Consider the following 55,848-nt stretch of genomic DNA (forward strand, 5'->3'; position numbering starts at 1 on the left):
GGTACTGCAGGGGGGACCCTGTGGGAGAGTAGGACACCGCCGGACTCCTTTTAGTCAAAATGGCCACCCATCGTTGGGTGGCCATTTTGCGTTTACACGCGAGTGCGTACGAAACAGAAGCAAGAGCCATTCCGCAAGGGGTGGCTCTTCTTCGTCAACGTCGCACGTCGAGGGAGCGTTCAGTTCAACGGCGGATCGGAAGACGCAGCGTGAGAACGGTGCCGGCGCCCTCGGCGGAGCGGATCGACACATCCCCGCCGTGATGCCGCATCACCGTGGCGACGAGCGTGAGCCCGATGCCTGAGCCCGTGACGTCTCGTGCGTTCTGGGCCCGCGCGAGCTCATCGAAGACCGTCGGCAGATCCCCCGCGGGGATTCCCCGGCCGGCATCCGCGACGTCGATGACAGCCCAGCCGTCTTGTTCGCGCAGCCGCACCTCGATCGGACCCTGCGCCGAGTACTTGGCAGCGTTCGACAGTACGTTGTCGAGCGCCAGCGACAGCAGATCGAGGTCTGCCTGGAGCGGTGGCACGGGCCACGGCACTCGGGTGACCGTCAACGCGAGCCGTGCGCCCACCGCAGGGTTGTGGGCAGCCAACGCCGCGACGGCCTCGCTGAGCACCTGCTCGAGATCGACCATCTCGAGCTCCAAGGGGCGCGTCTCCAGCTCCGCCAGTTTGCGCAGGTCCCGCACCAGAGCGCTCAGCTTCGTCGCCTGAGTGTCCACCACCCGCCACTCGTCGAGAGAGGATCCATCCTGCGCCGCAGCTGCGGCCGCCGTCGCCCGAATAGCGGTCAACGGGTTCTTCAGCTCATGATCGAGCCGCGCAAGGAACCGTTGGTGATTCGCGTGCTCGGTCTGTGCCGCCTGTGCGGCGGCATCGGCCACGGCCGTCTGCATCCTGGTGTGCTCACGACGCCGCGTGCGATGAATGACGAGCATGATCGCCGGAACGGCGGAGACGAGTGCACCCGCGAGCGCCACGGCACCGGGAAGTGCGAGGTCGATCGCGAGAAGGCGCTGGTCCCCGGCTGCAGCCATCACCCCCGCGGCGAGAGCGCACACCCCGACCGGCACAACCGAGGCCACCCCGAGTGCCACGCCCCTGCGGTCGGTCATGCGCCCACCACCCGCGGAACGAACAGGTAGCCCATGCTCTGCGCGGTCTCGATGAGGCGCGCTTCTCCTGCGGAGTCGCCGAGCACCCGGCGCAGCTCGGCGATGCGGTGGTCGACGGCACGGCTCGATGAGGCGAAGTCGAAGCCCCACAGCGCTGACAGGAGCCGCTCTCGCGTGTGCACCTCCTGCGGATGCAGCATCAAGTACTCGAGCAGGGTGAGGGCTTTCGGGGTGAGGGTGAGTTCGGTGTCGCCCCGCCACACGCGACGCGCGGTGCGATCCAGCGTGATGTCCAGTGCCTGCAGCCGTTGCGAGCCCCGGAGGGCACCGGCGCCCTGCGAGCTTCGACGCAGCACGGCGCGGATGCGCGAGATCAGCTCGTGCGGATCGAAGGGCTTGTTCAGATAGTCGTCGGCGCCCTCGTCGAGGGCCGCGCTGCGCTCCCACGACTCGCCGACCTGGGTGAGCAGAATGATCGGGAGCCAGAGCTGCCGGCCCCGGATGCGACGGACGAACTCGCGCCCGTCGACATGGGGCATGATCACGTCGCACACCACCAGGTCGGGCACCTCGCGCTCCACCTCGGCCAGACCCGCGCGCCCGTCTTCGGCAATGCGCACGTCGAAGCCGCTCCTCCCCAGGAACGCGGCCAGCGCCCCGGTGATCGCCTCGTCGTCGTCGACGAGCAGGATCCGGGGGCGCTCGGTCTGTTCGGTGATCATCAGCCCCGCCCGAGGGAGTTCGCGCTGCCGTCGTCTTCCAGCGTCGGTGTCGGCCCCGTCCAGTACACCTCGTTGGCGCTCCCCGACACGGTCGCCGTGCCTATCGTCCCGGCATAGACGACGGTGCCGGAGCCGCGGAGCAGGAGCTCATCGACGTCGTCGGCGATCACGACGCCCGCATCGATGTCGATCACCAGACTCGCGCACGACCCCTCGACGCGGACCACGGCGCCGTCGTGGTCCAGTGGCCCGCTCGGGCAGGTCATCGTGATCGTGGCCGCAGCGATCAGCCGCTCGCGTTCGGCCGCGTTCGGTGCGGAGAGCGCTGGTGGTGCCGCCTCTGTCCCCTCGTCCGGTGACGAGGTCGCGCGCGGCGTGGTCTCGTCCTGCGGGGCGGGGCCGGCCTCCTGTGGTGCAGGCGAGCGGGCATCGTCTGCGGAGGGATCGATGATGCGGACCGTGCATCCGGTGAGCAGCAGCGCCGCGATCACCACAGGAGTGATCGCGGCGATGTGCCGGCGTGCAGCGCGCATGGCATCCATCTTCTCGTGTCAGAAGGTCGCCGGGATGAAGATCTCGACGCGTCGGTTGAGCTGGCGCCCCGCGGGGTTGTCGACGCCGTCGATCTCGTTCGCGGCGACAGGCCGGGACTCCCCGAAGCCCTCGGCGGTGAGTGCCGTGCCGACCCCGCGGTCCTGGAGGCCATCGACCACCGCATCCGCGCGGTCCTCCGACAGTGTCTGGTTCTCGGCATCCGATCCGATGGCGTCCGTGTGGCCCGACACCGAGGCCTGCGCGACCTCGAGCGCGGTGAGCGCGTCGGCCACGGCATCCAGCGTGGCGGCCGCATCGGCGCGGATGTCGCTCTTGTCGAAGTCGAACAGCACCCCGTCCTCGAATGTGAGGGTCGTGCCGCAGGACTCCAACGGGGCGAGCGTGCCCAGCGGCGGGAACACCCCGAGCGTGGGGACGACCGGCAACGGCTCGGCCTTCACCCGCTCGCCGTTCACCTGTGCCGTGCCGTCGCCGAAGTTCTGGATGGTGATGTCGCGGCTGGTGTAGTTGCCCGATCCGTCGCCGAAGTTCTGGATGGTCACGGCCCCGGCCTCGTAGTTGCCGGAGCCGTCGCCGAAGTTCTGGATGCTCACGTCGCCGTCGGTGTAGTTGCCGGAACCGTCGCCGAAGATCTGCACCGTCTTGGTCGCATCGGTGTAGTTGCCGGAGCCGTCGCCGAAGTTCTGGATCGTGACCGCGCCATCGGTGTAGTTGCCCGATCCGTCACCGAAGTTCTGGATCGTGACGCCGTTGATCGTGGAGGTGCCCGATCCGTCGCCGAAGTTCTGCACGGTTCCGTCCGGCCCCGTGAAGGTGCCGGATCCGTCGCCGTACAGCAGCGCGGTGCCGTTGCCGGAGATCACATTCCCGGTCGCATCGCAGTGCGCCGGTGTCGCCGTGACCCCGGGGATGTCGGCGAGCGCATCGTTGACCTCGATCGCGAAGGCGGATGCCGACGAGTCCAGCAGCGAGAGGTCGGGTAGGACGAACAGCGGCACGGGCGGGAACTGGCCCACGTCGTATCCGGGAACCGTGGCGACGGCGGAAGTCGGGGCATCGGGCGACGTCGGGGCGCCGCTCGGCTTCGGGGCGCCCGGCGGCGTCGCGGCACACCCGGTGACGACGAGGGAGGCCAGGAGTCCGAGTGCGACGCCCTGGCGGCGACGGCGGGAGGCAGACGAGGCGATGCGTGCGGCGGTGGTCATGGATCGAGCGTATCCAGCCGGTGTGGCGATACTGTCGCGGAGTTGTCGCAAGCCTGCGACACGTCCGTTCACCGCTTGACCCGCGACTCCAGAACCCCCGCGGTGTCGATGACGGCATCCGCGAGCGTCCGCTCATCGAGTCCTTCGCCGCCCCACGTGACAGCCACTGCGGCGACCGGCCAGCCGGTGTGGTCGCGCACGACGGCTCCGACCGATCGGAGCCCGTCTGCCACCTCGCTGTCCTCGACCGCATAGCCGCGCGCCCGCACTTCCCGCAGGAGTTCGCGCAGCTCTGCGGGGCGACGCGGCCCCAGCCCTGTGCGGTCGGGGAACGCCGACGCGCTCGGATACAGCGCGCGCACCTGTTCGCGGGGCAGGGCGGCCAGCATCGCCCGCCCGCTCGCGGTGAGGTGCGCAGGAAGGCGTACGCCGACATCCGTCACGAGGGCGGGGCGGCGGGGTGCGCGCTCCTCGACGATGTAGAGCACGTCGCCACCGCTCATCACGGCGAGGTGGGCGCTCTCGCCCAGGCGGTCGGACAGCGCGGCGATCAGCGGTCGGCCGAGTCGGGCGAGCGGCTGCTGGCGGGTGTAGCCGCCGGCCAGCTCGAACGCCGAGGTGCCCAGACCCCATCTCTGCTCCTCACGGAGATGAAGCACGAAGCCGTGCGCGGCCAACGTGGTGAGCAGGTGATAGACCGTGGAGCGCGGCAGGTCGAGCTCGCGCGCGATCGCAGATGCCGCCACAGGAGCCGGGCGTCCTGCGAGGTAGCTGAGGATGCGGAGGGTGTTCTCGGCCGCCGGGACCTGCGGCTCGGCTGCGCGGGAGGCCGCACTCCTGTCTGGGATCACAGACAAAGCATCGCACGAACGGGTATCCCCGTCGACACCGCGGGTGTGGAATCAGAACATGACCGAACTTGCCCCCGTGCTGGTCGGAGCGGCTCCGCTGTCTCCCGCCGATGTCGTCGCTGTCGTCCGCCACGACGCTCCCGTCCAGATCGACGCGGAGGCGCTCGCACGCGTCGCCGACACCCGCCGCGTGATCGACGGCCTCGCGGCTGATCCGAACCCGCACTACGGCGTCTCCACCGGCTTCGGGGCCCTCGCGACCACGTTCATCGCTCCCGACCGCCGCCTGCAGCTGCAGGCCAGCCTGATCCGCTCGCACGCCGCCGGCACGGGCACCGAGGTCGAGCGCGAGGTCGTCCGCGGTCTTCAGCTCCTGCGCCTGCAGACGCTCGCCTCCGGGCGCACGGGTGTCCGCCCGGTCGTCGTCGAGACCTACGCGGCCCTGCTCAACTCCGACATCACGCCCGTGGTGCGCGAGTACGGCTCGCTCGGCTGCTCGGGCGACCTCGCGCCTCTCGCCCACATCGCCCTGGCCACGATGGGCGAAGGCGACGTGCGCGATGCCTCCGGCGCCCTGGTTCCCGCATCCGACGCCCTCGCCGCCGCGGGCATCGAGCCGCTCACCCTCGTCGAGAAGGAGGGGCTGGCACTCATCAACGGCACCGACGGCATGCTCGGCATGCTGGTGCTCGCACTCCACGACCTGGAGACCCTTCTGCTCACCGCCGACATCGCCGCGGCGATGTCGGTCGAATCGCAGCTCGGCACCGACGCCGTGTTCGCCGCCGACCTGATGGCGCTGCGCGCCCAGACGGGACAGTCCGCGTCGGCGGCGAACCTGCGCGCGTTCCTCGGCGACTCCCCCATGGTCGCGAGCCACAAGGGACCGGACGACGGCCGCGTGCAGGATGCCTACTCGCTGCGCTGCTCGCCCCAGGTGCACGGCGCCGCGCGCGACACCCTCGCCCATGCGACGCTGATCGCCGGGCGCGAGCTCGCCAGCGTGATCGACAACCCCGTCATCACCCTCGACGGCCGCATCGAGTCCAACGGCAACTTCCACGGCGCTCCCGTCGCGGCCGTCCTCGACTTCCTCGCGATCTCGGTCGCCGACGTCGCCTCGGTCTCCGAGCGTCGTACGGACCGCGCGCTGGATCCGGCCCGCAGCCACGGTCTCCCGCCGTTCCTCGCCGATGAGGTCGGCGTCGACTCCGGTCTCATGATCGCGCAGTACGCGGCCGCCGGAATCGTCTCCGAGCTCAAGCGCCTCGCGGTGCCGGCATCCGTCGACTCGATCCCGTCGTCCGCCATGCAGGAAGACCACGTGTCGATGGGGTGGGCCGCCGCGCGCAAGCTGCGACGCGCGATCGACGGACTCGGACGCGTGCTCGCGATCGAGATCCTCACCGGTGCGCGCGCCCTCGACCTGCGCGCCCCGCTTCAGGCCGGACCCGCGACCGGTGCCGTGCGCGACCTGGTGCGCACCGTCGCCGCCGGTCCCGGCCCCGACCGCTTCCTCTCGCCCGAGATGGAAGCCGTCACCGCACTCGTCCAGTCGGGCGCCGTCGCCCGCATCGCAAAGGAGCACACCCATGGCTGAGTCCCCCGTATCCGGGCCCCGCGTCGTCCGCGCCGCCCGCGGCAACCAGCGCACCGCGAAGAGCTGGGGCGCCGAAGCCGCCAAGCGCATGCTGATGAACAACCTCGATCCCGAGGTCGCCGAGCACCCCGAAGACCTGGTCGTCTACGGCGGCACCGGCAAGGCCGCGCGCAGCTGGGAGGCGTACGACGCGATCGTGCGCACTCTCGACGAGCTCGAACCGGATGAGACCCTGCTGGTGCAGTCGGGCAAGCCGGTCGGCGTCTTCCGCACCCACGAGTGGGCGCCGCGTGTGCTGATCGCCAACTCCAACCTGGTGGGGGACTGGGCGAACTGGCCCGAGTTCCGCAAGCTCGAAGAGCTCGGCCTCATCATGTACGGGCAGATGACCGCCGGATCCTGGATCTACATCGGCACGCAGGGAATCCTGCAGGGCACGTACGAGACGTTCGCGGCCGTCGCCCGCTCGCTCGGCCGCGACTCGCTCCGCGGCACCCTCACCCTCACCGGTGGAGCCGGTGGCATGGGCGGCGCTCAGCCGCTCGCCGTGACTCTGAACGACGGAGCGGTGCTGATCGTCGATGTGGATGAGTCGCGTCTCGCCCGTCGCGTGGAGCACGGCTACCTCGACGAGTACACGACCGACCTCGATGCGGCCGTCGCCCGGGTCGTCGCCGCCAAGGAGGCGGGCGAAGCCCTCTCGGTCGGCGTGGTCGGCAACGCGGCCGAGGTCTTCCCCGAGCTGCGGCGCCGCGGCGTGCCGATCGACATCGTGACCGATCAGACCAGCGCCCACGACCCGCTCGCCTACCTGCCGCTCGGCATCACGGTCGCGGACTGGAAGGCCGAGGCCGCGCGCGACCCGGAGGAGTTCACGCGCCGCTCGCGCGAATCGATGGCCGCGCACGTCGCGGCGATGGTGGCCTTCCAGGATGCGGGGGCCGCGGTGTTCGACTACGGCAACTCGATCAGGGCCGAAGCGCAGCTGGGCGGGTTCGACCGGGCGTTCGAGTTCCCCGGGTTCGTGCCGGCGTACATCCGCCCGCAGTTCGAGGAAGGACGCGGGCCGTTCCGCTGGGCTGCCCTCTCCGGCGACCCGGAAGACATCTACAAGACCGACCGGGCCATCGCCGAGCTCTTCCCCGAGGATGCCGCCCTGCACCGCTGGCTCGAGAAGGCCGGGGAGAAGGTGCACTTCGAGGGTCTGCCCGCCCGCATCTGCTGGCTCGGCTACAAGGAGCGCCACCTCGCCGGGCTCAAGTTCAACGAGATGGTCGCCTCGGGCGAGCTGTCGGCCCCGATCGTGATCGGTCGCGACCACCTCGACGCAGGCTCCGTGGCATCGCCGTACCGCGAGACCGAGGCCATGAAGGACGGCTCCGACGCGATCGCCGACTGGCCCCTGCTGAACGCCCTGCTCAACACGGCATCCGGCGCCTCCTGGGTGTCGCTGCACCATGGCGGCGGCGTCGGCATCGGTCGCTCCATCCACGCCGGTCAGGTCACGGTCGCCGACGGCAGCGCCCTCGCGGCAGAGAAGCTCGAACGCGTGCTGACGAACGATCCGGGCACCGGAGTGATGCGGCACGTCGACGCCGGATACGAGCACGCCCGTGAGGTGGCGCGCGAGCGCGGCCTCAACGTGCCGATGCTCTGAGAGGGTGAGGGCATGTCGACGCTCATCACGAACATCGCGGAACTGACCACCAACGCTTCCATCGGCGGCGACCTCACCGGGACCGTTCTCGATGCCGCGGTGCTGATCGAGGGCGAGCGGATCGCCTGGGTGGGCGCCGCCGCGGACGCACCGGAGGCCGATGAGGTCGTCGACGCCGGTGGGCGTGCGGTGATCCCCGGGTTCGTCGACAGTCACAGCCACCTGGTCTTCGCGGGCGACCGCGCGGCCGAGTTCGAGGCCCGCATGGCAGGCCAGAAGTACGCCGCCGGCGGCATCCGCTCGACCGTCGCCGCGACCCGGGCCGCCTCCGATGACGAGCTGCGCGCACGCCTTCGCGGCTTCCTCGACGAGATGCTCGCGCAGGGCACGACGACCGTCGAGATCAAGAGCGGCTACGGGCTGAGCGTCGCCGACGAGGAGCGCCTCGTGCGCCTGGCCGCAGAGGTGACACCCGAGGTGACCTTCCTCGGAGCGCACGTCGTGCCTGCCGAGTATGCCGACCGGCCGGACGAGTACGTCGATCTGGTCACCGGGCCCATGCTCGATGCCTGCGCACCGCACGCGAAGTGGGTCGACGTGTTCTGCGAGACCGGCGCCTTCACGGTGGCGCAGTCACGCCGGGTTCTGGAAGCCGGGATCACACGCGGCCTCGTGCCTCGGGTGCATGCGAGCCAGCTCGGTCCGGGGGAGGGTGTGCGTCTGGCGGTCGAGCTCGGTGCGGCATCCATCGACCACGGCACCTATCTGACGGATGCCGACGTCGACGCGCTCGCCGGCTCCGACACCGTGCTCACGCTGCTGCCGGGCGTGGAGTTCTCGACGCGGCAGCCGTATCCTGACGCCCGCCGCCTCATCGACGCGGGAGTGACCGTGGCCCTCGCCTGCGACACGAACCCGGGGTCGAGCTTCACCTCGTCGATGCCGTTCTGCATCGCCGTGGCCGTGCGCGACATGGGGATGACTCCGGCCGAGGCCGTCTGGGCGGCGACCGCCGGGGGCGCGAAGGCGCTCCGCCGCGACGACGTGGGCGTGATCGCACCCGGCGCCAGAGCCGACCTCGTGCTGCTCGACGCGCCGACCCGCATCCACCTCGCCTACCGACCCGGCGTTCCGCTCGTGCGGGCGGTCTGGAAGGACGGGCGAGCGATCGGCTGAGGCCACGGGGCGCTCAGCCGATCGCTCCGCGCCGAAGCCAATGTGATAAGTGGATTGAGGGTTCACAGATCATAATGAGAATTATTGTGCCCATTCAGTTTCGTCATCTGCTCTCGGATTTGGAGCAGGCGCCGAGAAGGGCGGATACTTCTGGCACCCGAACCGCGTGATCCGGACCGGGGCATCCCCATGCAGACACCCTCTTCTCTCGCACCAGGAACGACCATCGCCATCGTCGGCGCCGGCCGTCTCGGACGCGTACTCGCGCGGGCACTGCGCGCCGTGCGGCTCGACGTGCTCGGCCCGTTCGGCCGCGCGGAGCAAATCCCGGATGCGGACATCGTCGTGCTCTGCGTGCCGGATGCCGCGATTGCCGAGACCGCCCTCGCGGCTCGCCCGCATGCCGGTGTGCTCGGACACGTCTCCGGTGCGACCCCTCTCGACGACGTGGATTTCAGCCTCCACCCGTTGCAGACCTTCACCGGCACGGAGTCGGCTGAGGTGTTCCACGGCATCGGCGCCGCTGTCGCCGGCCGTACGTCCGCAGCGCGCGAGGTCGCGGAACAGCTCGCCGTCGCCCTCGGCGCTCGTCCGTTCCCGGTCGACGACGCTAACCGTGCGAGCTACCACGCCGCCGCATCCTTCGCCTCGAACTTCCTCCTCACCGTCCTCGACTCCGCGGAGAGGCTCACCTCCGCCGCGGGTGTTCCCGGCGACGACGCGCGGGCGCTCCTGGCACCGCTCGTGCGGCGGACGGTCGAGAACTGGGAGGCGAGTGGTGCTCCTGCGGTTCTGACCGGACCCATCGCCCGGGGCGATGAGGCGACCGTCGCGCGCCAACGTGCCGCCGCGGCGGAGCTCGAGCTGTCCGACCTGTTCGATGCCCTCGCCGCCGTCACGCGCACGATCGCCGCCCGCCCCGCCCCTGCAACCGAGGAGCCCTCCACATGAGAATCCTCCGCACGATCCCCGAGGTCAGAGCCGCTATCCGCGAAGCGAGGGTCGGGGGCTCGATGATCGGTCTCGTGCCCACGATGGGTGCCTTCCACGACGGGCACCTGTCGCTGATGCGGGCCGCGCGCGCGGTATCCGACCTGGTCGTCGTCTCGCTCTTCGTCAATCCGACCCAGTTCGGCGCGAACGAAGACCTCAGCGCCTACCCGCGCGATGAGGCACGCGATGCCACGCTCGCGGAAGCTGCAGGCGTCGACATCCTCTTCGCTCCCGCACCGTCGGAGATCTACCCCGAGGGGTTCGCGACGAACATCCACGTCGCGGGCCTCACCGACGTGCTCGACGGTGCGAGCCGTGGGGCGCACCACTTCGACGGGGTCGCCACGGTCGTCACGAAGCTGTTCGGCATCGTCCGGCCGGACACCGCCTACTTCGGGCAGAAGGACGCGCAGCAGGTGCTCGTGGTCCGCCGTGTCGTGCGGGACCTCGACCTCGACGTGCGGATCGTCGCCTGCCCGATCGTGCGGGAAGCCGACGGGCTCGCCATGAGCTCGCGCAACGTGTACCTCGACCCCGCCGCCCGTGTGCAGGCGACCGCGCTCAACCGTGCCCTCGACGCGGGCGCCGCGGTGTTCGAGGCGGGTGACGCCGCCGCCGGGAGCATCCTCTCCGCCGCGCGCGACGTGCTCGGCGACGCCGGGATCGACCCCGAATACCTCGAGCTCCGCGACGCCGAGACGCTGCGCCCCCTCGCGCGGGTCGACCGCGACGCCCTGCTCGCCGTCGCCGCGCACGTCGGGGCCGCACGACTGATCGACAACCACGTCCTGCGCGCGGCGGAAGCTTCAAATCACAGAGAGAAGGAGGCCGGCGCATGAGCGCTCATGCTTCTCCCCGCACGCGTGTCACACTCGCCGGCCTCGCCGCGAAGAAGGCGGCCGGAGAGCCGATCGTCATGGTGACCGCGTACGACCATCCGAGTGCGCAGATCGCGGAGGCCGCCGGTGTCGATGTCGTCCTCGTGGGTGACTCGGCCGCGATGACCGTGCTCGGCTACGACAGCACGGTGCCCGTCACTATCGACGAGATGCTCATGCTGACCAAGGCTGTTCGACGCGGCCTCACGGTCCCGTTGCTCGTCGGCGACCTGCCGTTCGGCTCGTACGAAGCCTCCGACGAGGTGGCCATCGCGACCGCGCAGCGCTTCGTGAAGGAAGCCGGCTGCGACCTGGTGAAGATCGAGCGCGGCGGCACCACCGTCCACCGCGCGCGAGCGCTCGTGCAGGCGGGCATCCCCGTCGTCGGGCACGTCGGGCTCACCCCGCAGACGGCCGTCGCGCTCGGAGGCTACCGCGCGCAGGGGCGCACCGCCCAGGCCGCGCTCGCCGTGATCGACGATGCGCTGGCGTTGCAGGATGCCGGGTGCTCGATGCTCGTGGTCGAGGCGGTGCCCGCCGAGGTGACGGCCACCCTCGTGCCGCTGCTCGACATCCCGGTGATCGGCATCGGAGCCGGCGCGGATGCCGACGGACAGGTGCTCGTGTTCCACGATCTGCTCGGGCTCTACGACGGCGGAGCCGCCAAGTTCGTCAAGCGCTACGCCGACCTGCGCGCAGCGGCGATCGCGGGTGTCGAGGCGTATGCGGCCGAGGTACGCTCCGGCGCCTACCCGGCGGTCGAGCACGGGTACTCCATGGCGCGAGAAGAGGCCGCGCGCCTCGAGGAGCTGCTCGCGGGGCGTTGACACCTTCGTGATCTTGTATTTACTTCTTCTCGCGCCATCCGTGGTGCCCCCGGCAAAGTTGTTTATCTAACGTTCCTGCTTTCGCTGTTCCCTGTCTCGAACGGCTCCCTAGCGTCGATCTCAGCGCCGGTTCGGTGCGTCGTAGATATACACGTGGAAGAGGATCAAGTGAAGAGACAGATCGCAGGAGTGTGCACGCTCGCGGCCGTCGCCGCAGCCGTCGCGTTCCCCCTCGCGGCGAACGCCGCTGACGGACTGGCCGCACCGACGTTCAGTCAGGAGGGCGGCCGGTTCACCGAGTCGGCCACCGTCGCGCTCACCGCGCCGCAGGGCGCCGAGATCAGGTACACGCTCGACGGCTCGACGCCGACCGCGAAGAGCCCGATCTACAAGAAGCCGCTCGTCATCGAGGAGACGTCGAACCTCGCTGCGGTCTCGATCAAGGGTGGTGTCACATCGCCCGCCGAGATCGAGGGCTACATCATCAAGACGGAGGAGGAGCCGCAGCTGTCGTTCTTCGTGATGAGCGACGTGCACACGTCGTCCCTCGACGACAAGAACCGGGGCATCTGGAGCAGCCACTTCGACACCCTGGCCTCGATCAACCCCGATCCCGACCTGATCATCTCCAACGGCGACCAGATCAACGACAACAACAACAAAACCGCGCCCGACCACCAGGTCGTGAAGACGATCTTCGACGAGAACATCGATCGCCTCGGACTCGACGACACTCCGATCCTGATGTCCCACGGCAACCACGACGTGGGCAACGCCGACATGGCCAAGTACTACGGCGACTGGTTCCCCAACGCGTCCGGCGGCTACTACGAGAAGACGATCGACGGTCAGACCTTCCTCGTGATCGACACCGAGCGGTACTCGGGCGCGCAGCGCACGTGGCTGCAGGGTCGTCTCGCCGCCCTCTCGGCCGAGTCGGGCGCTCTCAACACGCCGATCTTCGTCGTCGGCCACCGACCGACCGCCAACACGGTCTACGACGGGGCCCAGGCCTCGAACGCCGCGCTCACGAGCGACCTCTCCGGGTACCCGCAGGCCGTCTACTTCTCCGGCCATTCGCACCTGCACCTGAACGACGAGCGCTCCATCTGGCAGGGGGCCTTCACGGCTGTGAACGACGGATCCATGTCGTACACCGAGACTCCCCACGATGCGTACCAGATCTACGGCGATGCGCTCTGGGACGAGTTCACGATCCCCACCGCGCAGGCCCTCTACGTCGAGGTCTACTCAGACCGCACCGAGATCGACCGGATCAACTTCGCCGCCGAGGACGAACGCACCTACACGAACGGCGCGTGGGGCTACCAGTCCGGCTACCCGTTCGCCAGCGCGGGGACGCTCGCAGGGCCGACGTGGACCGTCCGCCTCGACGGCAGCACCGCCGAAGAGGTGCGCGCGAACTTCGACTACACGGCCGCCGCGCGCGATGCGGTCGCTCCGGTGCAGCAGGGAGCACCCGAGCACATCGTGACGAACGGGGCCGATGTGCTCCGCGTTCCCGCCGCGACCGATGACGAAGCGGTGTACGGCTACGACGTGCGGGTCCGCGATGCGGTCACGGGCGCCGAGGCGCTGCCGATCAGGGCCGGGGCGAAGGTGCTCGCCGACTTCCAGATCGCGCCGCGCCCGAGCGTGCTCGAGATCCCGCTCGCCATCCGCAACGGCCGACAGGCCGATGCTCCGCTCCTCACCCTCACGAAGGGGACGAGCTACATCGCCGAGGTCACCGCGGTCGACATGTACGGCAACCGCTCCGAGAAGACCTCGGTCGCATTCGTCGCCGGCGAGGTGCCGGACACCACGCGCCCGCAGGTCACGCTCGTCAGTCCGGCGTCGGCCGGCCCCTCGAAGTCCATCGACATCCGGGTCGATGCGACCGATGAGGTGGGGCTCGCCCGCATCGTCGCGAACATCTACCAGGGCGGGAAGCTCGTCAAGAGCACGCAGTCGGCGGTCTCGGGTGCGAGCGGTTCGCATGTCGCGACGGTCAAGCTTCCCGACGGTGCGTACACGGTCAAGTACAACGCCCAGGATGCGTCCGGCAACATCTCGAAGACCTCGACCTTCGATGTCGTCGTCGACGCCACAGCCCCCACGGTGACCGTGAAGACCGGCGGCTCGTTCACGGTCGGCGATGCAGCGGGATATGACAAGGTCAGCTTCAAGCTCAACGATGCCGGCAAGGTCGACCGGATCGCGCTCAACGGCGTCGAGAAGGATCTGACGAACAACGCCTGGTCCGACCTCAACTTCGTGAAGCCGGGGACCTTCGGCGGGGTGAAGGGCGAGAACACGCTTCTCGTCTACGACGTCGCCGGCAATGTCACGACGGTGGAGTTCGTGCTGCGCTGACATGCAGAGGTGGGGCCCTGTGGTGAGGCGAGGCCGTGTCCTCTCGCACCGCAGGGCCTCCCGGCGTCCGCCGGAGGACCGGGGCATGCTCCGAGTCTTCCTGCACGACCAGAAGGTTCGAAAAGTTCTCGACAGTTCGTGCTTTCGTGGCGGGGAGCAGGGCCGCGAGAGGTCTAGCGTTGCGCGGATGAACCTCTCCGAGCACGTCCACGTCACCGGGGCTCTTCACGTCGAGATGTCGGTGACCGATCGGCCTGACCTCACCCGGGTCATCGGTGTGCCGCGCGACGCGCCCTCCTATTGGATCGTGGAGGCCTACCGGCTGAGCCTCGGGCTCGAGCCCGAGACGCCCGACTCTGAAGACGGGCCCGACCACTCGCCCCTCATCGATCTCGTGTCCTGGAGGGGCAACACGCAGCGGGTGTCGATCCCCGGCGTCGCTGACGTGGTCGACGTGACGATCAGCGGACCGTTCGAGACCACGATGGGGGAGCCGCGCGTCACCGTCGTCGATGCGGGTCGCGTTCAGGCGGAAGAGCAGACGGAGGCCGCGGGCTGGCAGGTGCAGCGACCACCGTTCCGGGCGGAGCATGTGGCGTTCGAACTCGCGCAGCGCTTCGGCCTGGTGCAGCCGCGACTCGACCCGATCGCTGCGAGTGAGCGGGGCGACGGCCTGCGCGCCTCCTCCTCGCTGGTGACGCTGTGCGAGTCGTTGACGCCCGTCCGTCGACTGGCGCTTCTCGCACACCTCGAAGGCACGGGGCTCATCGACGCCGCGCCGCCCGGCCAGGTGGCCGCGGACTCGGCGACCGTGGAATCGGCGACCGCAGGACTGCGGGGTCTCGTTGCGCGGATCGGCCCCGACGGCGTCGAGCAGGACCCGGTAGCCGGGTGGCTGCCCCGCGAGGCCGTCGCCGAGGCCGTCGAAGACCTCGGGTGGCACGACGCGGAGGCGTCCGACGTGCCAGACCCCGTCGATGCCCTGGCATTGCTGGCACGGCAGACGAAGGCGGTGCGCAGGCTGCGCGGTCGCATCGTGGTCACGCACCTCGGGCACGCGCTGGCGAACGGTGAAGCGCGCGGCTTCCTCCGGGTCGTCGGCGTCGTGAGAGCGCACGGCAAGGAGCGGCTGTTCCCGCATGGGCAGCTGCCCGCCGTCACCCTCGCACTGCTGGCCGTCGCCGACGGGTCGGTCATGGCGTTCGACGAGCTTCCCGAAACCGTCACGCGCGGTGAGGCTGCGGTCGACGAGGGGCGAGGCCACGGCGGGAGGTTCTCCGAGTGGTCACTGCGATCGCATCGGGAGGGCGACGCGGAGCGCGGATCCGGAGATCGATATGCGGTGCGGCGGGTGGTCGAGAGCCTGTGCGCCCTCTCGTCGCCCGGAGCATTCGCATCGATCTCTCCAGCGATGCGCGCCGTCGCGGGCGCAGCTCTGTGGTGAGGGCGGTGGCGGTCGACGGCTGACGGCTGACGGCTGCTGGAGCGCCGTCGCTGTGATGTCAGTCTGCGCGGCCCGCGGGCACATCGGGCTCCCAGCGCAACAGGTCGCCCGGCTGGCATTCGAGCACGGCGCACAGCGCGTCGAGCGTCGTGAACCGCACGGCCTTCGCGCGACCATTCTTCAAGACGGCGAGGTTGGTCGGGGTGATGCCGATCCTGTCGGCGAGTTCGCCGACGCTCATCTTCCGCCGCGCCATCATCACATCGATATCGACCACGACGGGCATCAGATCACCTCGTTGTCGAGCTCTGAGCGCCACGAGCGCGCCTCTGCCTCGCGGTCGATCGCCTGCCGCAGCAGCGCCTTCATCACGACGACCAGCAGCGCCATTCCGGCGAGCACCACTCCTGCGCCCCCGATCAGCGCCACGACACCGGGAGCGATCGATCCCTGTGCGAGCAGGGCCGCCAGGATCCAGGTGAGCAGCGCAGCCGTCAGGATCGCTCCGATGATCACGTCGACGTACCGGAAGGAGGACTCCGAGAAGATCGAGCCGGCGCGCACCCTGGTCAGCAGCATCCACACGCACACGCCGAAGACCTGGAGTGTGCCGACACCCAGGACGACGAGGGAGACCAGGAAGATCCGGCCCCACAGCTCGTTCTCGCCGAGGTCGAGCCACAGGAGAGGGACGATCAGTGCCTGCACCGCCACGGAGCCGAGCATCGCCACAGCGATCACGATGCGCAGCACGAGGATCGTCAGTTTTCCCATGGAGTGACCTTTCATCGAAGAACATGGGAAATCTATCGATATTCGTTCGATTTGGCAAGTCGGATCACTCCGAGCGACCGTCGAGACCCCCTCGGATGGAGACCTCGGAGGGGCCTCAGTGCTTCCGCAGGAGCGCGCGGAGTCTGCGGGCGGTTCGTCCGGCGAAGTCCTTCACGCGTCCACCCGGCCATTCGCGGCGGAGCTCGACGCGGCCGTCATCCGTCGCCACGAGAGCGCATGAGCGTCCGGCGAGCAGAGGCGACCGCCCGGCGCGGGCGAGCACGGCGGGGGTGGCCTCGAGCGGGGTCTCGAACGTCCACCCCGCGCGGCGGACCTTCACGGTCAGGGCGCCTCCGCGCGACTCGTCGCTCGGGCCGAACACCTTCAACGGATCGATCGCGACGCGGGCGACGTCGAGATTGCGGGGGTGCCGGCCGCCGATGTGACGTTCGGCGCCGGTCTCTCCATCTCGGAGGAACAGGTCGACCCGGTCGTTGCGCAGTTCGCGGCCGGCGACCAGCAAGTTGTCCGGAAGACCCTCGATCGTGGAGACGGGGAGGGAGACGAGCCGGGTGATCTTCTTCGAGCGCGTGGGCGTGGATCCGGCATCCGCCGCACCGACGCTCTTCGCCGCGGCGTCCTGGCGTGCGGAGTCTGAGCCGCCGTCGTCGGTGGGCGCCGAGGGCGTCACCTCGGAGCGCGACGTCTCGAAGACGAAGGCGTCGTGGCCGTCTCTCGTGAGCGTCACGCGGAGGGTCAGGTGAAGGCCGCCGCCACGAGACCAGTGCGCTTCGGTCACGACGGCCCGACACACGGTCTCGGCCTCGAACCGCGCAAGGCCGAGCAGGTCATCGCGACGGCCGGCACGGAGCAGGGCCGCGCGGATCCGGTGGGGGAAGCCGAGGCCGGCATCGACTCCCGGGCCGAACTTCTCCTGCACCAACGGGGTCACGACGTCGAGGAGGCGGTCGCGGTAGTCGTCGGGATACCGGACCATCTGTCGTCCGGAGAGCCGTTTCAGGATCTTGCCGCGGAACCAGTGCCGCAGCAGGCGGTCACGCAGCTTCCCGGGTTCGGTGTGCGCCTCGACGAGATCGAGCACTGTCTCGAGGTGGGGGAAGTACGTGTCGGGGTCGATGCGTGACGAGCTCGCGCTGCCGGGCTCCTTCACCCAGGCGTAGCAGGGCTCGCTCGCCAGGATCGAGATCGTCGATGCGGCGAAGTAGGCCTGCATCACGAACAGATGATCCTCGAGTCGCACCTTGCCCTCGGGGAAACGGATGCCGTTGGCCCGAAGGAACGAGGTGCGGAACATCTTGTGCGGTGTGAGCATCTCCAGCAGGGGATCGGTCCCGAGCACCGCGCGAGGGACGTCGTGGCTGAAGATCCGGCTCGGGAGGCGACGACCGATGCCGACCTCCTTGCCCACGATCACGTCGGACGAGTTCAGGTCGGCGTAGTCGCACAGCTTCTCGAGCGCACCGTCGAACAGGTAGTCGTCCTGGTCGACGAACTGCACGTAGGTGCCGCGGGCGGCATCGACTCCGTGGTTGCGGGGCATGCCCGGCCAACCGGAGTGCTCCAGCGAGAGCACGCGCACGTGGGGGCGATCGCGGGCGATGGCCGCCAGGCGTGCGCCGGTCGGCTCGCCGGAGCCGTCGTCGCACAGGAGCACCTCGAAGGCCGAGGTGCCCAAGGTCTGGCGATCGAGCGAAGCGATGAGGTCGTCGAACGAGGGTCCGGGTCGGAACACCGGGACGACCACGCTCACGCGGATGGCGTCTCCGGCGCTGGTGCTGTTCTCCGGTCGATCACTCTGTGACAAACGTCTCACTCCCCCAAGTCGACAAGTCACCGAGCTAACCACGACTTCCTGTGTGCGTCACCGGGCTTGCGCGACGCCCGGGCGTGTGCACTCCGGGCTCGGAGACTCCCACCCCACACACAGCATGAACGATATATCGTTGAGTATCGTTCACCACAGCAGGAGGTCATCATGAACAACGCATTCCCCTCCAACCCGTTCGGCGGCAACGGCGGCTCCGGGAGCAACGGCGGACCCGGCGGACTCTTCGGCAGCTCCGGCTTCGGAGCGGGCCCCGGTGGTCCGGCCTCCGCGATCTTCGAGGCGATGGACCAGCTCCGCAAGTCCTTCGAGTCCCGCCCTTCCGGAGGCTCGCGCATGGCCCGCGGCGACGTCCGCACGGCCGTGCTCTCGCTCCTCGCCGAGAAGCCCATGCACGGCTACCAGATCATCAACGAGATCGCCGAGCGCAGCGGCGGCACCTGGAAGCCGAGCGCCGGCTCCGTGTACCCGACGCTGCAGCTGCTCGCCGATGAAGGGCTCATCGAGGCCGAGGAGCAGAACGGTCGCAAGACCTACTCGCTCACCGAAGCAGGGCGAGCGATCGCCGACGAGAGCTCCGAGACCCCGGCTCCGTGGGAGTCGTCGTCCAGCAAGGACGGGAACCGCGTCAGCGCCCGCTTCCACGCGCTGCCCAAGGCGGGCGTAGACCTCGCAGCCGCGGCCGCCCAGGTCGGTCGCAGCGGAAGCCCGGAGCAGGTGCAGGCGACCATCGAGATCCTCGACGAGGCGCGCCGTAGGCTGTACTCGATCCTCGCCCAGGACTGATCGCGCAGTGCGGCATCCGGTGAGGAGCGGCGAAAAGAGGATGACGCGATGAAGGATGCCGCGGCGCAGGGCGCCCATCGTGCCCGCTACCGCCGCATCCTCTCGTTCGCGGCGCGAGAACTCGTCAAGATCTGGTGGTTCGAGCTCGTCCTCCCGCGGTTCGGGATGAGTGCTGTCGCGGAGCGCACGCGTGGACCGCGCATGCAGAAGTTCGCACGGCGCTTCCACGCGCTCGCGATCGAGCTCGGCGGTCTCATGATCAAGGTCGGGCAGTTCATGTCGTCGCGCCTGGACGTGCTGCCTCCGGAGATCACCGCCGAGCTGGAGGGGCTGCAGGACGAGGTGCCTGCCGTGCCCTTCGCCGACATCCGCCGCGCTGCCGAGGCGGAGCTGGGCCGACCGCTTGCGCAGGCGTATGCCTGGTTCGACGAGACGCCGGTGGCTGCGGCGTCCCTCGGTCAGGTGCACCGTGCCCGTCTCTCGGAGCTCGACGCCGCCGACACCGGCCTCGACGACGTCGTGGTGAAGGTGCAGCGTCCGGGCATCGATGAGATCGTCGCGGTCGACCTGGCGGCGCTTCGACGCGTCGCGCGGTGGCTGACCCGTGTGCGCCTGGTCGCAGACCGCGTCGACGCCCCGGCGCTCGTGGAGGAGTTCGCCGAGACCAGTCTGGAAGAGATCGACTACCTTCATGAGGCTGCCAGCGCCGAACGGTTCCGCGAGAACTTCGCCGGCGACCCTCGCGTCGGCACCCCCGAGATCGTGTGGGAGCGCTCGACGCGTCGGGTGCTGACGCTGTCGGACGTCACGGCCATCAAGATCAACGACACCGACGCTCTTCGCGCGGCCGGCATCGATCCGTCCGACGTCGCCGCCGTGTTCGCCGAGGTCATGTTCGATCAGGTCTTCACGCACAGCTTCGTACACGCCGACCCCCACCCCGGCAACATCTTCGTCACGCCGTCGCCCTCTGCGGAGGGCGCGGTCGAGCAGGGCTCTGATCGGGGCTTCCGGCTCACCTTCATCGACTTCGGGATGATGGCCGAGATCCCCGCGAGTCTTCGCGACGGGCTGCGCATGCTCCTGATCGCCGTCGCCGGGCGCGACAGCCGCGGCCTCGTCGCGGCGGCGCAGGAGATCGGCGTGCTGCTGCCCTCCGCCGACACCGCCGAGCTCGAACGTGCGCTGACGGCGTTGTTCGCCCGCTTCGGCGGCATGGGCTTCGCCGAGCTGAGCAAGGTCGATCCGCGCGAGTTCCGCGACTTCGCCGAGGAGTTCGGCGACATGGTGCGCTCTCTCCCGCTCCAGCTGCCCGAGAATATGCTGCTGCTCATCCGTGCCGTGTCGCTCACCTCGGGCATGTGCAGCGGGCTCGACCCGGCCTTCAACGTGTGGGACGCGGCCGAGCCCTACGCCGGGCGCCTGCTGCGCGACGAGAGCGGCAACATCGTGCAGGCCTTCGCGAGTCAGGCGATGGACACGATGAGCACGACCTGGAGCCTGCCCGGTCGCATCGACAGGATCATCACCCGCATCGACGACGGCAACATCTCCTTCGACACCTCGCGTCTGGAACGTCGCCTCGATCGCCTCGAAGGCATCGCCCGTCGCATCGCCTCGGGGGTGCTGTTCGCGGCCCTGCTCATCGGCGGTGCGCTGCTGGTCCCGTCGATCGCGCCCTTGGGCATCACGCTGATCTGCGCCTCGGCGCTTCCGCTGCTGCACGCCCTGTTCGCAGGGTTCGGCCGCCGCGGCCCGCGTTGACCGTGGCGCGCCCGGGAAACCCGCACCACACGGCATCGGGTCGCCGCGCCGTTCCCCGATACGCCGCGGATCGGGCCGATGGTCCCGGTCCTCCGCTTTCGCGGGCCCACGGCTCGCATGACAGGATGGGATGCCATGGAGACCCCTGACGAGAAGCCCGACGATCGCTCCGCAGGACACACACCTCCGCGTCCTCGCACGGATGCCGTCGGCACAGGCGCGAACCGCCTCCCGACCAAGGCCACCGCGACGGCGAGGAAGATCGTCCGCGACATCGCCGCCGTCCCCCCGCGCAGTGTGCACCCGGCCCTCGTGCCCGGCGTCTCGGTCGAGGAGACCGGACGCACCTACCGCACCGACCCGCTCGTGTTCGGAGTCGCGGTCACCCTCGTCGTCTCCTTCATCGCCTGGGGCATCTTCGCCGGCGACAACCTCTCCGGCACCACCTCTGCGGTTCTCGGCTGGGTCGTGGAGTACTTCGGTTTCTTCTTCACCACCATCGCCACGATCGTGTTGGTGTTCATGCTCTTCGTCGGCTTCAGCCGATACGGTCGCATCCCCCTCGGCCGCGACGACGAAGAGCCCGAGTTCTCGATGTTCTCCTGGATCTCGATGCTCTTCGCCGCGGGCATGGGCATCGGACTCGTCTTCTGGGGCGCGGCTGAGCCGCTGACGTTCTTCGAGAGCCCGCCGCCCGGCACCGTCGAGGCGAACACCCTCGAGGCCATGCACACGGCTCAGGCGCAGGTGCTGTACCACTGGGGTCCGCAGGCATGGGCGTTCTATGCCCTGGTCGGCGGCGCCATCGCGTATGGGGCGTTCCGCCGCGGTCGCACCCCGCTCATCTCCTCGATCTTCGCGCCGTTGCTCGGCGAGGGGCGCACGGCCGGGCCTCTCGGTCGCACGATCGACGTGTTCGCGATCATCGTCACGCTGTTCGGTACCGCCGCCTCGCTCGGTCTCGGCGCTCTGCAGATCGGGCACGGCGTCGAGCTGGTCAGTGGGATCGGCGAGCTCGGAAACGGTGTGCTGATCGCCGTCATCGCGTTGCTCACGGCGTGCTTCATCGCGTCGGCGGTCTCGGGAGTCTCCAAGGGCATCCGTGCGCTGTCGAACATCAATGCGGTGATGGCGCTCGTGCTCGCCTTCTTCGTGTTCTTCGTCGGTCCGACGATGCTCATCCTGAACGTCATCCCCTCCATCGCGGTGCAGTTCGTCGGCGATCTGCCGCAGATGATCGCACGCTCGGCATCACAGGGTGAGGAAGCTCAGGCCTTCCTGTCGAGCTGGACCATCTTCTACTGGGCCTGGTGGATCTCGTGGTCTCCGTTCGTGGGCATGTTCATCGCGAAGATCTCACGCGGACGGACGCTCCGTCAGTTCGTGTCGGTCGTGATCCTCGTCCCCTCGGCCATCTCCCTCGTCTGGTTCGCGATCTTCGGCTCGACAGCCATCCAGCAGCAGATGGATGGAGCGGGGCTCACGGTGGACCCCCCGGAGGAAGTGCTCTTCGGTGTGCTGGAGAACCTGCCGTTCCCGCTGATCACGAGCGTGCTACTCATCCTGCTCATCTCGATCTTCTTCATCACCGGTGCGGATTCGTCGTCCCTCGTGATGGGCACCCTGTCGCAGCAGGGGCGACCCGAGCCGACCCGCTGGGTGACGATCGTCTGGGGATCGCTCGTCGGCGTGATCGCCGCCGTGCTGCTCGTCACCGGCGAGGAGGGGAGCGGTCTGAAGTCTCTGCAGAACGTGACCATCATCGCCGCGCTGCCGTTCGCGATCATCATGGCGTTCATGATGGTCGCCTTCATGAAAGACCTGCGGCGTGATCCGCTGATCCTTCGCGAGCGCTACGCCAAGGCCGCGGTGCGGCACAGCGTCATGGCAGGGCTCGAGGAGTATGGCGACGACTTCGCTCTCGTGGCGGTCGAGTACGACCACTCCGAGGACGACCTCGACTGGATCGACGAGTCGACCGTCGACGACTCGCTCGCCGAGGTGTACGAAGCGGCGACCGAGGCGATCGACATCATCCCGCCGGCCGACGTGGATGCGGTGGTCGATGCGGCTCTGGAGGACGGCCCCGTCGCACCGGATGTGGCAGATGCTCCGGAGCGTCCTCGCGCCGACTGAGCGCTACTTCGCCTTCGCCGCTTCCGCGGTGGCGGTGATGCGCGCGGCCATGCCGGCGAAGATCGCCCCGTGGAACGGGAGCACGGCGAGCCAGTACAGCCGTCCGGTCAGCCCGCGGGGGAAGAAGATCGCGCGCTGCTCGTAGCGGGCGCCTTCTTCGTCGGGAAGGGCGCGCAGTTCGAGCCATGCCTCGCCCGGGACCTTCATCTCGGCGCGCAGGCGCAGCAGCGAACCGGCATCCGCCGTCTCCACGGCCTCGACGCGCCAGAAGTCGATCGCATCGCCGACGCGCGCGGCCGTGCGATTGCGGCGGCCGCGGCGGAGTCCGACACCGCCGACGATGCGGTCCATCCACCCGCGCACGGCCCAGAGCAGCGGCGAGGAGTACCAGCCGTTCTCCCCGCCGATGCCGAGGATCACGCGCCACAGCTCGTCGGGTGAGGCGCTGGTTGTCACGGAACGGGAGTCGGTGAACACCGTGCGTCCGGCCCACTCCGGGTCGCTCGGCAGCGGGTCGCTGGGCGCGCCGGAGACCTCGGAATCCTGCCAGCTGGTCTCGATGGTGTCGCCGCGCACCCGACCGAGCGCGAGGTCCACGGCGCGTCGGTAGGGTGTCAGGCCGTTCTCGGGGCGGGGGATGAGCTCGTCGACCTCGTGGTCCTTCATGATGCACTCGTTCTGCAGCGACGCCACGAGAGGGCGCGCGATCGAGCGCGGCACCGGGGTCACCAGGTTTACCCAGTGCGAGGCGAGCCCGGGCGTCAGCACCGGGAGGGCGGCGATCGCGCGCTGGCGGAGTCCCGCCTCGACCGCATAGCCGTTCATCATCTGGCCGTAACGCAGCACGTCGGGGCCCCCGATGTCGACGGCGCGGTTCACATCGGCGTCGACTCGCGCCGCCCCGAGCAGGTAGTGCAGCACATCGCGCACGGCGATCGGCTGGATGCGATTGCGCACCCATTTCGGCGCCGGCATGTAGGGCAGCACGTCGGTGAGGTGGCGGATCATCTCGAACGACGCCGACCCCGATCCGATCACGACTCCGGCCTGCAGCACGAGGGTCGGCACGCCCGACCGCAGGAAGATCTCGCCCACATGCACACGCGAACGCAGGTGCGGCGAGAGCTTCGCGTCGTTCGGATGCAGCCCACCGAGGTAGACGATGCGATGCACGCCCGCGTGTGCCGCGGCAGCGGCGACGGTCTGCGCCGCACGCTCATCGCTCTCCTCGAAGCCCTTGCCCGCCGACATCGAGTGGATCAGGTAGTACACGACATCGACGTCGTCCATGGCTTCCGCGACGGCATCCGCATCGTCCGCCGAGCCCTCGACGATCTCGCAGTCCGCCCCCCAGGGGAACGACGCCGCACGCGCGGCATCCCGTGCCAGCACCCGCACCCGGTACCCCGCGTTCAGCAGGCGCGGCGTCAGCCGGCCGCCGATGTATCCGGTCGCGCCGAGCACGAGCGCGCGCGGTGCGGATCCGTCGTCGCGGGGGACGGCGCGCAGAGTCTCTTCGCGGCCGGTGGGCTGGGTGAGTTCGGGCATGCCACGAGCGTAGGCCGGGAGGGCGCCGAGAGGAACGGGGTTGCGGGGTGTGACGGCGATCGGTAGGGGATGTGGTGATGTGTGGCGCGGGGCGGACGGGCGGACGGGCGGCGTCGGACGGGCGGCGTCGGACGGGCGGCGTCGGACGGACGGGCCGACGGAAGGCGTCGGGCGTGCGGTCCGGCGCGGACGGTTCACATGTCGGAAGGATGCACGCATGCAGGGAGCCCGCACGGCGATTCCTCCTGCATTCGTCATTTCCTCCGACAAGTGGCACGACGTGAGGGGATTAGTGCAACCTGAGGGTTGCGCACCGAGGGTCGCATCTGCAACCCTGGGGTTGCAGTCGGCCGACCGGTCGACGGAACATGCGGGAGATCCCGAAAGGACCCATCATGGTGAGCATGACCCACAACGAGGCATCCGTCGTCGACGAGGAGTCGTTCTCGGTTCGGCGAAGCATCCAGATCACGGCACCCGTCGAGAAGGTGTGGCGTGCCGTGGCCGAGCCGCAGCACATCTCCCGCTGGTTCGGGCGCACCGTGCTCGACGGCGTCGGTGTCGGCGCGACCGGCACGATGACGTTCCCGGACTACGACGTGATTCCCCTTCGCGTGGAGGAGTACGACGAACCGCGGCGCATCACCTATCGCTGGAACAACGACGACGCCCTCGGGAAGCTGCCGGACAGCATCGACGAGTCGACCTCGACCGTGTTCACCTTCACTCTCGAAGAGGTGGATGGGGGCACGCGGCTCACGGTCGTCGAGAGCGGCTTCGAGCGCACGTCCGAGCCACGGGCCAACCTCGAGTCGCATCGCACGGGCTGGGACCTGGAGCTGGACAAGATGGTGGCACTGGTGGAAGGCGACGCGTGATCTCAGAAGCCCTGCTGCCCATGTTCGCGGCACTCGCGGACGAGACACGCTGGAGCATCCTGACGGCTCTCGGCGAGGGGGATGCTTCGGCATCCGCCCTCGCCGGGCGCCTTCCGGTGTCTCGCCAGGCGATCGCGAAGCACCTCGCGATCTTGCAGGAGGTGGGGCTCGTGGAGCCCGTGCCGGTGGGGCGCGAGGTGCGCTTCCGCGTCGTCGGCACCGAGCTCTCCGCCACGGCGGCGAAGCTCGACGCGATCGGACGCGAGTGGGATCGTCGTCTCGCTGCGATCAAGGAGATCGCGGAGGGGCTGTAGGTCTCAGAGGGCGGTGTATCCGCCGTCGACCAGGTGGTAGCTGCCGGTGATGAAGCTCGCGGCGTCGCTCGCGAGGAAGGCGATGAGGTTCGCGACCTCGTCTGCCTGCCCCAGGCGGCCGATCGGGTGCTTGCTCACGAGGAACTCCTTCGCCTCGTCGCCCATGTTCGCCAGCAGCGGGGTGTCGATGAAGCCGGGGCCCACCGAGTTCACGCGCACGCCCTTGGCGGAGTACTCGAGCGCCGCCGACTTGGTCATCCCGACCACGCCGTGCTTGGCCGTGACGTAGGCGGGGGAGCCCGCGAAGCCGACGCTGCCGAGGATCGAGGCGATGTTCACGACCGAGCCGCCGCCGTTCGCGAGGATCGACGGGATCTGCGCCTTCATGTTGCGGAAGACCGCGTTGAGGTTGATCGCGATGACCTTGTCCCAGGCCTCGTCCTCGTACTCGGCCGTCGGAGCGGTGGCGCCGCCGATGCCGGCGTTGTTGACGCCGATGCGCAGGGGCGCGAGCGAGTTCGCGAGTTCGATGGAAGACGCGATCCACGCCGCATCCGTCGCGTCGCCGACCGAAGCCTCGGCCGTGCCGCCGGCCGCGCGGATCTCCTCGACGACCGCATTCGCGTGATCCGCATTCAGGTCGTTGACCACGACCGATGCGCCGTTCTTCGCCAGCAGGAGGGCGGTCGAGCGACCGATTCCGCTTCCTGCTCCCGTCACGATCGCCGAGCGGTTCGAGACGTCGTACTGAGCCACGAGTGACTCCACTTCCGGGCGGGCACGGTGCCGGGAGATCTTCTCGGACGGTCCGTCCTTCTCTCCAGCCTACGCCCGAAACGCGGGGGTGGATTCACATGAATGGATGCCGCACGTCGGCGCCTCGTGCGTCAGCTCAGGTGGCGGATGGAGGCGCGGACGATGACGGGCATGGGGATCAGCATCGCGCTCAGAGGGCGGTCGCCGAGCAGCATCTCGACCGCGGTGCGCCCGATCACGTCGTAGGGCAGGCGCGCGGTCGTGAGCCCCGGTCGTTGGAAGCTCGCCAGCTCCTCGTCGTCGAACGACGCGACGGAGATGTCGTGCGGCACCGTGAGTCCGCGCTCTGCGATCGCCTGATACGCCCCGAATGCCACTCCGTCGTTTCCGGCCAGGATCGCGGTGAGATCGGGGTGGGCATCGAGCATCCGCATCGTCTGCGTGTAGCCGACGTCGGGGTTCCAGTCGGACACGTCGACGACGACCGGTTCTATGCCTGCCTCGGCGAAGGCGGCGTGGATCCCGTCGAATCGGGGGCCGATGGTGACCGAGTGGCGCGGTGACGAGACCGCGCGGGGGTTGTTGCCGATGACGCCGATCCGTCGGTGTCCGGCGTCGGTGAGCAGCTTCGCCATCGCGTGCCCGGCGGTGCGTTCGTCGGGGAGCACCGAGGCATGTTCCGTCGTCGAGGTGCCGTTCACGATCACGACAGGTACGTCGTGCGGCGTCTGCGGCACATCGATCATGCGGGCGCCGAGCAACCCGATCAGGATGCCGTCGACGCGCCGATCGATCATCGCCTGGATCTCATCCGCGATCCTCGCATCATCGCCCTCGGTCTCGGCGATCAGAACGGTGTAGTCGTGCTCCTTGGCTGCGGAGAGGAGGCCGCGGATCATCTCGGATGCGTAGCGGGTCACCGTGATCTGGTCGGAGATGAAGCCGAGCGTCTTCGTCTTGCCGAGCCGCAGGCTCTGAGCTGCGGGATTGGGTCGGTATCCGAGCTCCTCGGCGGCGGCGCGGACCCTTCGTGCGGCATCGGCGGAGAGGCGCGAACCCGGCCGGTCGTTCAGGATCATGCTGACGGCGGTCTTCGACATGCCCGAGAGCGCGGCGACATCGGCGAGCGTCGGCCTGCGATCGACGTTCTTCGGCACCGGCTTCCTCCTGTCGTGACATCTCCAGCTTAGGCAGTGCGGGCGCTCCCGCGGAACCACACGCGTTGAATTGATTTAGCAAACTGCTTGCAGCCCCCGGTCCGCGATGCTAATGTCGGCGTGCTGAATCAATTCAGCATCTCCGTGCGGATACAGCTTCCCGCCTGCGGAGTCACGAAAACAGGAGAGAACATCGTGGTTGATCTCACTCGCAGGGCGCTGTTCGGGGCGATCGGACTGGGCATCGTCGGCACCGTGGTCTCGTGGCCGCGGCTCACCGGATCCGACATCCCGGGTCGCGGCACCGACACTCTGACGGTCGCCCTCTTCGGCACGGCGCAGGACGCGGTGGCGCGTCAGTCGCTGATCGACGGATTCCAGCGCAAGCATCCCGGCATCGAGGTGCGCATCGTCGCCATCCAGGGTCAGGACTGGAGCGAGTACTTCGCGAAGATCCTCACGATGATCGCGGCGGGCACGCCCCCGGATGTCGTCACGGTCGCGACCGAGGGCTCGCAGCTCTTCGCTTCGCGCCTCGCGCACCCGCTCGATGACTTCGTGCGCAGGGACGCGGCCGAGATGCAGGAGTACTTCGACGACGTGAATCCGACGCTCATCGAGGCGTTCATGTACCAGGGCAGCCTGTTCCAGATGCCCGACAACTTCAACGCGGCGAACGTCTTCTACAGCACCCAGGCCATGGAGCGCGCGGGGCTCGAACGCCCCGCCGACAACTGGACTCTGGAGGAGTTCCTCACCACGGCCCGCTCGATGAAGAAGAGCGCTCCCGAGCAGTTCCTCCCGTACCTCTGGAACAACCGGCTCTGGGGTGGTGTCGTGCCGTGGCTCTACGTCAACAACACGAGCTTCCTGCGCGAAGAGAAGGCAGGCGGAGGTGACTGGTTCTGGGATCGCTTCTACCCCGACCAGCCGTCCCGCAGCGGAGGCTACGTGTGGAAGCAGGCCGACGCTCTGAACGAGCATGCCGTCGAGAGCTTCTCCGTGCTGGAGCGCATGGTCTCGGAGGGTCTTGCGGCGAACCCCGCGCAGGGCGGTGGAAACGAGCTGGTCTCGCTGTTCTCCACCGGCTCGGTCGGGATGACACCCGCAGGAGGATTCTGGGTGCGCGGCCTCGAAGAGGCCGGCGTCGCGAACGACGCGTATGACGTCACCTACTTCCCGCGGATGTCGGGACAGCGGCATCAGTTCGGCGCGGGCGGCTACGCGATCATGGAGACCTCGCCGCGCAAGGACGAGGCCTGGGAGTGGCTCAAGTACTGCGTCTCGGTGGAGGGGATGAAGATCGCCCACCCGCGACCCGACTCTTCTCTGCCCCGCCGCTCGCTCAACGCCGAGCTGTACGGCGCGGGGGTGGGGCCTGCCCACTGGGAAGTCTTCTACGACACCCTCGACAAGTTCCCCGACACCGGCCCGATGCCGGCCCCGCCGCAGCAGGCCGCAGTCGAGTCGGCCCTGCTCAAGAACGTGGTGTCGACCATCACCAACGGTCCTTCCGGCGTACGCCGGGGCCTTGAGACGATGCAGCGAGATCTCGAGATCGCGCTGGGAGGACGATGATGTCGGAGAGCACTCGCACCCTCACCGTCCCGCCGGGAGCACGCGGCGAGACCGGCACCACAGCTCGATCCGGGCGAGCGATCGTGTGGATCTTCCTGGCACCCACCCTGATCGGCCTCGGGCTGTTCAACCTCGTACCGATCGTCGGATCGTTCGTCCTGGCGTTCTTCCGCTGGGACATCATCTCCGATCCGGTGTTCGTCGGAGTCGACAACTTCGTCGACCTCGCGATGAACCCGACGGTGCGCGTGTCGTTCCTGAACACCATCGGCTTCGTCATCGTGGCGGTCATCCTGCAGCTCACGGTCGCATTGGTGCTCGCCATCCTCGTGCAATCGAAGATGCCGACGTGGTTGCGCACCTTCTTCCGGTCGTCGCTGTTCTTCCCGCTGATCCTGTCGGCCGCATCTGTCTCCCTGATCATGGCCTATCTGTTCAATCAGGAGTTCGGGCTCGTTAACCAGACGCTCAACCTGATCGGCATCGCCGACGTCGGGTGGCTGACGACCGGCTTCGGGGCGAAGGTCGTGGTGCTGCTGGTCTACGTGTGGCAGAACTTCGGCTTCACGTTCCTGCTCTTCATCGGAGGGCTCGCCGCGATCCCGAGCGAGGTCTACGAGGCGTCGTCGCTCGACGGCGCGGCCGGGTGGACGCAGTTCCGTATGATCACACTGCCCCTGGTGAGCCCGACCCTGCTGGTCGCATCGGTCATGGCCATCATCAACGCGCTGCAGATCTTCGATCAGCCGTGGGTGCTCACCCGCGGCGGGCCCGGCGATGAGACCCGAACCGCCGTGATGGTGATCTACGAGTCCGCCTTCCGGGAGCTCGACTTCGGTGGCGCCTCCGCCATCGGAATCGTGCTGACGCTTCTCATCATGCTCGTCACGGCCATCCAGTTCCGGCTGAGCCGCCGATTCGTCTTCTACGGGTGAGGCCATCATGACTACGACAATCATCACGAAGCGCTCGTGGGCACACAGCCTCGGCACGGGTGGCAAGTTCGTCATCCTCGGGTTGGCGGCCTTCCTCACTCTCGGGCCCGTCGTGTGGACCCTCGTCACGGCGCTCTCGCCCACCGACAGCGTCACACAAGAGGTCACGGTCGGATTCGGTGCGTTCGCCGACGTCTTCACCAAGATCCCGCTCTGGCTGTATGCCTGGAACAGCGCGCTCGTGGTGATGCTCGTCGCAGCGGGGCAGATGCTCTCTGCCGCGATGGCGGGCTACGTCTTCGCCAAGTTCGAGTTCCGCAGCAAGAAGATCCTGTTCGCCCTGATTCTCGCGACCATGATGGTCCCGCTGCAGGTCACGATCGTGCCCGTGTTCATGCTGGTGAGGGGCATGGGTCTCGCCGACACCCTGCTGGCACTCATCGTGCCCGCCCTGCCCACCGCATTCGGCACGTTCCTGATGCGGCAGTACTTCATGGGGATCCCGACCGAACTGGGTGAAGCCGCTCAGCTCGACGGCGCCGGCCCCTGGCGCACGTTCTTCGGCGTGTACCTGCCGCTGGCGACGCCGGCTCTCGCGATCGTCGGCATCCTCGCCTTCAACTATCACTGGAACGAGTTCTTCCGACCGCTCATCATGACCATCAGCGATCAGAACTTCACCCTGCCACTGGGACTCGTGACGCTGCAGGGCAACCTCGGCACCGGCAGCATCTCGACGGTGCTCGCCGGCGTGATCCTCTCGATGATCCCTGCGCTCCTGGTGTTCTTCTTCGGGCAGAAGCCGCTGCGCGAAGGACTCACAGCGGGCGTCGGCAAGTGACGCACGCCCCCATCAAGTAGAAAGACGACTGCCCCGGTGACCCCCACTGACCTTCCCCCGGTCCGCACCACGAGCCCGCGCATGCACTTCGCTCCGCGCAACAACTGGATGAACGATCCGAACGGTCTCGTCTTCCACGACGGCCTGTACCACCTGTACTTCCAGTACAACCCGCAGGGTGTCGAACACGCCAACCTCAGCTGGGGACATGCGACGAGCGCCGATCTCCTGCGATGGACCGAGCACGACCCTGCGATCCTGTGGGACGACACGGCGCAGATCTACTCCGGCTCCGTCGTGGTCGATCACGGCAACACCTCCGGCTTCGGCACCGACCAGGATCCGGCGTTGGTGGCGCTCTACACGGCAGCTGCGCCTGGACGCCAGGCGCAGGCTCTCGCATACAGCACGGACGGCGGGTACGTCTGGACGAAGTACGACGGTAATCCGGTGCTCGACCGCGGCACGAGCGACTTCCGCGATCCGAAGGTGTTCCGGTACGACGACGGAGGGGACGGGTACTGGGTGATGGTCGCGGTCGAGGCCGAAGACCGCCAGGTGCTGTTCCACCGCTCCGACGACCTCACGACCTGGACCTTCCTCTCGTCGTACGGTCCCGCGGGCCCGGTCGGCGGTGTGTGGGAGTGTCCTGACATGTTTCCGCTCGCGGTCGACGGTGATGACGACGATGTGCGCTGGGTGCTGTTGATCAGCCTCAACCCCGGCGGTATCGCAGGCGGTTCGGGGACGCACTACGTGGTGGGCGATTTCGACGGTACGACATTCCGCGCCTCCGTTCCCCACCCCGCTCCGCCGCGTGAGCTGCTGAGAGACGGCAGTCAGTCCCGCGACGAGCTCGAACGCTATGGCTGGATCGATTTCGGACCCGATTGCTACGCCGGTGTCACGTTCGACGGCCTGGCTCGCGACGAGCGGACGCTCATCGCCTGGATGGACAACTGGGAGTATGCCGGTCGCATACCGGGTGGGGACTCCGACGAACACCGCAGTGCGATGACGCTACCTCGCCGGCTCTCGCTCACGCGCGACGAAGTGGGGGCCGAACGCCTGCGGCAGCACCCGGCGGTCGACCTCGATCCCGGCGAGAGCATCGACCTCGCCGGTGTGACCGGCAGCGTCGTGCTCGCCGAAGGGGTCGCCGGAGCCGCGCGGGTCGGCTTCACCGCGACGTTCGGCGATGCGCAGAGCGTCGAGCTGCACATCGAGTCGGCATCGGATGACGGTCGGGTCGTGATCCGTCAGGACCGTACGAGCGGACGCATCGAACTCGTCCGCTCCGGCGAGAGGATGCCGTTGGGCTTTCACAGGTCTCCGTCGATGCGTCTCGACCGGCCACGCGAGGTCGGATGGGACCTCTGGATCGACGATCTGAACGAGCGGGTGTCGTCCATCGAGCTGTTCGCCCAGAACGGCGAGAGGGTGCTCACCGCGCTGGTCCCCGTCGCGTCGCCGCGCACGTACACCGTGGCAGCCATCGGAGGAACGCTGCACGGGGCGCGCGCCGATGTCGCGGAGCGGGGATGCTGACCACCCGCTGCCTCGTCGTCGGTGAAGCTCTCGTCGATGTCGTCGACGGCGTGCCCCACCCGGGCGGATCGCCCATGAACGTGGCCATCGGCCTCGCCAGGCTGGGGATCGATACGAGATTTCTCACCCGGATCGGAGACGACGAGTACGGTCGGATGCTTGGCGAGCATCTCGTCCGTGAGGGCGTCGCTCTGACCGCGGCGAGTCTCAGGGTCGGGGAGTGCACCTCTCGTGCCACCGCCGTGATCGGCACGGACGGCGCGGCCGTCTACGACTTCGACATCGAATGGACCTTGTCCGAGTCGACCGCGATCGCCGAGGCGGCGGAGGCCGACGTCATCCACGTCGGGTCGATCGGTGCGTCGCTCGAACCCGGGGCGACCGCCGTCCGCGCGATGCTCCGAACGGTCTCGAGCCGCACTCTGCGCACGTACGACCCGAACATCCGGCCGGCGCTTCTCCGACCGCGAGCTGCAGCCGTGGCGCGCGTCGAGACGATCATGGCCGCATCGCACGTCGTGAAGCTCAGCGACGAGGATGCCGACTGGCTCTACCCCGGTCGCGCTGTCGATGATGTGCTCGCGCACCTGCTCGCTCGGGGTGCCAGGATGGCCGTTGTCACGAGGGGCGGGATCGGGTGCACCCTGGCGATCGCGGGTGGTGGGCGGCCGGTGACGAGGCAGGCGGTCCCGGTGAGCGTGGTCGACACGATCGGTGCCGGTGACGCCTTCATGTCCGGCCTCGTCTACGGACTCGTCTCTGGGGGCCTCGTCTCGGCGCTCACCGCCGAGGTCTTCGCCCCCGACACCGATCTCCTGAGTGCGCTCGAACGAGTCGTCGACACTGCGCTCGCCAGTGCGGCCGTCGCGGTGTCTCGCACCGGCGCTGCCCCGCCGCACCTGGACGAGTTGGCGCACAGTTCGGTGTCCTGACGCGGTCTCGCGCGGTGACGGCAGCGTCGGTGTCACAGAAACCGCTTGACACCGGCTCCGCTCGGGCATAACGTACAACCAAATGGTTGCACAAAGAGAACTGAGCGAAGCGGAGGTCGACCGTGTCTTCCACGCACTGGCCGCGTCGACCCGACGCGACATCCTGCGCCGGACGATCGAGCGCGAGCAGTCGGTATCGACCCTCGCCGCAGACTACGAGATGTCGTTCGCCGCGGTGCAGAAGCACGTCGCCGTGCTCGAGGCCGCGAACCTCATCGTCAAGCGCGCAGAGGGACGCGAGCGGCTCGTCCGCGCGAACCCCGAGATGATCGCCCGCGCCAGGGCGCTCCTCGCCCGATACGAAGAGTTGTGGCGGTCTCGCATCGCCCGACTCGACGACCTGCTGGCCGAGACGCCTCGGTCCGGCTCATCCGACACCAGCGACAACAACAAGAACGAGCAAGGAGACTGAACATGCCTGTCACCGACGTCACCACAGATGCCGAGAACCTGACCATGACCGTGGTCGCCGACTTCGCAGCCCCGATCGAGCGGGTGTGGAGCGCGTACTCCGACCCCCGTCAGCTCGAGCGCTTCTGGGGTCCTCCCGGGTGGCCGGCCACCTTCACCGCCTGGGACCACACCGTCGGCGGGCGTGCCGTGTACTCGATGAGTGGTCCGCGCGGGGAGAAGTCGTCGGGGGCGTGGGAGTTCGTGTCGATCGACGCGCCGAACAGCTTCGAGGTCATCGACTCGTTCGTCGATGAGAGCGGCAAGCCGCTCGACGGTTTCCCCGCGCAGCGGATGTCTTTCGTCTTCGAGCCCACCGCCGAAGGCACCCGCATGGTCACCACGAGCCACTTCGACTCGGTCGATGCGCTCGAGCAGGTCGTCGAGATGGGCCAGGTCGAGGGCCTCAAGATGGCGATGGCGCAGCTCGACACCGTGCTGCAGGACCTCCGCGACTACGCACAGGGCAAGGGCACGCGCGTCGAGCTGCTCGACGACACGCACGTGCGCATCACGCGTCTGGTCGAGGGACCGCGCGAGCTGGTGTGGCGCGCCCACTTCGAGCCCGAGCTCATCCGCAAGTGGATGCTCGGACCCGACGGCTGGGAGATGACGGAGTGCGTCGCCGCCACCGAGGTGGGCCAGTCCTACCGCAACTCGTGGGCGCCGGTCGGCGACACCGAAGGGGAGCCGTTCGGCTTCGAGGGGGAGGCGCTCCTGATCGACGCCCCGCGCCGCGCCGTCAGCACCGAGCGGATGCAGGGCATGCCTGTCGAGACGCTCAACGACCTGAACCTGTACGAGGAGGACGGTGCGACCCTGGTCACGCTGCTCATCGAGTACCCCGACAAGGAGACGCGCGACATGATCCTCGCCACCGGCATGGCCGACGGCATGGAGTCGTCGTTCGCCCGCCTGGAGCGGGAGCTGCTCTCCGTCTGAACGCGCACAACTCCGGACGAACCGGCCGGATCCGCCAGGATCCGGCCGGTTTCGCCGTCTGCGGGCACCCCTCTTCCTGAGTTGTGAACGCGGCAGGCGGATGCCGACAGGCGGAACCCGGCCGCTCGGGATAAAGTGGCGACACGATGAGGATCACGCGCCGCACCCTGCTCCTCGGCGCCGGAGCCGGTGTCGCTTCGGTTCTTCTCGCCTCCTGCACCCCGGAACCGACGCCCACGCCGACGCCCACTCGTACCCGCGAGCCGGAGCCGCCGCCCGGCGTCCCCGCCGCAGCCGGCAGCATCCGCAGCACCTGGACCACCGATCCCTACGCCCTCGGCGCCGCCAGCTTCACACCCGTCGGAGTGCTCGCCGGCACCCGCCTGGCGCTGGGTGCCCCCGTGGACGCACGCCTGTTCTTCGCGGGCGAGGCGACGGATGAGGATGCTCCCGGCACGGTGCGCGGCGCGATCAGCTCGGGCACTCGTGCGGCTGAAGAGCTCCTGATCCCGGCCACCTCGGGGGAGCGCGTCGCGGTCGTGGGGGCGGGGCTCGCCGGCGCCACCGCTGCCGCTGTGCTCGCCGAGGGCGGCATGGAGGTCACCGTCTTCGAGGCGAGGGACCGGGTCGGCGGACGCATGCACTCCCGCGTCGACGACTCGTGGCCCCTGCCGGTGCAGCTCGGCGCCTGGCTCTTCGGCACGGACGACGCCGAGGTGCTCGACCTGATGAGCAGCGGAGACGTCGGTGTCGTCGAACTGGCGGGTCAGCTCTGGCACGGCCCCGAGGGCGACCTCGACCCGATCGACACCCAGCCTTTCGACGCGGCGATGACTGCGGCGCAGGCCGCCCCCGAAGACTCCTCGGTCACCGACGCGTTGACCGCCGCGGGCATCGATCCGAGTGATCCGGCGACCGCGGCCCTGCTCGCGATCCTCGCCGCGCGCACCGGTGCCGGCGCCGACGAACTGTCGAGCTGGTTCGCGCCTCCCCTCCCCATGAGCGACCCGAAGGCCGCGACCGGCGACGTCGCACCGTTCATCGAGCAGGCCCTCGACGGGGTCAAGGTGGGGCTCAACTCTCCGGTCGCCCGCCTCGCCTACGACGATTCCGGGGTGAGCGTGCGCCTCGGCACCGGTGAGGCGCTGTCGTTCGATCGGGTCATCGTGACGGTTCCACTCGGCGTGCTCCAAGACCGCAGCATCGAGTTCGACCCGCCCCTGCCGTTCTCCAATCGCGGGGCGATCTCGGCACTCGGCATGGGCGCGATCGAGACGGTCTGGCTGCGGTGGGACGAGCCGTTCTGGGAGAACGACGAGGCGATCTGGCACTCCGTCGGCGCCGACGTGGCCATCGCGACCTGGATCAATCTGCGACCCGCGACCGGCGAGAACGTGCTCGTCGGGATCGTCGGCGGCGCGGCGGCAGCGGAGTTCGCGAAGCTCGACGAAGACGAGGCGATCGAAGCGGCCCTCGCCTCGCTCGCCCTCTACGTCTGACCGACCCGTTCGCCGGCTCTCGCCTGCTCTGGCGTCGATGCCTGCGCAGTGCCCTCGGTTTTCCCGCGCAGCCGTTTCGGTACCGGCATGCGGCTGATGAGCACGAGGAGGGTGGCGACGGCGGCGAACGTGCCGAGCGCGATCGCGGACGAGATCAGGAACTCCATCGGACCGCTCACCTGCCGCGGATCGAGGAAGTAGTACGGGTACCAGCCGATCAGTGGGCCGCGGATCATGGTGGCGACGCCCCAGATCACCGGGTACGCCAGCGACACCGGGATCACGCGCCACGGCACGGAGCGGTGACCGGGTGCGAGAGCCCAGGCCGCCACGGTCACTGCGGGGAGCCAGAAGTGCAGCACCTGATCCGACCAGGGCACGTCGATGCGGATGCCGCGGATGCCGGCCTGCCAGACCAGGATCGCGAACACGAGTCCGGCCGTGATCGTCCAGGTCAGAACGAGTGCCAGGGCGACGGTGAGCCAGCGAGGATCCTTCGCGCGGCGCAGCGCGAGGATGCCGGCGACGGTGAGCAGCACCACGAAAGCGATGTTCGACTGGTTCGTCAGATATGCGAAGAAGTTCTGGCTCGCGATCGTGTTCGATGCGAGACCCCAGGCGAGCCGGTGGATGAGCGCCACGAGACAGACGGCGGCCGCGCTGAGGCGGAGCAGGCCGAAGACGGTACGCGCCTTCACCGCTGCGTCACCCGCCATTCCTTCATCTGCCGAGTCTACGGACCTCAGCTCGGAGGACCCGTTGTGCCGCAGAGGGCACGCGTCCCTGACAGTGGTGAGTCCGTGCGGGTGGTCCGGCCCGTCAGCGTCGGGGTTCGCGGGTCGACCACAGCGCCAGCGCGACGAGCACGGGCTGGAAGAACAGCCGCACGAAGCGCTTCATGTCCGTGTCGAGACCGAAGCCGTCGCGGTGGTGCATCCACTGCGCCACGTTGCCGGGGAACACGGCGACGAAGAACAGAGCGGCGATCGTGCCGACCGTGCGCCGACGGCGTCGTGCCAGCAGCAGGGCGGATCCGAGTGCGATCTCGGCCACGCCGGAGGCGAGCACCGTGGTGTCAGGATCCAGCGGCAGCGACTCGGGGACCTGCGCCTGGAACTCCTCGCGCGCCACCGTGAGGTGCGAGACGCCCGCGAAGACGAGGGAGGCGCCGAGGAAGATACGGCCGATGGTGCGGGTGGGAGTCGACATGGTGCGAGTGTACGCCGCGGTCGCTGCGCTCAGATCAGGCGGCGGAGCGCCTCTTCGAGCGAGATGCCCTGAGCCTCGGCGCGGTCGCGCAGCCGCGCGTGCTCGTCGGAGGAGAGGGGGATGCGCAGCTCGATCGGGTCGTCCGCCGGTGCGTCCCACCCGTCGAGGAGGTCGGCGGCCTCGGCCCAGAGCGGCTCAGCGACCGACGTCGGGGCCGCGGGGGAGGGCGCGGGTGCTGCGGCAGCCGACGTGCTCGACGATGCGGATGATGACGCGGATGACGATGCGGCGGACGACGATGCGGCGACCGGTGCCGACGCGGCGACGGCGGCTCCGGCGTCTGCCGCGCGGGTGAAGCCGGGCCCTCGTCGCGGTTCCTGCTTCGCCTGGTAGGCCTTGGCCGCGGCGTTCGCGCGCTCGTCGGCGGCCTCGTTCAGCGGGTGTCCTGCGTGGCCCTTGACCCAGGAGAACTCGACGTTCCGGCCACGGATGGCCTCATCGATGCCCTCCAGCAGGTCGCGGTTGAGCACGGGCCCGCCGTCGGACTTGCGCCAGCCCTTGCGCTTCCACCCCGGCATCCACTTGGTCACGGAGTCGATCACGTAGCGGCTGTCGCATTCGATCAGCAGCTTCTCGTCGGTGCCCGCCGTCGCGAGCAGCAGCTCGAGCACGGCCCGAAGCTCGCCCTGGTTGTTGGTGCCGTGCGGGGATCCGCCGGCCGCCCAGTTCTCGTCGTCGATGTACCAGGCCCAGCCGTTGGGGCCGGGGTTGCCCAGGGCGGAGCCGTCTGCGGCGGCGGTGATCGTCATCCTTCAACCGTAGCCGTGGGCGCCGACGGCGAAGTCACCGACGAATCACCATGGGGGTCCTGGTCACGGGGTCCGGAGTCACGATCGCGTCGATGCCGAAGACCTCGCCGACCCGCTCCGCCGTGATCAGCTCGGAGGGGTTGCCGCTGGCGACAACGCGGCCCTCCTTCATGAGCACGAGGTTGTCGGCGTAGCGAGCGGCCTGGTTGAGGTCGTGCAGCACGGCGATCACCGTCTTGCCCTGCTGGTTGAGCGCTCGCAGCAGGTCGAGCAGTTCGTACTGGTGAGCGATGTCGAGGAAGGTCGTCGGTTCGTCGAGCAGCATCACCGGGGTCTGCTGGGCGAGCAGGAGCGCCACCCAGACCCGCTGCCGCTGACCACCGGAGAGCTGGTCGACGTAGCGCTCAGCGAGATCGGCGGTGTTCGTCGCCGCCAGGGCCTCGCGGGTGGCGGCGTCGTCGGCGGAGGTCCAGCGCTGCAGCGCCGAGTGATGCGGGTACCTGCCGCGCGAGACCAGGTCGGCGACCCGCATCCCCTCGGGGGCGATCGCGTCCTGCGGCAACAGGCCCATCCGTCGGGCGAGCTCCTTGGAGCCGTACTCCGAGAGCGCGCGGCCGTCGAACAGCACGTCGCCGGATTCGGGCTTCAACACCCGGGCGAGCGCGCGCAGCACGGTCGACTTGCCCGAGGCGTTCGGTCCGAGGATCACCGTGAACGACCCCTCGGGCAGTGCGAGATCGACCCCGTCGACGACGACCTTGCCGTCGTAGGCGACGACGAGTCCGCGGGCTTCGAGCGTCGGGTGCTGCGTGGTCATGTCTTCCTCATTCACCGGAGAGGAGCGCAGCCGTCGCGACCGCGACGGCTGCGCTCCTCGGATGCGGTCAGTCAGCCGAGCAGGTCCTCGACCTGATCGATCACCAGGTTCGCACCGATCACGCCGATGCCCACCATCCAGGTGTCGTCCTCGACCTCGAACGCCTTGTCTCCTGCGGGGCCGGGCTGCGCGCCCCAGAGGCCCGTGATCCGCTCCTGCGTGGTCGCGCTCGGGTCTCCGCCGGGGCTCATGTAGAACACCACGTCGCCGTCGATCTGTTCGTAGAGCTCGGGGCTGAGCTCCATCATCGAGTACTCGTTCCAGTCGCGGTCGGCGCCGAGGTCGAAGCCCATGTCGGTGAGCAGCGAACCCGAGAACGTGCCGGGGCCGTAGAGGCGGAAGTTGTCGGCGCGGAAGCGCACGATCGATGCGGTGGTGCCGTCGGCCTCGACCGCTGCGCCGACCTCGGCGGCACGATCCTCGACGCCCTTGATCAGCTGGTCCATCGCGTCGCTCTGCTTCACGGCGGCGGCGGTCAGCACGGCCTGCTCGGTCCAGTTGGTGCCCGTGTCCTCGGAGAAGACGGTGGGGGCGATCGCCGAAAGCTCCTCGTAGAGAGCTTCGTGGCGCACCTTCGAGCCGATGATGAGGTCGGGGGCGAGGTTGGCGATCGCGTCGACGTCGGGCTCGGCGATGAAACCGATGGACTCTGTCCCGTCGAGGTCGTCGGCGAGGTACGCGGGGAAACCGCGACCCGCACCGATCTCCGGCGCGCCGACGGGGGTGATGCCCAGGGCCACCAGCGCGTCCATCTGCGGGGAGTCGAGCACGACGATGCGCTCGGGAACAGTCTCGAACTCCGTCTCGCCCATCGCATGCTCGACCGTGTAGCTCGAGTCTTTCGCGTCGGGAGCGGACTCCTCGGCAGCGGGGGTGCCCGCGCATCCGGTAGCGATCAGGGCGATTGCGGCCAGGGAAGCAGCAGCGGTGGCGAGCGGACGGAAGCGAGTGTGGAGAGGTCTGTTCACGGGTAACGACACTAGCGATGTTTGGTTAGGCTATCCAAATATGAGTTCCCACACCGCCATCGTCGCGCGCCGTCGCGCTCCGGTCTCGGCATCCCGTTTCCCGGCCTGGTTCGGGATCATCCTGGTGTCGGTGGTGCTGGCCATCTCGCTCGCACTGAGCCTCGCCGTCGGCGCCCGCTTCGTACCTATCGACGAGGTCGTGCTCTCGCTGTTCGGCACGGGCGACCAGAACGTCCTGAACATCGTCGGCGAGCTCCGCGTCACCCGCACGGTCAACGCCGTGATCTGCGGCGTCGCTCTCGGTGCAGCCGGGGTGCTGATGCAGGCGCTCACCCGGAATCCCATCGCCGATCCGGGCATGCTCGGTGTCAGTGCGGGTGCCTCGTTCGGCGTCGTGGCCGGCATGAGCGTGCTCGGGGCGCTCGGCGTCGACGGCACGATCTGGCTCGCGCTCGCCGGAGCCGCACTCGCCTCCGCGGTGATCTTCTGGTTCTCCGGCACCCGTTTCGCCTCGGGCTCGCCCGTGCGGCTGATCCTCGCGGGCGTCGCGTTCTCGGCCATCCTGGCTGGGGCCGCACAGGCGATCGTGCTCACCGACGAGACCGTGCTCGATGCATTCCGCTTCTGGCGGGTCGGTTCGCTCACCGCCCGACCGGTGGAGGAGGCTCTGCCGCTCGTGGGCTTCATCGTCGTCGGGGCGGCCCTCGCCCTGCTGCTCGGCCCTGCGCTGAATCTGATGGCGCTCGGCGACGACAGTGCGATCGCGCTCGGGGTGAAGCCCGGTGTCGTGCGCGCGCTCGTGCTCGTCGCCGTCACGCTCCTGTGTGGCACGGCGACCGCGATCGCTGGACCCATCGCGTTCGTAGGCCTCGTCATCCCTCACCTGCTCCGACGGCTCGTGGGGCCGGACTTGCGCCTGGTGTTGCCGCTGTCGCTGCTCGCCGCACCGGCGATGCTGCTGTTGGCCGACACTCTCGGCCGTGTGATCGGCGGAGGGGGCGAAGTGCAGGTCGGTATCGTCACCGCTCTGATCGGTGGCCCGCTGCTCATCGCCTTCGTCGTCGGCAAGCGGACGGCGGGGATCTCGTGAGCCTTCGTACCGACACCCTGACGGCCGACGACCGCGTAGTCCGAGGAGCACGCTGGTCGTTCCGAGTCAGCCACCGCACGACCGTCGTGTGCGGTGTCCTCGCGGGCACCCTGCTGGTGCTGCTGATCGCCGCACTCATGATCGGCGAGTACGTCGTCACGCCCGTAGCGCTGGTCGAGACGCTGCTCGGACGCCCACCGGAGCGGCTGGACGGGTTCTTCGTGCTCGGGCGCCGCCTGCCGCGCAGCCTGGTGGCGATCGTGGTCGGTGCCAGCCTGGCGATCGCCGGCGCCGTGTTCCAGAGTCTGACCCGCAACCCGCTCGCCAGCCCCGACGTGATCGGCATCAGCAGCGGGGCGTCGGTCGGCGCCGTCACCGTGATGCTCGTGCTCGGAGGCTCCCTTGCGCAGGCGGCTCTCGGCGCAGTGGTCGGTGCTCTCGTGATCGCGGGAGTGATCGTGCTCTTCACTGCGCGCTCCGGCCTGCACGGAGTGCAGCTGATCCTCACCGGGGTCGCGCTGTCGGCGACCGCCATGGCCGTCGTCGACTACGTGCTCACCCAGGTGTTCGTCGCGAGCGCCACCACGGCGCAGACGTGGCTGGTCGGCTCGCTGCAGGGGCGTGGATGGAGTGACCTCCTCCCGGCCCTGATCGCGCTGCTCCTGATCATGCCCCTACTGATCGTGGCGTCTCCGGACGCGCGGATGATGGCGCTCGGCGACAGCGTCTCGACCGCCCTCGGCGTTCGGACCGTGCGTGCGCGATGGATTCTCCTCGCCGCCGCCACGCTGCTGGTCGCCGTCGCGGTGGCCACCGCCGGCCCGATCTCGTTCGTCGCGCTGATCGCCCCGCATATCGCTCGGCGTCTGAGCGGCACGACCAGCTTTCTCGCCTCGGGACTCGTGGGGGCGCTTCTGCTGCTCGCGAGCGACCTGCTCGCGCAGAACATCTTCCCGGCACCGATCCCCGTCGGAGTCGTCACCATCACCGTCGGCGGCGCATTCTTCCTGTGGCTGCTCTGGAGAGAGGGGGCTCGGCGTGGCTGAGCGCACCGTCCACCGCGTCCGCGCACCGCAGCGTCCTCGTCGCACCGGAGCACGCGTCTTCGCCGCCGAGATCACCGCCGTACGCGATCTCACCCCGCACATGCGGCGGCTCACGATCTCGGCCGCGGAGTTCGCGGATTACGCACCCGCGGGCCCCGACGAGTACCTCGGGTTGCTGCTGCCGCGGGATGAGAGTGTTCCGCTCGTGTTGCCCGCGAACGATGGGACGGAGAACATCCGTGCAGCTGTCGCGGCCATCCCCGAGGAGGAGCGGCCGGATCTGCGCTGGTACACGTTGCGCAACCACCGGCCCGAGGCTCGTGAGATCGACGTCGACTTCGTCGTGCACGGCGACGAGGGCCCGGGAACTCGATTCGCCGGACGAGCGCGCGTCGGCTCGGCCCTCGGCATCCGCGAGTGCACGGCACTGTATGCGCCCCCGCCCGAGACGCGCGCGCGGGTGATCATCGGCGATGAGTCGTCACTGCCCGCGATCGCGCGCATCCTCGAGGCGACCTATGCCCCGGAGACCCATGCCTTCATCGAGATCGCGGATGCCGCGGAGAAGCAGGATCTGGCGGGCGCCGTCACCTGGATCGAGCGCCGCGGCGAGGTGCCGGGGGCGCGGCTGCAGCAGGCGGTGGAGGCCGCCGAGCTTCCCGAAGCGATCGACTACGCGTGGGTGTGCGGAGAACGCCTGGCGGTGCAGGCGATCCGCCGACACCTCGTCGAGCGCGGCGTATCGAAGGACCGCATCACGTTCTCGGGATACTGGCGACTGGGCGAACCACGGGGGTGATCTCGCCTTCAGGCGCCGCCGGCGAGCGTCCCGCCTCGGGGCGCAGCGTCGACTTCCCGCGCCTCCGGCTCGTTCGTGTGATCGAGGGCCGCCGCCTAGGGTGGACGGATGTCTTCCGGCTTCGAATGGGAACCCTGGCTCGGCACGACGGTGGCGATCGCCGTCGCAATCGTCTCGGTGGCCGCCGTCCTCACACTGCTGCACCTGCTCACGGCGCTGATCAGCCGCCGCCTGATATGGGTTCGCGAGTTCGCCCGCCGGGTGAGACGCGCGATGGCGTCCACAGCGCTGGTCGTCGCCGTCTGGATCGGCTGCGCCGTTACGGCCCCGGCGGAACAGGAATGGTGGCCGCCGGTCTCGAGACTGTTCCTGATCGCCACGATCCTCACAGGCTCGTGGTTGCTCGCCGCGTCGATCTCGTTCGGGTTCGAACGGCTCATCGCTCGCGAGGAGACCGTCCTGTTCGGGCCGGAGGCTCGGCGGCGACGCACGCAGCTCCTGGTGATCCACAGGCTGGTCCTCGTCACCATCGCCGTGCTCGCGCTCGGGACGGTGCTGTTCACGTTCCCTGAGATGCGGGCGGTCGGCACGAGCCTCCTCGCTTCTGCCGGGATCGCGAGCATCATCGCCGGCCTTGCGGCGCAGTCGATCCTCGGCAACCTGATCGCCGGGGTGCAGGTGGCGTTCACCGACGCGATCAGAGTCGGCGATGTGGTCGTGATCGAAGGCGAATGGGGTCGTATCGGAGAGATCAACCTGTCGTACGTGGTCGTGTACATCTGGGACGAGCGTCGGTTGGTCGTCCCCTGTGGCTACTTCACCTCACGGCCGATCGAGACGTGGACGCGGCGGTCTGACAAGATCCTCGGCACGGTGTACCTGGATCTGGACTGGCGCGTGCCGATGGCTCCACTTCGGGCCGAGTTCCAGCGGATCATCGAGGAGTCAGCGGCGTGGGACCGCCGGTCTGCGAGCGCTCTGGTGACCGATGCGCAGGGCGGGTTCGTCACGGTGCGACTGGTCATGTCGGCGAAGGACTCCGACGATCAGTGGGCGCTGCGCTGCGAGGTGCGCGAGAAGATGATGAGCTGGTTGCAGCGCGAGCACCCCGAGGCGCTGCCCCGCACACGGATGGAGCTTCAGTCGGCCCCGGGGTCTTCATCGGAGGTGGGCTCCGCGGAGTCGTGAGTGGCGGCGGCCTCGGGAACGGGAGGTGCGACCGGGAACAGGACGGAGCTCAGGTCGCCGCTGGCCTCCGCGCCGAGGCCGATCGACAGCGGATCGACGACCGGTGCCGAGTCGAGCACATCTGTCTCGGAGCGCTCGAGCGGCTCCGAGGGCAGCACCCACTGGTTCTCTTGCTCTTCAGGCTTCTGCTGAAACAGTCCCATGGGTTCCATTGTGAACCCGCGTCGCGGCGAAGAGGCCGGATTCACACAGGATTGATCGGATGCGGCCCGCGCGGGTGACGACGTCAGGCCGTGGCCGCACGGCGGAAGGTGAAATATCCCGACACGGCCCCGTGATTCACCACACCCGTTCCGGTGCTCATCACCCGATCGGATGTGGTCGCGCCCGAGTCGACGAAGGCGTATCCGGTGTGCTCGAGTCGCCAGCCGACGCGCTCGACCTCGCCGAGGAAGTAGCCGACGCTCTCGTTCTGGAGGCACTCGTTCGCCGCCGAACCCCACGATGACGGTGCTCCGGTGAGACGGCTGACCTCGACCTGCAGGTGCAGCAGGGGGTCGCCGCGGGTGTGTGCCTCGCGTGCCGCGCCGAGCAGCCGTTCGGCTTCTTCTATCGTCGGCATGATCCCCCTTCTATGCGCCGTCGGTCGACGGCTCATCTGCGAGCGTACGTCGGTGGGGCCTCAGACGGAGGCCGCACGCACGGCTTCGACGAGCGCGCGCCAGGGGCCGTCGAGCGCCGAGTCGGGCAGCTCCCGTTCGCGGCGCTCCGACGGTGTGCGCGCCCGGATGCTCCACACGAACCGGTCGGCGCCGGATCCGGCGTCCGTCTCCTGGTCCCACGGGCAGCGGTCGATCAGGTCGATCCAGTGCACCGCATCGTCGGGCGCGGCCTCCACCCGCCATTGCCGGCGGATGCCGGCGATGCCGCCGGTGCGCACCACCGCGATCGCGACCTGCGCGTCAGTCGGTGGAGGGGACTCGCTCATCTCCATAGACTCCCACGGTCGTCCACGCGCGTCGAGCCGCTGCGGCTGTGGCGGCATCGACGGCTGCGGCCGCGGCGACGGTGGCATCGGCGAACTGCGTGAAGGTCGCGGTGCTCGACAGGCCGCCCGTGAGCGCGCGATACCAGACGGTGCCCGCGCGTTCCCACGCCTTGCCACCGAGGTCGATCGCGAAGAGGGCGAACGCGCGGTTGGGGATTCCGGAGTTGATGTGCACTCCGCCGTTGTCTTCCGTGGTGCGCACGAAGCCGCTCATGTGGTCGGGCTGCGGGTCTTTGCCGAGCTCGTCGTCGTCGTAGGCGGTGCCCGGCGCGATCATCGAACGCAGAGCCGCGCCCTCGACGGCGTCGGTGAAGATCTCGGCGCCGATCAGCCACGTCGCCTGGTCGGCCGTCTGGCCGAGGGCGTACTGCTCGGTCAGGGCGCCGAACACATCGGCGATCGACTCGTTCAGTGCGCCGGGCTGGCCCTGGTACTCGAGGTTCGCGGTGTGCTGCACGACGCCGTGCGCGAGTTCGTGTCCGATGACGGTGAGCGAGCCGGTGAAGTGCTGGAACACCTCGCCGTCGCCGTCGCCGAACACCATACGCTCGCCGTCCCAGAACGCGTTGTCGTAGTCGACGCCGTAGTGCACGGTCGCATCGAGCGGCGCCCCGGCATCGTCGAGCGAGTTGCGATCGAAGGCGGCCAGGAGCATCTCGAACGTGGCGCCGAGTCCGTCGAAGGCCTCGTTGACCGCGGGGTCTTCGACGGGGCCGTCGTCTTCGCCGCGCACGATCGCGCCCGGCAGCTGCTGCGTGTTGCCCGCATCGCTGATCGTGCGGTTCGGGGCCTCGGACAGCTGCGCCACGAGGTCGCCGTTCTCGTCGATCGAGAAGTCGATGCGCGCGCGGAACGGCGGGCGGCCGGCCGTGAGCGTCTGCCGTGCGGCGGCCGCGGCCTTCGGGAAACGACCCGACTCGGCCAGGCGCGCGAGCAGATAGGAGGGGACCACTCCATGATGTTGTGCGGATGCTGTGCTGCTCATGCTGCGACCCTACGCCGGAGGGCCGACGTTCGAGCGGTCTCGCCCGCGTTCCGGGGAACGTCTCCGGTCGACGCCGCGGTCAGTCGCGCTCGATGCTCAGAACGGTCGTACGCAGTCCGTCGGACTCGTACTGCACGGGCATGCCCGGGTGGTCGATCGAGAACCAGAAGATGCCGTCGTCGGTGTCGTACCGGCGGCAGGTGAGCGCGCCGAGCGGTGTCGACAGGTTCACGGTCGACACGCTCGTGGTGCCGGCGTCGAAGGCGGCATGGCCCTGCAGCTCGGCCCAGGTCACCCGGTTCGAGACGACGGCCTTGGGGTCCTCCGCGGCCCAGCGGTCGAGGGTCGCTCCCTCGTCATCGGTGTCGTGGAAGCGGTTGACGTGCTCGGCCATCGGGCCGTCGGGGCCTTCCAACAGAAGCCGGATCACGGTGCCTGTTCCGGTGGCGTCGCGGATCTCGGCGGCGGTGAACGGCGTCGGCAGGAGTCCGGGGCCGAGCAGGTGCGGATCGGAATCGGTCATGCATCCAGTCTGCGCCACGGGTGACCGGCACGTCACGGGATGGTCTCGATGGAGCGATCCGGACCGGCGATCCTTGACAGGATTGCGTTCTGTATACAGAATACCAGTACGCCCGAAGGGGTGATCCCGACCTAGATCTTCCAATGATGAAAGAGGTAGCGAGATGGCACGTGCGAACGTGACGCGGTATCTGGCACTGGGTGCCGCCGGCGCTCTGGCACTCGGACTCGCCGCGTGCAGCGGTGGGGGCGGAGGAGGCGGAGGGGGTGTCGACGCCGACGGCAAGGCCACGGTCGTCTGGTCCACCTGGGGCACGGCCGACGAGCTCACCCGCTACGAGGAGTTCAACAAGGACTTCATGAAGCGCCACCCCGACATCACCGTTAAGCTGCAGCCCGTCGCCGACTACGGCGACTACCACTCCAAGCTGCTCGCGCAGCTCACCAGCAACACCGCGCCCGACGTGTTCTACGTCGGTGACGACAAGATCGGTCAGTTCGTCGACTCGAAGCGCCTGATGCCGCTCAGCGAGCTGATGGACTCGAAGGACAGCAAGACAAAGAAGGACGACTTCTTCCCCGGTCTCTTCGGCGCCGCCGAGAACGACGGAGAGGTCTACGCTGCGCCGAACGACTCCAACCCCGACGTGTTCTGGTACGACAAGCAGGCGCTGGCGACCGCCGGGATCACCGAGGACCCCGCGACCCTGGCCGAGAACGGCGAGTGGACCACCGACAAGTTCCTGGAGATGAACAAGAAGCTCCACGACGCGGGTCTCACCGGCACCATGTACTGGAACTACTGGGCGACGCACTGGAGCTGGCTCTCGTCGCAGGGCCTCGATGCTCCCTATGACGATTCCGGAGCCTTCGTCGCGAACAAGGATGCCGACACCGTCGAGTCGGTGCAGCAGCTCGGCGACCTGTTCGAGGACGGCACCTTCGTCGTCGCCGACACGCTCCCTGACGGCGCCGGCGCCGACAGCGTGTTCGTCACGCACAAGGCCGGCTTCTTCGTGCAGGGCCGCTACACGATCGGCACGGTCGATGCGACGGGCGAGCAGGACAGCTACGACATCGTGCAGTGGCCGACTCCCGACGGCGAAGCCGCTCCCACGGGCGTGGCGACCAGCTTCCTCGCGATCAACGGCAAGACCAAGGTGAAGGACGCGGCCTTCACGTTCTGGACCGAGTTCCTCTCCGCCGAGGGGCAGACCTTCCGTCTGCAGGGCGGCGGCAACGCGGTCCCCTCGATCAAGGGCGCCGACGAGGTCGTGCTCGAGGGCGACTATCCCGCACACGCCCAGACCTTCCTCGACATGCGCGACATCGGTTTCGAGGACTACCCCGCCGAGGCACGCGTGCCCGGCCTGCCGACCGCCATCGCCGATGAGTTCCTGAAGCTCTACCAGGGCAAGGCCGACGCACAGGAGACGCTCGACACCATCGCCGACCTGGTCAAGGAACGGTCGGAGTAGAACGAGTGAGCACTCTCACCGAGAACGGGCGGATGCCGCAGGTCACCCCTGCGGCATCCGCCCCGCCCCTGCGCAAGGAGGCGCTCTGGCGTCGCCGCGACCGCCTGTGGGGCTACGTCTTCGTCGGCCCTCAGATGATCGGCATGGGGCTGTTCGTCGTGCTGCCGTTCGCCGCCAGCCTGGTGCTCGCGTTCGCGGACTGGGACGGTCTGACCGACCTCACCTGGGTGGGTTTCGCCAACTTCGCCGATCAGCTGACCGACCCGCTCCTCGGTCGCGCGATCCTCAACACGCTCATCATCGCGATCGTCACGGTGCCGATCGGCCTCGGACTCTCGGTGATCGTCGCCGTCGCGCTCGAGAAGCTCAAGACGCGCACGCTCTACCTGATCCTGTTCTTCGCCCCGGTCGTGACCTCCACGGTCGCGGTGGCGATGATCTGGCAGCAGATGTTCCGCTCCGACGGGCTGCTGTCGACGACGATCTCGAAGGTCTTCGGGGTCACCCCGCCCGATTGGCTGCAGGACCCGAAGCTCGCCCTCCTCGCTGTCTGCATCGTCACCATCTGGTCGTCGATGGGCCTCAACGTCGTGATCTTCCTCGCCGGGCTGCAGAACATCTCCCCCTCGGTGATCGAGGCCGCCCGCATCGACGGCGCAGGGCCCTGGAGGCTGTTCACGAGCATCCGCCTGCCGCTGCTCTCCCCGATCGTGTTCTTCTCGTCGGTGGTCGCCTTCATCTCCTCCCTGCAGACGTTCGACACGGTCTACGTGCTGGTGCAGGACGCCGGCCCCGACAACGCGACCCGCACCATCGTCTATCACATCTTCGATCTGGGCTTCGGGCGCTTTGAGTTCGGTCCGTCGAGTGCCGCGAGCATCATCCTGCTGCTGCTGACGCTCGTCATCACCGCGGTGCAGTTCGGCGCGCAGAAGAAGTTCGTCCACTACGAGGATGACCCCGCATGAGCATTCAGACTCCTCCGCTGACCGGCCCCGCTCCGGCGACCGACTCCACCATCGCCATCACCGCGCCCGGATACCGCTCGCGCGGGCGGGGAGGCCCCTCCGTCGATCGCGCGCGCCGCCGGTTCGGGTCGACCCTGCTGCACGTGGTGCTCGTGGTGGCAGGGATCGGCATGGTGTTCCCGTTCGTCTGGATGCTGCTGACCTCGTTCAAGACCCTGCCGCAGCTGCTGAAGAACCCGCTGCAGTTCCTCCCTGATCCCTGGACCTTCGAGAACTACACGCAGGCCTGGAACGCGGTCCCGTTCGGTCAGGCGTACCTGAACAGCGCGTACATCGCGATCCTCGTGGTGGTCGGCACGCTGCTCACGGCGTCGATGGCGGGATATGCGTTCGCGCGGATCCGGTTCCGCGGCAGCAAGGTGCTCTTCATCGTCTTCCTCGCGACGCAGATGATCCCGAAGCAGGTGACGCTGATCCCGTTCTATCTGCTGATGTCGAACCTCGGCTGGGTCGACTCGCACCTCGCGCTGATCGTGCCCGGCATCATGGCGAACCCCTTCGCGGTGTTCCTGATGCGGCAGTTCGTGCTCGCCCTGCCACGGGAACTGGAAGAGGCGGCCATCGTCGACGGCGCCGGCCGCTGGCGCATCTTCTGGAGCGTCGTGCTCCCGAACCTCAAGCCCGGTCTCGCGGCGCTCAGCATCATCGTGGCACTCGACGTGTGGAACGCCTTCCTGTTCCCGCTCGTTCTGTTGAACTCGCCCGACCTGTTCACTGTGCCGCTCCTCCTGAACGCTTTCGAGGGCCAGCAGGGCTCCATCAACTACGGACTCGTGATGGCGGCTTCCGCGATCGCGACCGTGCCGATGCTGATCGTGTTCGTGATCGGTCAGCGCAAGATCCTCAACAGCATGGCCGCCTCGGGACTCGGAGGGCGATGATGACGGATGCCGCCGCGCTCGCCGGGCGCCGCCTCGACCTCGTGTCCGCGCCCTTCACGCTGCCGCGCTCGCGCGTGCTGGTGTTCCGCGCCGACGACGGCGAGGGCGTGCGCGTGCACACCTCGGAGTACGAGCGACGGCTGTCGGACTGCCGGGTGCTGGATGCGCTGACCGTGATCGGCGCCGGGGGCGAGGTGCTTCCGGTGACCGACGTGCATCCTGCGCGAGTGACGTTCGGCGCTGCTGCCGCGACGCTGACCTTCGCCGATCCGTCGACGCTGAGCCTCGGGGGAGAACCGGGGGCGCGGGTGCGGCTGCGGCGTCCGGACGGTCATGTCGAGGAGTATCTGCTCGGCGACGGCATCCGGCTGCACGTCGCCGCGGATCGTGCCGTCGCGGTGGAGAGCGGAGACCACTGCGCAGCGCTCGCCGCGACCGAGGCGATCTGGGCCGACTGGTTCGCGAAGTGCCCGAGCGTGCGCGAGGATCTGCAGGAGATGACGGCGTTGTGCTGGTGGGTGCTCGGCGCGAACATCGTCGAGCTGCCGTCGCTGGGCGATGCCAGGGCGATCGTGCCGTCGAAGATCGGCTACGTCGGTCTCTGGCAGTGGGATGCCTACTTCATCGCCGTCGGCCTGCGGCACGGCGACCCCGAGCTCGCTCGTGAGCAGCTTGATATCGCCTTCCGGTTCCCGCAGCCCGACGGGCAGCTGCCCGATGTCGTGCACGAGCTCGGAGTGCTGGCTACCAGCGACGACCTTCCCGAGAGCGACCGCGCGAACCTGCGTCGTGCCGGATCGCAGATCGCCGATCCGAGTGCGCCCGTGCCCCTGACCAAGCCGCCGCTCGCCGCGTGGGCGCTGCGCAAGGTGCTCGAGGTCGAGGATGCTCCCGACTATGCGCGTACGCAGCTGGCCCGCATCGTGCGCTCGCAGGACTGGTGGTTCGCCGGGAGTGACCTCGACCACGACGGGATGCCCGAGTACGGGCATCCGTACTCCTCCGGGCTCGACGACAGCCCGATCTTCGACGGTCCCCTGCCGACCGCGGCTCCAGACCTCGGCGCCTACCTCGTGCAGCAGGATCGGGAGCTCGCCTCCCTGCTGGTGAAGTACGAGCCGGATGCCGACGTGGAGCGGTTTCGTGCGCGGGCCGAGACCACGCAGGAGCTGCTGCTGCGCATGTGGGATCCCGAGCGGAGCCGGTTCCTCGCCTTCGGCGGCGGAGAGCCGCAGCTCAGCGACACCGTCGTCGGGCTGATGCCGCTGCTCACGGGCACGTTGCCGGCTCCCATCGCCGCGGCGCTGCGTCAGGCCGTCGACGACCCCGAGCGCTTCGCCCTGCCCTGGGGGCTGCCGACCGTCGCGGCCTCCGATCCCGATTTCTCGGAGGAGCGCATGTGGCGCGGACCGGTGTGGGTCAACACGAGCATGCTCGTCGCCGAGGGGCTGGAGGCGTCGGGGCATCCCGAGCGCGCGCGGGAGCTGCGTGAGCAGACCGTGGCCCTGGTGATCCACGGCGGGGGCCCGCACGAGTACTTCAATCCGCAGACGGGCCAGAAGGCCCGCACCGCCACCACCGCCTTCGGCTGGTCGGCCGCGCTGTTCATCGACCTGGCGGTCAGGCTGAGCGCCTGACGGCTACTCCGCAGGTGGAGTCCCGTCGGCAGACGTCTCGGAGGACATGCGGAGGTCTTTGTTCCGTTCAGGCCGCCTCCGCGCGGCCAGCACCAGCAGGATCGCACCGGTGACGGTCAGCGCGATGTTCACGATGAGGTACGAGGCTCCCTCGGCGCCACCTGCACGGACGACGGAGAACGATGTCAGCGAGCCGATGCCGGCGAGGGTGATCGCTGTGAAACCGAAGACCCGCAATGCCGATTTTCTCGTCATGTCGCTCCCCTCCCTGTGTCCCGAGGATAACCTGCCGCGACCCGCTGCGCGAAACGCAGCAGCTGATCGTGCAGGTCCTCATCCGCGTCGAGGACTTGGTGCCCCGCACCCGACGCGATCGTGACTTCCACGTCGGCACCGGTCTCGCGAAGATGCATGGCCATCTCCTCTCCGAGTTCAGCAGCTTCCGCTAGCGCCGGGAGGCCGGCGAACCTGGCGCTGCCCGTGGACCAGGAACTCACGGGACGTGAGCTCGAGGTCGTCGAACACCTCGCCCAGGGCCTCCCGAACAGCGAGATCGCGCGAGAGCTATGCATCGGAGAGCGCACCGTGAAAGCTCATCTGAGCAGCATCATGACGAAATGGGAGTCGCGCGATCGCGTGCAGGTGCTGATCAAGGCCAGCCGAATGGGAATCGTTACCATCTGATGCGCGTAATCCGGCGACCCGGGTTCTACGCCGTGAAGTACGAGCTCGTGGCGTTGTCGAGGATGCGCTGCATGCCGTGCATCCAGTTCAGCTTGAGGGCCTCGACGGCGCCGGGGATGTCGCCGTCGGCGAGGTGGCGGGCGATCTCGACGTGCTCGGCGGCGACGCGTTCGACCTTGACGTCTTCGGGCACGAGCAGCGACTCGTAGCGGTGGAACGAGCTGCGCACGTTGTCGATCACGGCCAGGAGCCGGGCGTTCGGGCAGGCCGACAGCATCACGCTGTGCCACTCGTCGTCCTTGGTGATGACGAGCTGATGCTCCACGAGCTCATCGGCGAAGGCGTCGGCCATCTCCTTGAGCCGTCCGCCGATGCGACGCAGCTCGTCGGGCGGGCTGAGCTCGATCGCGAGGCTCTCGAGCGCCGCCAGGACAGGGGCCAGATCGCGGAACTCGGAGGCGCTGAGCGGCACGAACCGGAAGCCCTTGCCGTTCTCGCTCTCGATCTGCCCCTCCGACTCGAGGGCGATGAGCGCCTCACGCAGGGGCGTGCGGCTCACGCCGAGTTCGGTGGCGAGCTGGACCTCGTTGATGCCCTCGCCGGGCTGCACGAGTCCGGCGCGCATGCGGTTCAGCAGCTCCTGCCGAACCTGCGAGCGCAGGTTCTTGCGTTCGATCGCCATGCGTCCCCTCTTCTGCCGCCTGCCCGTCAGCCTATGGGTTGACGGGCCTCGGACGACGTCCTAGTGTGTTGTATACAGAATACAGCTGATCCGGGATTCGCACCAGTGCACCGCCGGATCGGCCGGTGACGACTCAGAGAGGAGACTTCGTGCCCGCACCCGATGGCGACCAGCCCACCCGACGCGTCCGCCTCGATGCCCTCGCCTACGGTGGCGACTACAACCCCGACCAGTGGTCGGAAGAGACCTGGCACGAAGACATCCGTCTGATGCGCGAAGCCGGCGTGAACATGGTGAGCCTGCCGATCTTCAGCTGGCCCCAGCTGGAACCGGAGCCCGGCGTCTACGACTGGGCGTGGCTCGACCGCATCATCGAGCTGCTCTGGGAGGCGGGCATCGCGATCGACCTCGCCACAGCGACCGCGACCCCGCCGTCGTGGCTGCTGCGCGCTCATCCCGAGATGGCACCGTGGGATGCCGACGGTCACCGCCTGGAGTTCGGATCCCGTCAGACCTACTGCCCGTCGTCGCCGATCTGGCGGGAGAACGTCGCGCGGATGACCCGGGCGATGGCAGAACGGTACGGAGACCATCCGGGTCTCGCCATGTGGCACATCTCCAACGAGTACGGCGATCACACCTCGCGCTGCTGGTGCCCCGAGTCGGCACGGCACTTCCGTCGCTGGCTGCAGGACCGCTACGGCGACCTCGACGGACTGAACGAGGCGTGGGGCGTGAACGTGTGGGGTCAGCGCTACACGTCGTGGGAGCACATCGAGACGCCGAAGAAGGCGCCGGGGCCGGTCAACCCCACCAAGCTGCTCGACTTCGAGCGCTTCTCGTCCGACGCCCTGCTGGAGCTCTTCCAGGTCGAGATCGACGTGCTGCGCGAGGTCACACCCGACATCGCGGTGACCACGAACTTCATGAGCATGTTCCGCGACCTGGACTACTGGGACTTCGCCGCTGTCGAAGACGTCGTGACCGATGACGCCTACCCCGAGCCCGCCGACCCGACCTCGCATGTCGGCGCGGCCCTCAACTACGGCCTCATGCGCTCGCTCAAGGGCGGGCAGCCGTGGCTGCTGCTGGAATCCTCGGCCAGTGCGACCAGCTGGCGCGACGTGAACGTGCCCAAGGCGCCGGGCAAGATCCGCATCGAGAGCCTGCAGGCGGTCGCGCACGGCTCCGACGCCGTGATGTTCTTCCAGTGGCGTCAGGCCAAGTACGGCCAGGAGAAGTTCCACTCCTCGATGCTCGGTCATCGCGGAGAGCGCTCGCGCAGCTTCCGGGAGACCAAGGCGCTGGGCAACGAGCTGAAGAAGCTCGAACCCGTGCGCGGCACCCGGGTGCGCTCGCGCGTGGCGCTGGTGGTGGACTGGGACTCGTGGTGGGGCACCAGCGCCGTCGAGTCGCTGCCCTCGCAGCGTCTGCAGTGGGCGCAGCAGGCCCGAGCCTGGCACCGGGCGCTGTACACGCTCGGCCAGCCGGTGGACGCCGTCAGGGCGACCGGTCCCTTCGACGCGTACGACGTGGTCGTGGTGCCGAACCTCTACATCGTGGAGCAGCCGCAGGCCGACGCGCTGCGGGCCTTCGTCGAGCGCGGAGGGCACCTCGTGGTCGGACCGTTCTCCGGTGTGGTCGACGCCACCGAGAAGGTGCACGACGGCGGAGCGCCGGGACCGCTGCGCGACCTGCTGGGCGTCGAGGTCGACGAGCAGTGGCCGATCGCCGACGGTCTGACCGAGAGCATCGACTACGCGGGCGACACCCTGACCGTGCCGTCGTGGAGCGAGTGGCTCGAGGCCGACGACGACGTGGAGGTGCGCGGCACCTATGCGAGCGGCGAGCTCGACGGCCTGCCCGCGGTGACCCGTCGCACGGCGGGGGCGGGCTCGGCCTGGTACGTCAGCGCGATGTTCGACCCTGAGGGCCTGCTCCCGGTCTTCCGTGATGTGCTGCGCACGGCTGGCGTTCCCGCCCGCGCGCACACCGACGTCGAGGTCGAGGTCGTCACGCGCGCCGACGACACCACCGACTACACGTTCTATCTGAACCACGGACGCTCCCCTGTCGCGTTCGAGATCCCGACCCCGGGCGTCGACCTGCTCACCGGCATCCGTCACGCGGATCGGCTCGAGCTCGACCGCTACGGAGTCGCCGTCCTCGCCGCGCCCCGCGCCGCATCCATCCCCTTCGCCACCCCGATCGCGTCTTCGCGTGACACGTCCCTGAGCAACAACGATGAGAAGGAGGACGCATGACCGCCCCGTTCGTGCATCCGTACATCCCCAACACCGCCCCGGAGTCTCGAGCGGCGATGCTCGCAGCCGTCGGTGCCGCGTCGGTCGACGAGTTCTACGCCGACATCCCGGCATCGCTGCGGCTGAGCCGTCCGCTCGACCTTCCAGCCCCGTTCGTGGCCGAGCAGGACCTCGCCCGCCACGTGCGGGGGCTGCTCGCCAAGAACCGTTCGACCGCGGAGCGGCTGAGCTTCCTCGGCGCGGGCACCTACAACCACTATGTGCCGGCGGTCGTCGACGAGGTCATCGGGCGCAGCGAGTTCCTGACCGCCTACGCCGGTGAGCCCTACGAGGACCACGGCCGGTTCCAGGCGCTGTTCCAGTACCAGTCGCTGATGGCCGAGCTGCTCGAGATGGACGTCGTGAACGTGCCGACCTACGACGGCTACCAGGCCACGGCGACGGGCCTGACGATGTCGGGGCGCCTCACCGGCCGCGGCCGGGTGCTGGTCGTCAGCGACGTGCT

The 55,848-nt window shown here is 68.7% G+C and carries 55 protein-coding genes (1 of these 55 only partly in view); 32 read left to right on the forward strand and 23 right to left on the reverse strand.

Going from position 1 to position 55,848, the window contains the following annotated elements:
* Positions 1-184 precede the first annotated feature (184 nt).
* From ASC55_RS12400 to ASC55_RS12420, 5 genes are all read right to left on the reverse strand, one after another.
* The gene (locus ASC55_RS12400; RefSeq protein ID WP_055876170.1) at positions 185-1,120 is read right to left on the reverse strand and encodes a sensor histidine kinase; all 936 of its coding nucleotides are present in this window, start codon (positions 1,118-1,120) and stop codon (positions 185-187) included.
* A complete protein-coding gene (locus tag ASC55_RS12405; RefSeq protein WP_055869194.1) occupies positions 1,117-1,842 on the reverse strand; it encodes a response regulator transcription factor in 726 nt (241 codons plus the stop codon). Before ASC55_RS12405 ends, ASC55_RS12400 begins: the two co-directional genes overlap by 4 nt.
* Positions 1,842-2,375, reverse strand: coding sequence for a DUF3060 domain-containing protein (locus tag ASC55_RS12410; RefSeq protein WP_162243056.1), 534 nt, complete (start codon positions 2,373-2,375; stop codon positions 1,842-1,844). The genes ASC55_RS12405 and ASC55_RS12410 overlap by 1 nt, the downstream gene beginning before the upstream one ends.
* Before the next feature lie 18 nt (positions 2,376-2,393).
* Complete coding sequence (locus ASC55_RS12415) at positions 2,394-3,602, reverse strand: OmpA family protein (RefSeq protein WP_055876175.1); 1,209 nt, start codon at positions 3,600-3,602, stop codon at positions 2,394-2,396.
* A gap of 68 nt (positions 3,603-3,670) precedes the next feature.
* Positions 3,671-4,453 carry an IclR family transcriptional regulator gene (locus ASC55_RS12420; RefSeq protein WP_055869197.1) on the reverse strand — a complete coding sequence of 261 codons (783 nt, stop codon included), beginning with the start codon at positions 4,451-4,453 and terminating at the stop codon, positions 3,671-3,673.
* A gap of 58 nt (positions 4,454-4,511) precedes the next feature.
* Here ASC55_RS12420 and hutH point away from each other — a divergent pair, with 58 nt between their 5' ends.
* The 8 genes from hutH to ASC55_RS12460 all read left to right on the forward strand — a co-directional run bounded on the left by hutH (position 4,512) and on the right by ASC55_RS12460 (position 15,404).
* Positions 4,512-6,053: a histidine ammonia-lyase gene (gene hutH, locus ASC55_RS12425; RefSeq protein ID WP_055876177.1), complete on the forward strand. Its 1,542-nt coding sequence runs from the start codon at positions 4,512-4,514 to the stop codon at positions 6,051-6,053.
* A complete protein-coding gene (hutU, locus tag ASC55_RS12430; RefSeq protein WP_055869199.1) occupies positions 6,046-7,710 on the forward strand; it encodes a urocanate hydratase in 1,665 nt (554 codons plus the stop codon). The genes hutH and hutU overlap by 8 nt, the downstream gene beginning before the upstream one ends.
* 12 nt (positions 7,711-7,722) lie before the next feature.
* Positions 7,723-8,886: an imidazolonepropionase gene (gene hutI, locus ASC55_RS12435; protein WP_055876180.1), complete on the forward strand. Its 1,164-nt coding sequence runs from the start codon at positions 7,723-7,725 to the stop codon at positions 8,884-8,886.
* Between the two features lie 189 nt (positions 8,887-9,075).
* Positions 9,076-9,837 carry a Rossmann-like and DUF2520 domain-containing protein gene (locus ASC55_RS12440; protein ID WP_055876183.1) on the forward strand — a complete coding sequence of 254 codons (762 nt, stop codon included), beginning with the start codon at positions 9,076-9,078 and terminating at the stop codon, positions 9,835-9,837.
* Positions 9,834-10,718, forward strand: coding sequence for a pantoate--beta-alanine ligase (gene panC, locus ASC55_RS12445; protein ID WP_055876185.1), 885 nt, complete (start codon positions 9,834-9,836; stop codon positions 10,716-10,718). The genes ASC55_RS12440 and panC overlap by 4 nt, the downstream gene beginning before the upstream one ends.
* The gene (gene panB, locus ASC55_RS12450) at positions 10,715-11,584 is read left to right on the forward strand and encodes a 3-methyl-2-oxobutanoate hydroxymethyltransferase (protein WP_055876187.1); all 870 of its coding nucleotides are present in this window, start codon (positions 10,715-10,717) and stop codon (positions 11,582-11,584) included. The genes panC and panB overlap by 4 nt, the downstream gene beginning before the upstream one ends.
* Before the next feature lie 168 nt (positions 11,585-11,752).
* Positions 11,753-13,960, forward strand: a complete 2,208-nt coding sequence (locus ASC55_RS12455) for a chitobiase/beta-hexosaminidase C-terminal domain-containing protein (RefSeq protein WP_055876190.1) — start codon at positions 11,753-11,755, stop codon at positions 13,958-13,960.
* 187 nt (positions 13,961-14,147) lie between these two features.
* Positions 14,148-15,404: a hypothetical protein gene (locus ASC55_RS12460; protein ID WP_055876192.1), complete on the forward strand. Its 1,257-nt coding sequence runs from the start codon at positions 14,148-14,150 to the stop codon at positions 15,402-15,404.
* A gap of 58 nt (positions 15,405-15,462) precedes the next feature.
* Here ASC55_RS12460 and ASC55_RS12465 read toward each other — a convergent pair whose 3' ends face one another.
* From ASC55_RS12465 to ASC55_RS12475, 3 genes are all read right to left on the reverse strand, one after another.
* Positions 15,463-15,690, reverse strand: a complete 228-nt coding sequence (locus tag ASC55_RS12465; protein WP_055869206.1) for a helix-turn-helix domain-containing protein — start codon at positions 15,688-15,690, stop codon at positions 15,463-15,465.
* Positions 15,690-16,178, reverse strand: a complete 489-nt coding sequence (locus ASC55_RS12470) for a DUF2975 domain-containing protein (protein ID WP_055869207.1) — start codon at positions 16,176-16,178, stop codon at positions 15,690-15,692. Before ASC55_RS12470 ends, ASC55_RS12465 begins: the two co-directional genes overlap by 1 nt.
* 115 nt (positions 16,179-16,293) lie before the next feature.
* Positions 16,294-17,949 (reverse strand): glycosyltransferase family 2 protein, encoded by a 1,656-nt coding sequence (locus ASC55_RS12475; protein ID WP_055876196.1) that lies wholly within the window; start codon positions 17,947-17,949, stop codon positions 16,294-16,296.
* Between the two features lie 225 nt (positions 17,950-18,174).
* Here ASC55_RS12475 and ASC55_RS12480 point away from each other — a divergent pair, with 225 nt between their 5' ends.
* The 3 genes from ASC55_RS12480 (at position 18,175) to ASC55_RS12490 (ending at position 22,710) form a co-directional block, all read left to right on the forward strand.
* Entirely contained in the window at positions 18,175-18,810 is a 636-nt protein-coding gene (locus ASC55_RS12480) for a PadR family transcriptional regulator (protein WP_082524352.1), read from the forward strand.
* A gap of 48 nt (positions 18,811-18,858) precedes the next feature.
* Positions 18,859-20,574 carry an ABC1 kinase family protein gene (locus ASC55_RS12485; protein WP_055876199.1) on the forward strand — a complete coding sequence of 572 codons (1,716 nt, stop codon included), beginning with the start codon at positions 18,859-18,861 and terminating at the stop codon, positions 20,572-20,574.
* A 135-nt stretch (positions 20,575-20,709) separates the two neighbouring features.
* Positions 20,710-22,710, forward strand: a complete 2,001-nt coding sequence (locus ASC55_RS12490) for a BCCT family transporter (protein ID WP_055876202.1) — start codon at positions 20,710-20,712, stop codon at positions 22,708-22,710.
* Between the two features lie 3 nt (positions 22,711-22,713).
* Here ASC55_RS12490 and ASC55_RS12495 read toward each other — a convergent pair whose 3' ends face one another.
* Entirely contained in the window at positions 22,714-24,258 is a 1,545-nt protein-coding gene (locus tag ASC55_RS12495; RefSeq protein WP_055869212.1) for an SDR family oxidoreductase, read from the reverse strand.
* 404 nt (positions 24,259-24,662) lie between these two features.
* Between ASC55_RS12495 and ASC55_RS12500 the strand changes: the two genes are divergently transcribed.
* Both ASC55_RS12500 and ASC55_RS12505 read left to right on the forward strand, forming a co-directional pair.
* Complete coding sequence (locus ASC55_RS12500; RefSeq protein WP_235563372.1) at positions 24,663-25,136, forward strand: SRPBCC domain-containing protein; 474 nt, start codon at positions 24,663-24,665, stop codon at positions 25,134-25,136.
* A complete protein-coding gene (locus ASC55_RS12505) occupies positions 25,133-25,450 on the forward strand; it encodes an ArsR/SmtB family transcription factor (RefSeq protein WP_235563373.1) in 318 nt (105 codons plus the stop codon). The genes ASC55_RS12500 and ASC55_RS12505 overlap by 4 nt, the downstream gene beginning before the upstream one ends.
* Before the next feature lie 3 nt (positions 25,451-25,453).
* Here the strand turns inward: ASC55_RS12505 and ASC55_RS12510 are convergent, their stop codons facing one another.
* Positions 25,454-26,206, reverse strand: coding sequence for an SDR family NAD(P)-dependent oxidoreductase (locus ASC55_RS12510; protein WP_055869213.1), 753 nt, complete (start codon positions 26,204-26,206; stop codon positions 25,454-25,456).
* A 131-nt stretch (positions 26,207-26,337) separates the two neighbouring features.
* On the reverse strand, positions 26,338-27,363 hold the full coding sequence (locus ASC55_RS12515; protein WP_055876208.1) for a LacI family DNA-binding transcriptional regulator: 1,026 nt from the start codon (positions 27,361-27,363) through the stop codon (positions 26,338-26,340).
* Between the two features lie 195 nt (positions 27,364-27,558).
* Between ASC55_RS12515 and ASC55_RS12520 the strand changes: the two genes are divergently transcribed.
* From ASC55_RS12520 to ASC55_RS12555, 8 genes are all read left to right on the forward strand, one after another.
* Complete coding sequence (locus ASC55_RS12520; RefSeq protein ID WP_055876211.1) at positions 27,559-28,941, forward strand: extracellular solute-binding protein; 1,383 nt, start codon at positions 27,559-27,561, stop codon at positions 28,939-28,941.
* Positions 28,941-29,876 (forward strand): carbohydrate ABC transporter permease, encoded by a 936-nt coding sequence (locus ASC55_RS12525; protein ID WP_200935179.1) that lies wholly within the window; start codon positions 28,941-28,943, stop codon positions 29,874-29,876. The genes ASC55_RS12520 and ASC55_RS12525 overlap by 1 nt, the downstream gene beginning before the upstream one ends.
* A 7-nt stretch (positions 29,877-29,883) precedes the next feature.
* Positions 29,884-30,717 (forward strand): carbohydrate ABC transporter permease, encoded by an 834-nt coding sequence (locus ASC55_RS12530; protein ID WP_055876214.1) that lies wholly within the window; start codon positions 29,884-29,886, stop codon positions 30,715-30,717.
* Positions 30,718-30,753: 36 nt separating this feature from the next.
* Positions 30,754-32,265, forward strand: coding sequence for a glycoside hydrolase family 32 protein (locus ASC55_RS12535; protein ID WP_235563374.1), 1,512 nt, complete (start codon positions 30,754-30,756; stop codon positions 32,263-32,265).
* Positions 32,259-33,197 (forward strand): carbohydrate kinase family protein, encoded by a 939-nt coding sequence (locus ASC55_RS12540; RefSeq protein ID WP_055876220.1) that lies wholly within the window; start codon positions 32,259-32,261, stop codon positions 33,195-33,197. Before ASC55_RS12535 ends, ASC55_RS12540 begins: the two co-directional genes overlap by 7 nt.
* A gap of 82 nt (positions 33,198-33,279) precedes the next feature.
* A complete protein-coding gene (locus ASC55_RS12545; RefSeq protein ID WP_055876223.1) occupies positions 33,280-33,669 on the forward strand; it encodes an ArsR/SmtB family transcription factor in 390 nt (129 codons plus the stop codon).
* A gap of 2 nt (positions 33,670-33,671) precedes the next feature.
* Positions 33,672-34,649, forward strand: a complete 978-nt coding sequence (locus ASC55_RS12550) for an SRPBCC family protein (RefSeq protein WP_055876225.1) — start codon at positions 33,672-33,674, stop codon at positions 34,647-34,649.
* 146 nt (positions 34,650-34,795) lie between these two features.
* Entirely contained in the window at positions 34,796-36,148 is a 1,353-nt protein-coding gene (locus ASC55_RS12555; RefSeq protein WP_055876228.1) for a flavin monoamine oxidase family protein, read from the forward strand.
* Here ASC55_RS12555 and ASC55_RS12560 read toward each other — a convergent pair.
* From ASC55_RS12560 to ASC55_RS12580, 5 genes are all read right to left on the reverse strand, one after another.
* Positions 36,139-36,864 (reverse strand): Pr6Pr family membrane protein, encoded by a 726-nt coding sequence (locus tag ASC55_RS12560; RefSeq protein ID WP_055876231.1) that lies wholly within the window; start codon positions 36,862-36,864, stop codon positions 36,139-36,141. The two genes, ASC55_RS12555 and ASC55_RS12560, sit on opposite strands and share 10 nt — an antisense overlap.
* Before the next feature lie 103 nt (positions 36,865-36,967).
* Positions 36,968-37,357: a DoxX family protein gene (locus ASC55_RS12565; protein ID WP_055876235.1), complete on the reverse strand. Its 390-nt coding sequence runs from the start codon at positions 37,355-37,357 to the stop codon at positions 36,968-36,970.
* A 29-nt stretch (positions 37,358-37,386) separates the two neighbouring features.
* Complete coding sequence (locus ASC55_RS12570) at positions 37,387-38,166, reverse strand: ribonuclease H family protein (protein WP_055876238.1); 780 nt, start codon at positions 38,164-38,166, stop codon at positions 37,387-37,389.
* 34 nt (positions 38,167-38,200) lie between these two features.
* Positions 38,201-38,983, reverse strand: coding sequence for an ABC transporter ATP-binding protein (locus ASC55_RS12575; protein WP_055876241.1), 783 nt, complete (start codon positions 38,981-38,983; stop codon positions 38,201-38,203).
* A 71-nt stretch (positions 38,984-39,054) separates the two neighbouring features.
* Entirely contained in the window at positions 39,055-40,011 is a 957-nt protein-coding gene (locus ASC55_RS12580; RefSeq protein WP_055876244.1) for an ABC transporter substrate-binding protein, read from the reverse strand.
* Positions 40,012-40,051: 40 nt separating this feature from the next.
* Between ASC55_RS12580 and ASC55_RS12585 the strand changes: the two genes are divergently transcribed.
* The 4 genes from ASC55_RS12585 (at position 40,052) to ASC55_RS12600 (ending at position 44,134) form a co-directional block, all read left to right on the forward strand.
* On the forward strand, positions 40,052-41,101 hold the full coding sequence (locus ASC55_RS12585; protein WP_055876248.1) for a FecCD family ABC transporter permease: 1,050 nt from the start codon (positions 40,052-40,054) through the stop codon (positions 41,099-41,101).
* A complete protein-coding gene (locus ASC55_RS12590) occupies positions 41,098-42,147 on the forward strand; it encodes a FecCD family ABC transporter permease (protein ID WP_055876252.1) in 1,050 nt (349 codons plus the stop codon). The genes ASC55_RS12585 and ASC55_RS12590 overlap by 4 nt, the downstream gene beginning before the upstream one ends.
* A complete protein-coding gene (locus ASC55_RS12595; protein WP_055876255.1) occupies positions 42,140-42,946 on the forward strand; it encodes a siderophore-interacting protein in 807 nt (268 codons plus the stop codon). Before ASC55_RS12590 ends, ASC55_RS12595 begins: the two co-directional genes overlap by 8 nt.
* 108 nt (positions 42,947-43,054) lie before the next feature.
* Positions 43,055-44,134, forward strand: coding sequence for a mechanosensitive ion channel family protein (locus tag ASC55_RS12600; protein WP_055869226.1), 1,080 nt, complete (start codon positions 43,055-43,057; stop codon positions 44,132-44,134).
* Here the strand turns inward: ASC55_RS12600 and ASC55_RS12605 are convergent.
* The 5 genes from ASC55_RS12605 to ASC55_RS12625 all read right to left on the reverse strand — a co-directional run bounded on the left by ASC55_RS12605 (position 44,086) and on the right by ASC55_RS12625 (position 46,690).
* Positions 44,086-44,337 carry a hypothetical protein gene (locus tag ASC55_RS12605; RefSeq protein WP_055869227.1) on the reverse strand — a complete coding sequence of 84 codons (252 nt, stop codon included), beginning with the start codon at positions 44,335-44,337 and terminating at the stop codon, positions 44,086-44,088. The genes ASC55_RS12600 and ASC55_RS12605 overlap by 49 nt on opposite strands.
* A gap of 83 nt (positions 44,338-44,420) precedes the next feature.
* Positions 44,421-44,756, reverse strand: a complete 336-nt coding sequence (locus ASC55_RS12610; RefSeq protein ID WP_055876259.1) for a hypothetical protein — start codon at positions 44,754-44,756, stop codon at positions 44,421-44,423.
* A 60-nt stretch (positions 44,757-44,816) separates the two neighbouring features.
* On the reverse strand, positions 44,817-45,122 hold the full coding sequence (locus ASC55_RS12615) for a protealysin inhibitor emfourin (protein ID WP_017831187.1): 306 nt from the start codon (positions 45,120-45,122) through the stop codon (positions 44,817-44,819).
* Positions 45,097-46,167: a M4 family metallopeptidase gene (locus ASC55_RS12620; RefSeq protein WP_055876262.1), complete on the reverse strand. Its 1,071-nt coding sequence runs from the start codon at positions 46,165-46,167 to the stop codon at positions 45,097-45,099. The genes ASC55_RS12615 and ASC55_RS12620 overlap by 26 nt, the downstream gene beginning before the upstream one ends.
* A gap of 79 nt (positions 46,168-46,246) precedes the next feature.
* Positions 46,247-46,690: a hypothetical protein gene (locus ASC55_RS12625; RefSeq protein ID WP_055876264.1), complete on the reverse strand. Its 444-nt coding sequence runs from the start codon at positions 46,688-46,690 to the stop codon at positions 46,247-46,249.
* Positions 46,691-46,853: 163 nt separating this feature from the next.
* On the opposite strand from ASC55_RS12625, the gene ASC55_RS12630 reads away from it, so the two are divergent.
* From ASC55_RS12630 to ASC55_RS12645, 4 genes are read left to right on the forward strand one after another with little or no spacing between them, the layout of a single operon-like run.
* Positions 46,854-48,167 carry an ABC transporter substrate-binding protein gene (locus tag ASC55_RS12630; RefSeq protein WP_055869232.1) on the forward strand — a complete coding sequence of 438 codons (1,314 nt, stop codon included), beginning with the start codon at positions 46,854-46,856 and terminating at the stop codon, positions 48,165-48,167.
* Between the two features lie 5 nt (positions 48,168-48,172).
* On the forward strand, positions 48,173-49,135 hold the full coding sequence (locus ASC55_RS12635) for a carbohydrate ABC transporter permease (protein ID WP_017831191.1): 963 nt from the start codon (positions 48,173-48,175) through the stop codon (positions 49,133-49,135).
* The gene (locus tag ASC55_RS12640) at positions 49,132-50,076 is read left to right on the forward strand and encodes a carbohydrate ABC transporter permease (protein ID WP_017831192.1); all 945 of its coding nucleotides are present in this window, start codon (positions 49,132-49,134) and stop codon (positions 50,074-50,076) included. The genes ASC55_RS12635 and ASC55_RS12640 overlap by 4 nt, the downstream gene beginning before the upstream one ends.
* Positions 50,076-51,713 (forward strand): amylo-alpha-1,6-glucosidase, encoded by a 1,638-nt coding sequence (locus ASC55_RS12645; protein ID WP_055876267.1) that lies wholly within the window; start codon positions 50,076-50,078, stop codon positions 51,711-51,713. The genes ASC55_RS12640 and ASC55_RS12645 overlap by 1 nt, the downstream gene beginning before the upstream one ends.
* A gap of 3 nt (positions 51,714-51,716) precedes the next feature.
* On the opposite strand, the gene ASC55_RS12650 is transcribed toward ASC55_RS12645, so the two are convergent.
* Complete coding sequence (locus ASC55_RS12650; RefSeq protein ID WP_157559459.1) at positions 51,717-51,968, reverse strand: hypothetical protein; 252 nt, start codon at positions 51,966-51,968, stop codon at positions 51,717-51,719.
* A gap of 156 nt (positions 51,969-52,124) precedes the next feature.
* On the opposite strand from ASC55_RS12650, the gene ASC55_RS12655 reads away from it, so the two are divergent.
* Positions 52,125-52,397, forward strand: a complete 273-nt coding sequence (locus tag ASC55_RS12655; protein ID WP_082524353.1) for a response regulator transcription factor — start codon at positions 52,125-52,127, stop codon at positions 52,395-52,397.
* A gap of 25 nt (positions 52,398-52,422) precedes the next feature.
* Here ASC55_RS12655 and ASC55_RS12660 read toward each other — a convergent pair whose 3' ends face one another.
* Positions 52,423-53,079, reverse strand: coding sequence for a GntR family transcriptional regulator (locus ASC55_RS12660; protein WP_055869235.1), 657 nt, complete (start codon positions 53,077-53,079; stop codon positions 52,423-52,425).
* 149 nt (positions 53,080-53,228) lie between these two features.
* On the opposite strand from ASC55_RS12660, the gene ASC55_RS12665 reads away from it, so the two are divergent.
* A complete protein-coding gene (locus ASC55_RS12665) occupies positions 53,229-55,343 on the forward strand; it encodes a beta-galactosidase (protein ID WP_055876277.1) in 2,115 nt (704 codons plus the stop codon).
* Positions 55,340-55,848, forward strand: the start of a protein-coding gene (gcvPA, locus tag ASC55_RS12670; protein ID WP_055876280.1) for an aminomethyl-transferring glycine dehydrogenase subunit GcvPA. The gene runs 880 nt beyond the window's last position; 509 of the gene's 1,389 nt are visible here — the first part of the coding sequence; the start codon lies at positions 55,340-55,342; the stop codon falls past the right edge of the window. The genes ASC55_RS12665 and gcvPA overlap by 4 nt, the downstream gene beginning before the upstream one ends.

Source organism: Microbacterium sp. Root322, assembly GCF_001425645.1.
GTDB classification, from domain to species: Bacteria; Actinomycetota; Actinomycetes; order Actinomycetales; family Microbacteriaceae; genus Microbacterium; species Microbacterium maritypicum.

Excerpts from the sequence above, each read along its gene's own strand:
- ASC55_RS12400 (WP_055876170.1), bottom strand. The coding sequence starts at position 1,120 with ATGACCGACCGCAGGGGCGTGGCACTCGGGGTGGCCTCGGTTGTGCCG.
- ASC55_RS12405 (WP_055869194.1), bottom strand. The coding sequence starts at position 1,842 with ATGATCACCGAACAGACCGAGCGCCCCCGGATCCTGCTCGTCGACGAC.
- ASC55_RS12410 (WP_162243056.1), bottom strand. The coding sequence starts at position 2,375 with ATGCGCGCTGCACGCCGGCACATCGCCGCGATCACTCCTGTGGTGATC.
- ASC55_RS12415 (WP_055876175.1), bottom strand. The coding sequence starts at position 3,602 with ATGACCACCGCCGCACGCATCGCCTCGTCTGCCTCCCGCCGTCGCCGC.
- hutH (WP_055876177.1), top strand. The coding sequence starts at position 4,512 with ATGACCGAACTTGCCCCCGTGCTGGTCGGAGCGGCTCCGCTGTCTCCC.
- hutU (WP_055869199.1), top strand. The coding sequence starts at position 6,046 with ATGGCTGAGTCCCCCGTATCCGGGCCCCGCGTCGTCCGCGCCGCCCGC.
- hutI (WP_055876180.1), top strand. The coding sequence starts at position 7,723 with ATGTCGACGCTCATCACGAACATCGCGGAACTGACCACCAACGCTTCC.
- ASC55_RS12440 (WP_055876183.1), top strand. The coding sequence starts at position 9,076 with ATGCAGACACCCTCTTCTCTCGCACCAGGAACGACCATCGCCATCGTC.
- panC (WP_055876185.1), top strand. The coding sequence starts at position 9,834 with ATGAGAATCCTCCGCACGATCCCCGAGGTCAGAGCCGCTATCCGCGAA.
- panB (WP_055876187.1), top strand. The coding sequence starts at position 10,715 with ATGAGCGCTCATGCTTCTCCCCGCACGCGTGTCACACTCGCCGGCCTC.
- ASC55_RS12460 (WP_055876192.1), top strand. The coding sequence starts at position 14,148 with ATGAACCTCTCCGAGCACGTCCACGTCACCGGGGCTCTTCACGTCGAG.
- ASC55_RS12465 (WP_055869206.1), bottom strand. The coding sequence starts at position 15,690 with ATGCCCGTCGTGGTCGATATCGATGTGATGATGGCGCGGCGGAAGATG.
- ASC55_RS12470 (WP_055869207.1), bottom strand. The coding sequence starts at position 16,178 with ATGGGAAAACTGACGATCCTCGTGCTGCGCATCGTGATCGCTGTGGCG.
- ASC55_RS12480 (WP_082524352.1), top strand. The coding sequence starts at position 18,175 with ATGAACAACGCATTCCCCTCCAACCCGTTCGGCGGCAACGGCGGCTCC.
- ASC55_RS12485 (WP_055876199.1), top strand. The coding sequence starts at position 18,859 with ATGAAGGATGCCGCGGCGCAGGGCGCCCATCGTGCCCGCTACCGCCGC.
- ASC55_RS12490 (WP_055876202.1), top strand. The coding sequence starts at position 20,710 with ATGGAGACCCCTGACGAGAAGCCCGACGATCGCTCCGCAGGACACACA.
- ASC55_RS12495 (WP_055869212.1), bottom strand. The coding sequence starts at position 24,258 with ATGCCCGAACTCACCCAGCCCACCGGCCGCGAAGAGACTCTGCGCGCC.
- ASC55_RS12500 (WP_235563372.1), top strand. The coding sequence starts at position 24,663 with ATGACCCACAACGAGGCATCCGTCGTCGACGAGGAGTCGTTCTCGGTT.
- ASC55_RS12525 (WP_200935179.1), top strand. The coding sequence starts at position 28,941 with ATGTCGGAGAGCACTCGCACCCTCACCGTCCCGCCGGGAGCACGCGGC.
- ASC55_RS12530 (WP_055876214.1), top strand. The coding sequence starts at position 29,884 with ATGACTACGACAATCATCACGAAGCGCTCGTGGGCACACAGCCTCGGC.
- ASC55_RS12540 (WP_055876220.1), top strand. The coding sequence starts at position 32,259 with ATGCTGACCACCCGCTGCCTCGTCGTCGGTGAAGCTCTCGTCGATGTC.
- ASC55_RS12545 (WP_055876223.1), top strand. The coding sequence starts at position 33,280 with ATGGTTGCACAAAGAGAACTGAGCGAAGCGGAGGTCGACCGTGTCTTC.
- ASC55_RS12550 (WP_055876225.1), top strand. The coding sequence starts at position 33,672 with ATGCCTGTCACCGACGTCACCACAGATGCCGAGAACCTGACCATGACC.
- ASC55_RS12555 (WP_055876228.1), top strand. The coding sequence starts at position 34,796 with ATGAGGATCACGCGCCGCACCCTGCTCCTCGGCGCCGGAGCCGGTGTC.
- ASC55_RS12560 (WP_055876231.1), bottom strand. The coding sequence starts at position 36,864 with ATGGCGGGTGACGCAGCGGTGAAGGCGCGTACCGTCTTCGGCCTGCTC.
- ASC55_RS12565 (WP_055876235.1), bottom strand. The coding sequence starts at position 37,357 with ATGTCGACTCCCACCCGCACCATCGGCCGTATCTTCCTCGGCGCCTCC.
- ASC55_RS12570 (WP_055876238.1), bottom strand. The coding sequence starts at position 38,166 with ATGACGATCACCGCCGCCGCAGACGGCTCCGCCCTGGGCAACCCCGGC.
- ASC55_RS12575 (WP_055876241.1), bottom strand. The coding sequence starts at position 38,983 with ATGACCACGCAGCACCCGACGCTCGAAGCCCGCGGACTCGTCGTCGCC.
- ASC55_RS12585 (WP_055876248.1), top strand. The coding sequence starts at position 40,052 with ATGAGTTCCCACACCGCCATCGTCGCGCGCCGTCGCGCTCCGGTCTCG.
- ASC55_RS12600 (WP_055869226.1), top strand. The coding sequence starts at position 43,055 with ATGTCTTCCGGCTTCGAATGGGAACCCTGGCTCGGCACGACGGTGGCG.
- ASC55_RS12605 (WP_055869227.1), bottom strand. The coding sequence starts at position 44,337 with ATGGGACTGTTTCAGCAGAAGCCTGAAGAGCAAGAGAACCAGTGGGTG.
- ASC55_RS12610 (WP_055876259.1), bottom strand. The coding sequence starts at position 44,756 with ATGCCGACGATAGAAGAAGCCGAACGGCTGCTCGGCGCGGCACGCGAG.
- ASC55_RS12615 (WP_017831187.1), bottom strand. The coding sequence starts at position 45,122 with ATGAGCGAGTCCCCTCCACCGACTGACGCGCAGGTCGCGATCGCGGTG.
- ASC55_RS12620 (WP_055876262.1), bottom strand. The coding sequence starts at position 46,167 with ATGAGCAGCACAGCATCCGCACAACATCATGGAGTGGTCCCCTCCTAT.
- ASC55_RS12625 (WP_055876264.1), bottom strand. The coding sequence starts at position 46,690 with ATGACCGATTCCGATCCGCACCTGCTCGGCCCCGGACTCCTGCCGACG.
- ASC55_RS12630 (WP_055869232.1), top strand. The coding sequence starts at position 46,854 with ATGGCACGTGCGAACGTGACGCGGTATCTGGCACTGGGTGCCGCCGGC.
- ASC55_RS12640 (WP_017831192.1), top strand. The coding sequence starts at position 49,132 with ATGAGCATTCAGACTCCTCCGCTGACCGGCCCCGCTCCGGCGACCGAC.
- ASC55_RS12645 (WP_055876267.1), top strand. The coding sequence starts at position 50,076 with ATGACGGATGCCGCCGCGCTCGCCGGGCGCCGCCTCGACCTCGTGTCC.
- ASC55_RS12650 (WP_157559459.1), bottom strand. The coding sequence starts at position 51,968 with ATGACGAGAAAATCGGCATTGCGGGTCTTCGGTTTCACAGCGATCACC.
- ASC55_RS12655 (WP_082524353.1), top strand. The coding sequence starts at position 52,125 with ATGGCCATCTCCTCTCCGAGTTCAGCAGCTTCCGCTAGCGCCGGGAGG.
- ASC55_RS12660 (WP_055869235.1), bottom strand. The coding sequence starts at position 53,079 with ATGGCGATCGAACGCAAGAACCTGCGCTCGCAGGTTCGGCAGGAGCTG.